General features: G+C 71.6%; 59 protein-coding genes (2 of these 59 running past the window's edge). 25 read left to right on the top strand and 34 right to left on the bottom strand.

Annotation, left to right across the window (positions count from 1 at the left end; all coding sequences use genetic code 11):
* From ACIBD9_RS08075 to ACIBD9_RS08060, 4 genes are all read right to left on the bottom strand, one after another.
* Positions 1-747 carry the 5' portion of an ATP-binding protein gene (locus ACIBD9_RS08075; protein WP_396715628.1) on the bottom strand. 522 nt of this gene lie to the left of the window's left edge, so 747 of the gene's 1269 nt are visible here — the first part of the coding sequence; it begins with the start codon at positions 745-747; its stop codon lies beyond the left edge, outside the window.
* A 376-nt stretch (positions 748-1123) separates the two neighbouring features.
* Positions 1124-1609, bottom strand: a complete 486-nt coding sequence (locus ACIBD9_RS08070; RefSeq protein ID WP_396715626.1) for a very short patch repair endonuclease — start codon at positions 1607-1609, stop codon at positions 1124-1126.
* A gap of 370 nt (positions 1610-1979) precedes the next feature.
* The gene (locus tag ACIBD9_RS08065; RefSeq protein ID WP_396715624.1) at positions 1980-3152 is read right to left on the bottom strand and encodes an HNH endonuclease; all 1173 of its coding nucleotides are present in this window, start codon (positions 3150-3152) and stop codon (positions 1980-1982) included.
* Complete coding sequence (locus tag ACIBD9_RS08060) at positions 3139-3405, bottom strand: GntR family transcriptional regulator (RefSeq protein ID WP_396715622.1); 267 nt, start codon at positions 3403-3405, stop codon at positions 3139-3141. The genes ACIBD9_RS08065 and ACIBD9_RS08060 overlap by 14 nt, the downstream gene beginning before the upstream one ends.
* Positions 3406-3880: 475 nt before the next feature.
* Here ACIBD9_RS08060 and ACIBD9_RS08055 point away from each other — a divergent pair, with 475 nt between their 5' ends.
* Genes ACIBD9_RS08055 through ACIBD9_RS08040 form a run of 4 tightly spaced genes read left to right on the top strand, consistent with a single transcriptional unit; the run spans position 3881 to position 4982 of the window.
* Positions 3881-4045 (top strand): hypothetical protein, encoded by a 165-nt coding sequence (locus tag ACIBD9_RS08055; protein ID WP_396715620.1) that lies wholly within the window; start codon positions 3881-3883, stop codon positions 4043-4045.
* Positions 4042-4305 (top strand): DivIVA domain-containing protein, encoded by a 264-nt coding sequence (locus ACIBD9_RS08050; protein WP_396715618.1) that lies wholly within the window; start codon positions 4042-4044, stop codon positions 4303-4305. Before ACIBD9_RS08055 ends, ACIBD9_RS08050 begins: the two co-directional genes overlap by 4 nt.
* Entirely contained in the window at positions 4302-4565 is a 264-nt protein-coding gene (locus tag ACIBD9_RS08045) for a hypothetical protein (RefSeq protein ID WP_396715616.1), read from the top strand. Before ACIBD9_RS08050 ends, ACIBD9_RS08045 begins: the two co-directional genes overlap by 4 nt.
* Before the next feature lie 9 nt (positions 4566-4574).
* Positions 4575-4982 carry a GIY-YIG nuclease family protein gene (locus ACIBD9_RS08040; protein ID WP_396715614.1) on the top strand — a complete coding sequence of 136 codons (408 nt, stop codon included), beginning with the start codon at positions 4575-4577 and terminating at the stop codon, positions 4980-4982.
* A 133-nt stretch (positions 4983-5115) separates the two neighbouring features.
* On the opposite strand, the gene ACIBD9_RS08035 is transcribed toward ACIBD9_RS08040, so the two are convergent.
* Complete coding sequence (locus ACIBD9_RS08035) at positions 5116-5700, bottom strand: flavoprotein (protein WP_396715612.1); 585 nt, start codon at positions 5698-5700, stop codon at positions 5116-5118.
* A 219-nt stretch (positions 5701-5919) separates the two neighbouring features.
* On the opposite strand from ACIBD9_RS08035, the gene ACIBD9_RS08030 reads away from it, so the two are divergent.
* Entirely contained in the window at positions 5920-7029 is a 1110-nt protein-coding gene (locus ACIBD9_RS08030) for an FAD-binding oxidoreductase (protein WP_396715610.1), read from the top strand.
* A gap of 6 nt (positions 7030-7035) precedes the next feature.
* On the opposite strand, the gene ACIBD9_RS08025 is transcribed toward ACIBD9_RS08030, so the two are convergent.
* Positions 7036-7695: a DUF6308 family protein gene (locus ACIBD9_RS08025; protein ID WP_396715608.1), complete on the bottom strand. Its 660-nt coding sequence runs from the start codon at positions 7693-7695 to the stop codon at positions 7036-7038.
* 297 nt (positions 7696-7992) lie between these two features.
* Between ACIBD9_RS08025 and ACIBD9_RS08020 the strand changes: the two genes are divergently transcribed.
* Positions 7993-9357, top strand: a complete 1365-nt coding sequence (locus ACIBD9_RS08020) for an HNH endonuclease (protein ID WP_396715606.1) — start codon at positions 7993-7995, stop codon at positions 9355-9357.
* Between the two features lie 28 nt (positions 9358-9385).
* On the opposite strand, the gene ACIBD9_RS08015 is transcribed toward ACIBD9_RS08020, so the two are convergent.
* Entirely contained in the window at positions 9386-10264 is an 879-nt protein-coding gene (locus ACIBD9_RS08015; RefSeq protein ID WP_396715604.1) for a fibronectin type III domain-containing protein, read from the bottom strand.
* 257 nt (positions 10265-10521) lie between these two features.
* On the opposite strand from ACIBD9_RS08015, the gene ACIBD9_RS08010 reads away from it, so the two are divergent.
* Positions 10522-11376: a hypothetical protein gene (locus ACIBD9_RS08010; protein ID WP_396715602.1), complete on the top strand. Its 855-nt coding sequence runs from the start codon at positions 10522-10524 to the stop codon at positions 11374-11376.
* A 65-nt stretch (positions 11377-11441) separates the two neighbouring features.
* On the opposite strand, the gene ACIBD9_RS08005 is transcribed toward ACIBD9_RS08010, so the two are convergent.
* Entirely contained in the window at positions 11442-11663 is a 222-nt protein-coding gene (locus ACIBD9_RS08005; protein ID WP_387167433.1) for a hypothetical protein, read from the bottom strand.
* A gap of 126 nt (positions 11664-11789) precedes the next feature.
* Entirely contained in the window at positions 11790-12773 is a 984-nt protein-coding gene (locus tag ACIBD9_RS08000; RefSeq protein WP_396715600.1) for a hypothetical protein, read from the bottom strand.
* Positions 12774-12823: 50 nt separating this feature from the next.
* On the opposite strand from ACIBD9_RS08000, the gene ACIBD9_RS07995 reads away from it, so the two are divergent.
* The gene (locus ACIBD9_RS07995; RefSeq protein ID WP_396715598.1) at positions 12824-13459 is read left to right on the top strand and encodes a hypothetical protein; all 636 of its coding nucleotides are present in this window, start codon (positions 12824-12826) and stop codon (positions 13457-13459) included.
* A gap of 5 nt (positions 13460-13464) precedes the next feature.
* Here the strand turns inward: ACIBD9_RS07995 and ACIBD9_RS07990 are convergent, their stop codons facing one another.
* The 6 genes from ACIBD9_RS07990 to ACIBD9_RS07965 all read right to left on the bottom strand — a co-directional run bounded on the left by ACIBD9_RS07990 (position 13465) and on the right by ACIBD9_RS07965 (position 19216).
* Positions 13465-13833 carry a DUF4180 domain-containing protein gene (locus ACIBD9_RS07990; RefSeq protein WP_396715596.1) on the bottom strand — a complete coding sequence of 123 codons (369 nt, stop codon included), beginning with the start codon at positions 13831-13833 and terminating at the stop codon, positions 13465-13467.
* Complete coding sequence (locus ACIBD9_RS07985; RefSeq protein WP_396715594.1) at positions 13826-14278, bottom strand: helix-turn-helix domain-containing protein; 453 nt, start codon at positions 14276-14278, stop codon at positions 13826-13828. The genes ACIBD9_RS07990 and ACIBD9_RS07985 overlap by 8 nt, the downstream gene beginning before the upstream one ends.
* Before the next feature lie 113 nt (positions 14279-14391).
* Positions 14392-16176 (bottom strand): FtsX-like permease family protein, encoded by a 1785-nt coding sequence (locus ACIBD9_RS07980; RefSeq protein WP_396715592.1) that lies wholly within the window; start codon positions 16174-16176, stop codon positions 14392-14394.
* Position 16177: 1 nt separating this feature from the next.
* Positions 16178-17965 carry an FtsX-like permease family protein gene (locus ACIBD9_RS07975; protein WP_396715590.1) on the bottom strand — a complete coding sequence of 596 codons (1788 nt, stop codon included), beginning with the start codon at positions 17963-17965 and terminating at the stop codon, positions 16178-16180.
* Between the two features lies 1 nt (position 17966).
* Entirely contained in the window at positions 17967-18680 is a 714-nt protein-coding gene (locus ACIBD9_RS07970; RefSeq protein WP_396715588.1) for an ABC transporter ATP-binding protein, read from the bottom strand.
* On the bottom strand, positions 18677-19216 hold the full coding sequence (locus ACIBD9_RS07965; protein WP_396715586.1) for a PadR family transcriptional regulator: 540 nt from the start codon (positions 19214-19216) through the stop codon (positions 18677-18679). The genes ACIBD9_RS07970 and ACIBD9_RS07965 overlap by 4 nt, the downstream gene beginning before the upstream one ends.
* Positions 19217-19319: 103 nt before the next feature.
* On the opposite strand from ACIBD9_RS07965, the gene ACIBD9_RS07960 reads away from it, so the two are divergent.
* On the top strand, positions 19320-22667 hold the full coding sequence (locus tag ACIBD9_RS07960) for an ATP-binding protein (RefSeq protein WP_396715584.1): 3348 nt from the start codon (positions 19320-19322) through the stop codon (positions 22665-22667).
* A gap of 113 nt (positions 22668-22780) precedes the next feature.
* On the opposite strand, the gene ACIBD9_RS07955 is transcribed toward ACIBD9_RS07960, so the two are convergent.
* From ACIBD9_RS07955 to ACIBD9_RS07945, 3 genes are read right to left on the bottom strand one after another with little or no spacing between them, the layout of a single operon-like run.
* Positions 22781-23638, bottom strand: coding sequence for an ABC transporter permease (locus ACIBD9_RS07955; RefSeq protein ID WP_396715582.1), 858 nt, complete (start codon positions 23636-23638; stop codon positions 22781-22783).
* Positions 23635-24648, bottom strand: a complete 1014-nt coding sequence (locus tag ACIBD9_RS07950; protein ID WP_396715580.1) for an ATP-binding cassette domain-containing protein — start codon at positions 24646-24648, stop codon at positions 23635-23637. Before ACIBD9_RS07950 ends, ACIBD9_RS07955 begins: the two co-directional genes overlap by 4 nt.
* Positions 24649-24675: 27 nt before the next feature.
* Positions 24676-25230: an NADPH-dependent FMN reductase gene (locus tag ACIBD9_RS07945; protein WP_396715684.1), complete on the bottom strand. Its 555-nt coding sequence runs from the start codon at positions 25228-25230 to the stop codon at positions 24676-24678.
* A 131-nt stretch (positions 25231-25361) separates the two neighbouring features.
* Between ACIBD9_RS07945 and ACIBD9_RS07940 the strand changes: the two genes are divergently transcribed.
* A complete protein-coding gene (locus ACIBD9_RS07940) occupies positions 25362-25877 on the top strand; it encodes a GNAT family N-acetyltransferase (protein WP_396715578.1) in 516 nt (171 codons plus the stop codon).
* Between the two features lie 25 nt (positions 25878-25902).
* On the opposite strand, the gene ACIBD9_RS07935 is transcribed toward ACIBD9_RS07940, so the two are convergent.
* Together ACIBD9_RS07935 and ACIBD9_RS07930 are read right to left on the bottom strand one after the other, a co-directional pair.
* On the bottom strand, positions 25903-26889 hold the full coding sequence (locus tag ACIBD9_RS07935) for an aldo/keto reductase (protein ID WP_396715576.1): 987 nt from the start codon (positions 26887-26889) through the stop codon (positions 25903-25905).
* A gap of 81 nt (positions 26890-26970) precedes the next feature.
* Positions 26971-27723 (bottom strand): SDR family oxidoreductase, encoded by a 753-nt coding sequence (locus ACIBD9_RS07930; RefSeq protein ID WP_396715574.1) that lies wholly within the window; start codon positions 27721-27723, stop codon positions 26971-26973.
* A gap of 102 nt (positions 27724-27825) precedes the next feature.
* Here ACIBD9_RS07930 and ACIBD9_RS07925 point away from each other — a divergent pair, with 102 nt between their 5' ends.
* Positions 27826-28668: a helix-turn-helix transcriptional regulator gene (locus ACIBD9_RS07925; RefSeq protein WP_396715572.1), complete on the top strand. Its 843-nt coding sequence runs from the start codon at positions 27826-27828 to the stop codon at positions 28666-28668.
* Positions 28669-28762: 94 nt separating this feature from the next.
* Here the strand turns inward: ACIBD9_RS07925 and ACIBD9_RS07920 are convergent, their stop codons facing one another.
* Both ACIBD9_RS07920 and ACIBD9_RS07915 read right to left on the bottom strand, forming a co-directional pair.
* Positions 28763-29614: an aldo/keto reductase gene (locus ACIBD9_RS07920; protein ID WP_396715570.1), complete on the bottom strand. Its 852-nt coding sequence runs from the start codon at positions 29612-29614 to the stop codon at positions 28763-28765.
* 97 nt (positions 29615-29711) lie between these two features.
* On the bottom strand, positions 29712-30677 hold the full coding sequence (locus ACIBD9_RS07915) for a LysR substrate-binding domain-containing protein (RefSeq protein ID WP_396715568.1): 966 nt from the start codon (positions 30675-30677) through the stop codon (positions 29712-29714).
* A 52-nt stretch (positions 30678-30729) separates the two neighbouring features.
* On the opposite strand from ACIBD9_RS07915, the gene ACIBD9_RS07910 reads away from it, so the two are divergent.
* Positions 30730-31734 (top strand): serine hydrolase, encoded by a 1005-nt coding sequence (locus ACIBD9_RS07910; protein WP_396715566.1) that lies wholly within the window; start codon positions 30730-30732, stop codon positions 31732-31734.
* 154 nt (positions 31735-31888) lie between these two features.
* Positions 31889-32881, top strand: a complete 993-nt coding sequence (locus ACIBD9_RS07905; protein ID WP_396715564.1) for an MBL fold metallo-hydrolase — start codon at positions 31889-31891, stop codon at positions 32879-32881.
* A 42-nt stretch (positions 32882-32923) separates the two neighbouring features.
* Here the strand turns inward: ACIBD9_RS07905 and ACIBD9_RS07900 are convergent, their stop codons facing one another.
* From ACIBD9_RS07900 to ACIBD9_RS07890, 3 genes are read right to left on the bottom strand one after another with little or no spacing between them, the layout of a single operon-like run.
* A complete protein-coding gene (locus tag ACIBD9_RS07900; protein WP_396715562.1) occupies positions 32924-33463 on the bottom strand; it encodes a DUF1697 domain-containing protein in 540 nt (179 codons plus the stop codon).
* A gap of 29 nt (positions 33464-33492) precedes the next feature.
* A complete protein-coding gene (locus ACIBD9_RS07895; RefSeq protein ID WP_363614476.1) occupies positions 33493-34161 on the bottom strand; it encodes a response regulator transcription factor in 669 nt (222 codons plus the stop codon).
* On the bottom strand, positions 34158-35315 hold the full coding sequence (locus tag ACIBD9_RS07890) for a sensor histidine kinase (protein WP_396715560.1): 1158 nt from the start codon (positions 35313-35315) through the stop codon (positions 34158-34160). Before ACIBD9_RS07890 ends, ACIBD9_RS07895 begins: the two co-directional genes overlap by 4 nt.
* Before the next feature lie 169 nt (positions 35316-35484).
* Here ACIBD9_RS07890 and ACIBD9_RS07885 point away from each other — a divergent pair, with 169 nt between their 5' ends.
* The 3 genes from ACIBD9_RS07885 to ACIBD9_RS07875 are packed head-to-tail and all read left to right on the top strand — an operon-like array spanning position 35485 to position 39705.
* The gene (locus tag ACIBD9_RS07885; protein ID WP_396715558.1) at positions 35485-36234 is read left to right on the top strand and encodes an ABC transporter ATP-binding protein; all 750 of its coding nucleotides are present in this window, start codon (positions 35485-35487) and stop codon (positions 36232-36234) included.
* Positions 36228-38651, top strand: coding sequence for an ABC transporter permease (locus ACIBD9_RS07880; RefSeq protein WP_396715556.1), 2424 nt, complete (start codon positions 36228-36230; stop codon positions 38649-38651). The genes ACIBD9_RS07885 and ACIBD9_RS07880 overlap by 7 nt, the downstream gene beginning before the upstream one ends.
* A 43-nt stretch (positions 38652-38694) precedes the next feature.
* A complete protein-coding gene (locus tag ACIBD9_RS07875; protein WP_396715554.1) occupies positions 38695-39705 on the top strand; it encodes a hypothetical protein in 1011 nt (336 codons plus the stop codon).
* A 1-nt stretch (position 39706) separates the two neighbouring features.
* Here ACIBD9_RS07875 and ACIBD9_RS07870 read toward each other — a convergent pair whose 3' ends face one another.
* From ACIBD9_RS07870 to ACIBD9_RS07855, 4 genes are read right to left on the bottom strand one after another with little or no spacing between them, the layout of a single operon-like run.
* A complete protein-coding gene (locus tag ACIBD9_RS07870) occupies positions 39707-40270 on the bottom strand; it encodes an SOUL family heme-binding protein (RefSeq protein WP_396715552.1) in 564 nt (187 codons plus the stop codon).
* A 32-nt stretch (positions 40271-40302) separates the two neighbouring features.
* Positions 40303-41052, bottom strand: a complete 750-nt coding sequence (locus ACIBD9_RS07865) for a hypothetical protein (RefSeq protein WP_396715550.1) — start codon at positions 41050-41052, stop codon at positions 40303-40305.
* 2 nt (positions 41053-41054) lie between these two features.
* Positions 41055-41852 (bottom strand): ABC transporter permease, encoded by a 798-nt coding sequence (locus tag ACIBD9_RS07860; protein ID WP_396715548.1) that lies wholly within the window; start codon positions 41850-41852, stop codon positions 41055-41057.
* Positions 41849-42745, bottom strand: a complete 897-nt coding sequence (locus ACIBD9_RS07855; protein WP_396715546.1) for an ABC transporter ATP-binding protein — start codon at positions 42743-42745, stop codon at positions 41849-41851. The genes ACIBD9_RS07860 and ACIBD9_RS07855 overlap by 4 nt, the downstream gene beginning before the upstream one ends.
* A 132-nt stretch (positions 42746-42877) precedes the next feature.
* Here ACIBD9_RS07855 and ACIBD9_RS07850 point away from each other — a divergent pair, with 132 nt between their 5' ends.
* The 3 genes from ACIBD9_RS07850 to ACIBD9_RS07840 all read left to right on the top strand — a co-directional run bounded on the left by ACIBD9_RS07850 (position 42878) and on the right by ACIBD9_RS07840 (position 45411).
* Positions 42878-44131 carry a sensor histidine kinase gene (locus ACIBD9_RS07850; RefSeq protein ID WP_396715544.1) on the top strand — a complete coding sequence of 418 codons (1254 nt, stop codon included), beginning with the start codon at positions 42878-42880 and terminating at the stop codon, positions 44129-44131.
* Entirely contained in the window at positions 44110-44859 is a 750-nt protein-coding gene (locus tag ACIBD9_RS07845; RefSeq protein ID WP_396715682.1) for a response regulator, read from the top strand. Before ACIBD9_RS07850 ends, ACIBD9_RS07845 begins: the two co-directional genes overlap by 22 nt.
* A 198-nt stretch (positions 44860-45057) precedes the next feature.
* Positions 45058-45411, top strand: a complete 354-nt coding sequence (locus ACIBD9_RS07840) for a hypothetical protein (protein ID WP_396715542.1) — start codon at positions 45058-45060, stop codon at positions 45409-45411.
* Between the two features lie 104 nt (positions 45412-45515).
* Here the strand turns inward: ACIBD9_RS07840 and ACIBD9_RS07835 are convergent, their stop codons facing one another.
* On the bottom strand, positions 45516-46295 hold the full coding sequence (locus ACIBD9_RS07835) for a D-Ala-D-Ala carboxypeptidase family metallohydrolase (protein ID WP_396715540.1): 780 nt from the start codon (positions 46293-46295) through the stop codon (positions 45516-45518).
* A gap of 303 nt (positions 46296-46598) precedes the next feature.
* Between ACIBD9_RS07835 and ACIBD9_RS07830 the strand changes: the two genes are divergently transcribed.
* Together ACIBD9_RS07830 and ACIBD9_RS07825 are read left to right on the top strand one after the other, a co-directional pair.
* Entirely contained in the window at positions 46599-47237 is a 639-nt protein-coding gene (locus ACIBD9_RS07830; RefSeq protein ID WP_396715538.1) for a DUF6642 family protein, read from the top strand.
* 42 nt (positions 47238-47279) lie between these two features.
* Positions 47280-47744: a PPOX class F420-dependent oxidoreductase gene (locus ACIBD9_RS07825; protein ID WP_396715536.1), complete on the top strand. Its 465-nt coding sequence runs from the start codon at positions 47280-47282 to the stop codon at positions 47742-47744.
* A gap of 22 nt (positions 47745-47766) precedes the next feature.
* Here the strand turns inward: ACIBD9_RS07825 and ACIBD9_RS07820 are convergent, their stop codons facing one another.
* Both ACIBD9_RS07820 and ACIBD9_RS07815 read right to left on the bottom strand, forming a co-directional pair.
* Positions 47767-48408: an NAD(P)-dependent oxidoreductase gene (locus ACIBD9_RS07820; protein ID WP_396715534.1), complete on the bottom strand. Its 642-nt coding sequence runs from the start codon at positions 48406-48408 to the stop codon at positions 47767-47769.
* 52 nt (positions 48409-48460) lie between these two features.
* Positions 48461-49693, bottom strand: a complete 1233-nt coding sequence (locus ACIBD9_RS07815; RefSeq protein ID WP_396715532.1) for a serine hydrolase domain-containing protein — start codon at positions 49691-49693, stop codon at positions 48461-48463.
* A 97-nt stretch (positions 49694-49790) separates the two neighbouring features.
* Here ACIBD9_RS07815 and ACIBD9_RS07810 point away from each other — a divergent pair, with 97 nt between their 5' ends.
* From ACIBD9_RS07810 to ACIBD9_RS07800, 3 genes are all read left to right on the top strand, one after another.
* On the top strand, positions 49791-50384 hold the full coding sequence (locus ACIBD9_RS07810) for a pentapeptide repeat-containing protein (RefSeq protein WP_387167531.1): 594 nt from the start codon (positions 49791-49793) through the stop codon (positions 50382-50384).
* A 199-nt stretch (positions 50385-50583) separates the two neighbouring features.
* Entirely contained in the window at positions 50584-51525 is a 942-nt protein-coding gene (locus tag ACIBD9_RS07805; RefSeq protein WP_396715530.1) for a hypothetical protein, read from the top strand.
* A gap of 117 nt (positions 51526-51642) precedes the next feature.
* Entirely contained in the window at positions 51643-51972 is a 330-nt protein-coding gene (locus ACIBD9_RS07800; protein ID WP_396715528.1) for a hypothetical protein, read from the top strand.
* A 181-nt stretch (positions 51973-52153) separates the two neighbouring features.
* Here ACIBD9_RS07800 and dacB read toward each other — a convergent pair whose 3' ends face one another.
* Both dacB and ACIBD9_RS07790 read right to left on the bottom strand, forming a co-directional pair.
* On the bottom strand, positions 52154-53737 hold the full coding sequence (gene dacB / locus ACIBD9_RS07795) for a D-alanyl-D-alanine carboxypeptidase/D-alanyl-D-alanine-endopeptidase (protein ID WP_396715526.1): 1584 nt from the start codon (positions 53735-53737) through the stop codon (positions 52154-52156).
* 66 nt (positions 53738-53803) lie between these two features.
* Positions 53804-54520, bottom strand: a complete 717-nt coding sequence (locus ACIBD9_RS07790) for an MIP/aquaporin family protein (protein ID WP_396715524.1) — start codon at positions 54518-54520, stop codon at positions 53804-53806.
* A 49-nt stretch (positions 54521-54569) separates the two neighbouring features.
* Here ACIBD9_RS07790 and ACIBD9_RS07785 point away from each other — a divergent pair, with 49 nt between their 5' ends.
* On the top strand, positions 54570-54763 hold the 5' end (the start) of the coding sequence (locus ACIBD9_RS07785; RefSeq protein ID WP_396715522.1) for an NAD(P)-binding domain-containing protein. It continues 940 nt past the right edge of the window; only the first 194 of its 1134 coding nucleotides appear in the window; the start codon lies at positions 54570-54572; the stop codon falls past the right edge of the window.

Raw genomic sequence — 54763 nt, 5'->3', positions numbered from 1 at the left:
CCGAGACGGCAGGACGTATCGCTGCAGAGTCACCGTGCCGGTGGCCTCGCCGACGGTTACCTCGAAACGGAGTGGGGGAAGCGCCTCCCGCGCCGGCTCATTCGGAGCGAACGGGTTCCACGGCCGGACCTTCTCGCCGTTGACCGTGATCACAAGCCCGGGCCCGACCTCGCCTTCGAGAAAACGGTGGAAGACCGTACCCAGGTGGTCCGCTGTTCTGCCCGCAAGCGCCTCCAGCCGCCGGCGCGCCCACCCACCCTCCGGCTTGCGCTCTGGCAGGACGCGGTCAAGGCCGCGCCAGAGCACCACGGTCCCACCAGCGTCCGCCACCACCTCTCGGGCGCGAGCGACCTGCTGGTCGTTGGCAGGTTCGGCCACTACCCAGTCATCTACCTCGGCGATGAGGTCGAGGTCGATCATCCGCGACACGGTGCGGGCGTTAGCCGCTCTTCGCCGGCTGATGACGGTGAGGGATCGGCACTGTGAGAGCGAAGCGGTCTTCAAGCCCAATCCGTACCGGCCGAGGTCGCCCCGACCGTAGTCGCGTCGGCTGCCGTAGCGCAGCGCCTCCAACAGGCCATTGGCACTCATACCCTCGCCGTCGTCAGCGATCATCACCCACGAATCGGCCCCCTCGAACACGATGTCGATCTCGACGCGGCTTGCGCCCGCAGCGACGCTGTTGTCGACCACGTCAGCTACCGCGGTCGGGAAGTCGTAGCCGATGTCACGCAGCGAGTCAGTCAACCGGGCAGCAGATGGGGCAACGCTGTATAGGTTCCGCACGCTCACGACGCTTTCTCCGTTCCGACAACGACGATGGGGACCAGGATGTCACACTCTCCTGGCTGCCGTCCCATGGGACGCACCTGACTTCCTACGACCAACCTGCGGACGGCACGACGAGCTCCTCCTGCAAGTTGCTCGGATGCAAGCCTCGAGCTTCCGGGGATTCATCTCCGTCGGCCAGAGATGGAACTCACCACGAACGCTCCTGAATGATGCCCCACCAGCAGACACGCAAGAAACTAGAACATGCGTCCGACTGTTCCGTTGGCCCGCCACCTCTCTGCCGGGTGCTGGCGGCTGTGGACAAACCAGGCTGTCGGTCCTGCCTTGGGGCTCACTTTGCAGTGGGCGGGACCCACGACGGCCCGCGCACCTCCCGGGCAACCCGGAGAGCCGCCTCCCCGGCACCGCGTCGCACCTCGCACTCCCACACTCTGACCACTCGCCAGCCGGCCTCACCCAACTCCGTAACCACCCGCTGATCACGCACCCTGTTCGTAGCGATCTTCGCTGCCCATCTCTGTGCGTTGGGGCCCTTGAAGCGGGAGGGACCATGCTGCGGGCAGCCGTGCCAGAAGCAGCCATCGACGAACACTGCGACACGCGGACCAGGGAATACCAAATCCGGTTTGCACCGATTCGCCAGAGTTCGCCCGAGTCGAAAGCGAAGGCCGAGAGCATGAACTGCCTGCCGCAGTGCAATCTCAGGGGCTGTATTCCGAGTGCGTCGCCCCCTCAGGTGTGATCCCTCGACCGTGGGAACCCACTCGCTATAATCCGCACTCTGCTTTGTGGAGCGGGGACGCTGAGGGTCGGTCATCAGACCGCTCGAAGGTGATGGGTGGCCCAAGCGCCCCGCACGCCAGCGTTCGATCCCCCTACAACCGGCTTGGTAGTCGGTCCATCAACGGGGGGTGCCGGGGTGATCACACAGGAAGGCAGTGTCGCAGCTGGGTGTCTTCGCAACGTCCTAATCCTTACCTGCGGCAACGTCTTATCGGCGGTACCGCACGCGCCTGCACGTCGATCTCGCAATGTGGTTGGCGGGGTGGTCCGGCACAGCTCCGGGTAGTTATGCATGCCGCGACCGTCGGAGCAACGCCCATTCGAGATACTGACACGGCCAACCACTGCGCGGAGCGTGTGTCCGGACCGCAGACCCATCGGCGACCGCCGTGGGTCATAGCCCGTCACAGCCTAGTGACCGGCATGCCATCCGGCCGGTCACCAAGTCGGGGATAATGGCCTTCTGCCGCTCGATCATTCAGTCGGCCACTACGTGCCGCGGTGTGTGGAGTTGTCGTCTCGTTGACCATGCATAGGCCATCTGGCCTTGCCCACGCCATGTCGGCGCTGCTTTTGGGTGCGGCCACGACTTCGCTGCCCGGGGCAGCCTCGTCTGCCGAACGATGACCTGCGCGGTGTTGATCCCAATGCTTTTCTACCCACGCGACATGCCCACGTCCCAAGCTCGTCCAGAGCTGCCGGCCACGCAGAGGCGCGTAACCCGGGTACCTAAGCAGCTCATCTCGCAGGCTGATCGTCAGGGTGCGTGGGTCGACAGCGATGTCTCCTTGATCGAACAGGCGGTGAACATCCCGCCTGAGCAGTAGGCCGCCATCGTTATGGTGCTGGCCAACTGCTGCGTAGCTGTACAGATGAGCCGCCTCCAGTGCTCCGGCTGGGCAAGGTCCAGTGAAGGCGCACACTGACCCATGCGCGGCGAGCAAGCGTTCCCTGAAGCCAGCCTGGCCAATTCGAACGCGCACCCTTGCCTGCCGGTGTCCGCCTAAGTGCGACTGCGTCCACTGTGTCGCTTCGTCCAAGAAGGCTGCACCCTGCGTCCGGCCAACCTTGCGCAGTGCATTGGTAAACGCCTCCCAGCGCAGTGGCCGCATGCTGAGCTGCGACTTCGGGGAGAGGCAAAGGCTGCGCAGGGTTCGCCCGTCCAGGCACCGGCCGAGGTCAATCCAGTTGGCGTCATGACGTGAGCGGAAAGTCTCTACCCGTTTTACCTGCGTCAACGCCGTCGGGAAGGTGTCCGAGCAGGGGAAGCACCGAAACGGGGGGGATTCCCGTTTGCGTCTCTTGATGTTCGCGCCCTTACAGCGAGGGCACCGGTAGAGAATCTTCTCTGCGTAGCCGGTCTCGATCTCCTCAATCACCGAGCCGCCGATGACCGCTCGTTTGTCCCACAGGATGATTCGATCTCCCACAGCCACAGTCCGGGCGTTCGGAACGGTCTCGTCCCAGCTGTAATGGACGTCCGGGTCGTCGTCATAGCCGTCGTTGCCGCCATGCTGCCGTTCCGCACCGACAGCCAGCATCAGCCAGGCGCCCGGGGAGCCGTCAGGCATGCCCATGGGTCACCCCACCGCCGGCCTGCGGGAGGGCGACGAACACCCCTAAGCCTTGGTGGCCGTACAGCTCGCCGGTCTCGATGAGAATCGTGATGGCCTGGCGGACCGTGGATTGGCTGCCGACGTCGTACATATCGGCGAGCGCCTTGGTGGACGGCAGCTTGTGCCCGGGAGGCCACTCACCCGAGGCGATGCGCTCCCTGATGTCGGCGATGATCCGCCGGTAGTGCGGCTCGAACTTCCGTGGTGCGGGCATGCAAAGTACTCCCAGCTAGGCCCGTCCATCAGACCACGCGAGCCGGGAGAACTTCAAGAGCAACGTTGACTTTACCAGTAACGTCGGTAAACTGCGGAGGCGAGGAAACACCCCAGCTAGGCACTGCGGTGGCTCCTTCGTCGGAGCGGCACTCCTCGCCAGCCGAATCCCCCGATAGGTGCCGGTGAGCGGGCTGCTCCGACGTGCAAAAGCTTCACGACCCCCTGTCCCACGAAGGTGCAGAAGACAGGGCCTCCGGCAGTTAGACAGCAGCCGGAAACAGGCAGGCCGGGGTGGGTGCTGGGCTCCGGCCGGTACGGACGCGCGGTCGTACCGGCCGCCCCCGCCCGCCTCGGCGCCGCAAACAACCGTTCAAGGAGGGACATGGACTCGATCCGGCGAGATCCTCGGCGAACTACCCCTACCGCCCTACGTCACCGCCGAAGACGTCGGCTTCGCCGTCAAAGCCGTCACGGTGCACGCCGCCGAGCAATGGCCCGACGGTCAGGGGTGTCGCAACGACCGCGCACCCCACCCGTGCCGGCTGCACCGCTGGCGCCGCCGGGACCTCGACCGACGCGGCCTCACCGACCGGCAGATCGTCACGCTGATCGCCGAGCAGGAGGCGCCGCAGCGATGATCTACGTGACCGGCGAACGCCTGTATCCGCACCACGCCCGCGCCGCCTCCTTCGACACCCGCTGGCGCGGCCTCGAGCCCGCCCAAGTGCACGACTACCTCAACCGCGTAGCCGACGAACTCGAACGCCTGCACCGCGAGCTGACCACGGCGAACACCGAGGCCGAGCGCATCCGCCAGGCGCTGCGGCAGTGGCAGTCCCGACACACCGGCTGCCGTCACACAGATCCAGGTTCACCTAACAGCCGGTGGCAGCGATGACCTCACCCCGGTGGATCATCCACCTTCCCACGACCCTGACCAGCCTCGACGGGGCCATCATCCTGGCTGCAGCCCTGCGCGACTCGCTCGGCCACGTCACCGCTATCGACTTCGGCGAGACCACCCTTAGCGAGGAGGATCGCCAGTTCCTGCGCACCCGAACCTGGTGTGACGCCAAGCTCGACGGGGCCGCCCGCTGCCGACGCCGCGACGACCACGACGGCCCGTGCAGGGCCACGGATGAGGGCCCAGGCCGGTAGCGTCCGGGGATGCCCGACACCTCGCACGACGACTTGCTGGCCGGCTTCACGGCTCCCCGTCCATACACCATGGAGACCGTCGCCGACGCTCCCCGCGGCCCCGGCGTGCACGTGGTCCTCGACGGCGGCGTGGTCATCTACGTCGGCCGGACCAGGCGGGGTCTGAGGGATCGCCTCCGGCAGCACCTGACCGGCAACCGCGACTCGTCGGTGCTGCACGACCAGGTCGGCCAGCTCCTCGACACCCCGGACAACGCGGCGTCGGCCTCCGGCGTCGCCGACTGGCTGAGTCGGTGCGAGGTCCGCTGGCAGGAGACCGACAACCCGGAGGGTACGAAGGAAGCGCTGGTCGTCGCCCTCAAGCCGCGCTTCAACCGGCAGGTCCCGAAGCCACGTGACGCGAACGACGGTGAATAACCGAGCGGTGAGTGAGTGACTGCCCCAAGCCGGAACGGCTCCGGCCTCCAACCTTCAGCGCGGATCGATCTCCATACGCCCCGTCGAGAATGTCGAAGCGTGCCTTTGCTCTGGGCGTCGGGCGAGGCTGCGGTTAGGGGCCAGTCGTGTGGGGCGAGTTCGAGGGGCGCCCGTGGGATTCAACGTCGGTGACGTTGTTGTTCAAGCCGACCGCCGCCAGCAGCGCCTCGACGACCACGCCCCAACGTCCCGGCCCGTTCATCGGGTTCAGCGGCTTCTCATCAGCCACCACCACGCCGGCAGCCCGCAGCACCTTCAGGTGGCTGGCATAAGCCGGGTGGGCCCCCAGCTCCGCCTTGACGTGCGGAAACGCGATGATCGGCAACCCGGCCCCCAGCGACTCGTTGAGGACGCCGAGCGCCAGCGTGTCGTTGATGCCCAACGCCCACTTCGTCACCGTGTTGAACGTGACCGGCGCGGCCACCACCACATCAGCCGGCGGGTGCGGCTCCGGGTCGCCGGGCATCCGCCACTCCACCCGTACGAGATAGCCGGTCTTGTCTTGCAACGCCGCCCGGTCGAGCCATGTCGCCGCCGTGGGGCTGACGATCATGCACACCTGCCACCCGTCGGCGATCAGGAGGTCGACCAACTCGTCGACGTGTTCCGCCGGACCCGCGGCGCAGACGACCAGATACAGCACCGGACGTTCCGTCATGCCCGCAGTCTGCCCGATTCGACCGTCGCAACGTCGAGCGCATACCCATCGCGCATGCCGCCAACGATCACCGTGACATGCCGTCGTGCCTGGTCAGCCGCGACAGTCGACGCATGGCCCGGGGCGATGCCTTGTCGCGGAACTGCGCCGGCCCTCAACGGCGCAGCTCCGTCCCGCCCGCCCCGGTGCCAGCCCATGAATCAACGACTTGGAGCCCGCATGCCCACCGTGCACGACGACCACCAGGCCCGCGCGAGCCTGGCCGCCGCCTGGGAATCGGTCGACGTGCAGGCCGCCGGCGACTTCTGGTGCACCCTCGAAGACCGCCGACCCGGGCTGCTCCCACACCGCGATGCGCCGCTGTTCTTCACCGCGCTGGGCCGCCTCCTGGTCGGCGGCGGCGACCCGGCGAACCGGGCGGCGCTGCTCCTGGTGCTCGGCCGCGCGTACCGTCATCTCGACCTACTCCCGCACTCCACCACCATCGGCGACGCGCTGCTCGCGACGGTGGCCCGCCACGCGCGCCCACTATGGACGCCGCAGCTCACCATCGCCGCCGAGCGCGCCCTGTACCGCGCCACGCACGCCATCCGCCGCGCCGCCGCGCAGGCAGGCAACGGCCGGGCCTGGTGGCACGTCCAGGTGATCGGCCACGACCGGCCGTCGCCCGACATCGCCATCCTGACGGTACGTCCCTGGCGGCGACTGCCCTTCCAGCCAGGTCAGGCACTGCCGGTCTGCACGCCGCGCCTGCCTGGGCACTGGCGCTGGCTCTCACCGGCCAAGGCCCCACGCGCGGACGGCACCGTCGAGGTGCACGTCCGCGCCGTACTCGCCGGCACCGTCTCCCACCGCCTAGTCCATGAGGTACGCCCCGGCGAGCTGCTCTGGCTCGGCCCACCCGGCGACACCGGGCTGAGCCTCGACCCGGCGAGCACGAACGATCTGCTGCTCATCGCCGGTGGCACCGGCCTGGCGCCGCTGCGCGCCCTGGTCGAACAGGTCGCCGCCGCACCAGACGGCCGGCGGGTGACGCTGATCGTCGGCGCGCGCACCTTCACCGACCTGTACGACGCGATCGCCCTCGACAAGCTGCAATGCGCCCACGACTGGCTGACCATCGTGCCGGCCCTCTCCAACGACCCCTGCGCCGAGCCGGCCGAGCGGGGCGACGCCCTGACCATCGCCCTCCGTCATCATCGCCCTGACCAGGAGATATACGTCTGCGGACCACCCACGATGGTGGCCGCCGCGCGGCCACGTCTGCGTACCCTGGGCATCCCCGCCGCGCGGGTCCACCTGTCCGAGGGTGTCGCCAGTGATGGGTGAGCGCTCCTACGCGAACCGGGGCTGGTCGAGGGACCACGCGAGAACATCGATGATGCGTACGTCGGTGAGGCGGTTGGCTGCCTCGGCGACGAGCTGATCCGGGTGTTGGTTGGCGACCTGACGAAGCACCGTTAGCTTGTCGCTGGCCTGGACCAGGTCCCGCCGGTATGCCGCCCAGTAGGCCCGCCGCGGCGAAGTCTGGCTCTCAGGCAACCATCCGAGGTCCCGACGCGCCCGCTCGGCTGACTGTCGATAGAGCCCCAGCAGGCGACTGTCGAGGATGGGGAACAGCGCCGGACGCATGAGATACAGCGACTTGCTCACCTTGGCCACGGCGATGCCTCTCACCCGAGGGTGGGAGAAGTGTTGGTAGAGACGTACCGCGCGGACGTACAGATCATCGACGCCGAGCGGGTCGGCGTCTTTCAGGTGCGCGTCGACGGCGATATCCGACCAGGGGGCGGTCTCGCTTAGGCGGAGGAGGTGCAGCTCCTGCTCACGGCTGATCCGACTGCCCATCCATGGTGATCGAGTCGCTTTGATCAGCTGGGGTGTCAAGGTTGAACTCGTGCCAGCGAGCCAGTCGTAGTTGCGGATGGTGCCGCCATTCTGCCGGCAGTAGGCGATGAATGGACTCAGGGGATCGTCGATAATTCGGCCGGCCACCTCGATTGGCGGAACTCTTTGCATCAGTCGCCGCTTTCTCCTGCTTTGCAGCCTGTCGTCATGTCGCAGACCGTATCGGGCCCAAGGCGACGGCCGCTGCCGCCAGCCGGCTTCACTCCCCGGCCGGCCGGTCTGCCAGCACTGTCCACCTTGGCCGCTGCTGGTCGGGTGATTGGTCCGTTCCGCGAATGCCGGAGTCGGCGGGGCGGTGGCGAGTCTCAGAACTCATTAGCATCAGGCTCCCTCGGCCACGCGCAAGTTGCGAGCCGTCAGCCTTGGTCGATGAGGAGTCGTGGCATGTCTGACGAGCATGGTGGCAAGAGCCAGTTCGAGCGCTTGGTGGCCGGCCCGTTCTACTCGGCTGTTGTGGCTGCGAATCGTGCTTACCTGAAGGTGGCCGTCCCCGACGCGTCCGCTACGGAGCGGGAGTACTGGACTCTTTCCTGTCTACCGAAGACAACATCGAATCCGCGCCGGCTCTCGGCTGTCTCCATGAAGACGATGGAGACCTTCGTCCTACACGAGCCCACCAGGCCGGCGAAGGACGGGATGGTCGAGGGCTTTGTGATCGTACCGCGGTCAGTCCTGGATCGATACTGGCCCAAGCGTCGCTCCTTCGAAAAAGATTTTCCCGGGCTGACTCTCGAGGATTGCGACTACGAGGACGCGGGTGTGGATCAGGTCCGGGTCATCGGCTGGCACGACGAGCTGATCGCCGCACTCGCGGACGAGCGTTTCGCCGCTGCGGTGCGTGACCTGACTACGCCACTGCTCGCCGTGCGGACGATGCAGGGTGCCGGTCACAGTTACTCACTGGTCGACCACGTCCTGGGTCGCGCTACCCGCCCTGCCGGGTGGATCTACCCGGCCAACGAGCGGAGTGCGGCATGGGGGGATGATCCAGGAGTCATCGAGACCTTCCGTGGCATCCGCGAGGGCGATGTCGCGGAGTGGCACCTCTCCTCCTGTTTCCACCAGATCAAGGCTGGGGACCAGATATGGATCTACGCCACGGCACCTCACCAACGTCTCGTCGCTGCCGGCGTCGCCTGGTCGGATCCGTGCCAACGAGTGGACGAGGGCAACACCTACTGGACGCTAGAGATCCGCTGGGACCTTGGATTGACCCGCTCGCTGCTATCGACAGTCGTTGCCGCGTCGGACGTGCTCGAGGTGCAGGTCCAGCGGGTGCGCGCACTGCGGCAAGGCGAGACCGACAAGCTCAGCAAGGTTCTGGCCGATGTTCGAGCCCCCGAGCCGGAGGGCCTGCCCGAGGGCCGGCGGCGCCGCCTCGCGCAGGTCACCGCGCGGCAGGGTCAGGCAGACTTCCGCCTTCGGCTACTTGCGGCGTACAACGGTCGGTGCGCAATCACTGGCTGCGACGTCGAGGCCGTACTGCAGGCGGCGCACATCTCTCCGTATGACGGACCCGCCACGAATCGCGTCACGAACGGCCTGCTGCTTCGCGCTGATCTGCACAATCTCTTCGATCGAGGTTATCTGTGGATCGACGGGTCTTACCGGGTCCATGTGGCGGCCGGGTTTGATCACTACGCCAAGCTGGACGGGCAGCGACTTTCGCTCCCGCCGGTGGACGACCGACCGGACAAGGAAGCGCTGGCCCACCACCGGAGCGAAGCGATAAAGCGGCTGCTCGCCTGACGGTGTTGCGACGTCCGCCCAGGCGGGGTCAGGAGTAGGTGTCGCCGAACTCGCGTACCCCGTCGACGTCCAGCGTGATCCGGTCGTTCGCGGTCCACTGCCCGGTTGCCGCGAGCCAGCTCGGGTCGTCGCGTTCGTCGATGTCGCTCCAGCTGTGCCGGTGGTGCCGTAGCTGGATCGGCCCGGTCGACTGGCCCGGCGCGAGCGTGCCGTCGGTGAAGGTCAGCTCGACCCAGCCTGGAACAGGCGTACCCGGCGGAGGGCCCGGCGGCGCTGGCGTCGTCAGCGCCGAGGGCGCGCCTGGCGGGACGAAGAACTGCACGGTCTGCCGGATTCGGTCACAACCCAGCACGGCCCAGTCGCAGTTCGGCACCAGCGAGGTGTTGGCGCCATCGAAGCGCAGGTGGTAGCGCACCCGCACCGTGCTCAGGTCGAGTGGCCCGGTGCCGGTGTTTGTCACCTTGAGGAGGTACTGGATCTGGTTGTTCGTGGGGGACCAGTCCAGGTTGAGGTAGCTGACCGTCGCGCGGCCGGCTGCGGTGCGCACGGTGGTGGTGGGCGAGGTGTCGGAGTAGCCGCCGAGCGCCCGGGCGGCAACAGCGATCCGGTACGTCGTGCCGGGCGCGAGGTCGGTCAGCGTGATCGTGGTGTCGGTGGTCGAGCCGAGGAAGCGGTACGTGTTGGGCCCCAGCGGCGCCTGTATCTCGTAGTTGATCGGTTGCTCCGCGCCGGGTTCGACCCAGGCGGAGGGCGCCCAGCTGAGCGTGAGCTGATGTGGCTCGTTGGCCACCACGGTGGGTGCGCCGGGGGTGCTGATCGCCGGGCCGTCGGCGCGGGCTGCGTTGACGGCGAGCAGGCTCGCCAGCGCGGCGAGAGCGATGGTGGCGGTGACGCGGCGAGCGGACATAGCCGAATGGTATGCACAGGCATCGATGTCTGGGCATCGTCCGTCAGTCCAGTGACGGTGACGAGGGGTCCAGTCCGTTACGCGACGTAGTCGGCTTGGAGATAATGCCTGGTCAGGGGATTACCTAGCGTGAACCAGTCATCACGAACGGCCTCGACGTCGGCGTCGCACCTGCCGCCCCGTCCGGCCTCAGACGGGAGAAACCCATGCGTACTCAGAACAAAAGTCGGCGGCTCCGCGCCCGAGCGTCCGTACTCGTGCTCGGTCTTGTCGCGGCCGGAGCGGTGCTCGCCCCGGCGAGCCCGGCATCCGCCGCGGTCCCCGGTCTGGTGCGGGTCGCCGCGACCAGCGTCAGCAACTCGGCCGACTTTCACAGCGTCACGGCGACCTGCCCGGTCGGGAAGGTGCTCACCGGCACCGGCTACGAACTGAACGGCGTGACCGGTGAAGGTGTCGTCGACGACCTGCGCCCAAACGGTGGCGTCGCCACGGCACCGACGGCGGTAACCGTCGGCGCCTACGAGACCGAGGCGTTCGCGGGGAACTGGTCGGTGACGGCGTACGCGATCTGCGCCAACCCGCTGCCCGGCCTGGTCCGGGTCTCCGCGGTCAGCGTCAGCAACTCGACCGACTTCCGCAGCGTCACGGCGACCTGCCCGGTCGGGAAGGTGCTCACTGGCACGGGCTACGAACTGAACGGCGTGACCGGTGAAGGTGTCGTCGACGACTTCCGGCCCAACGGCGGCGTCGCCACGGCTCCGACCGCGGTCACCGTCGGCGCGTACGAGTCGGACGCCACGGCCCTGAACTGGTCCGCGACCGCGTACGCGATCTGCGCCAACCCCCTCGCGGGCCTGGTGCGCACCTCGGCCGTGGGGGCCAGCACCTCCCTCGACTTCCGCAGCGTCACGGCGACCTGCCCGGTCGGGAAGGTGCTGACCGGCGCCGGCTACGAGCTGAACGGGGTGACCGGCGAGGGCATCGTGGACGACTTCCGCCCCAACGGCGGCCCCGCGACCGCCCCGACGTCCGCCGCGTCCGGCGCGTACGAGGAGGACGCGTTCGCCGGGAACTGGTCCGACACGGCGTACGCGATCTGCGCCACGCCGTAGAAACCGGTCAGCCGGTGCAGCCGCCCTGCGAACGCGCGAGCCGCTGCACCGGCTGAGTGGTCGGCTCAGGAGCCGCCTTGGCGCTGGATCCGCCCGTCGCCCGAGACCTTGGCCCGGCCCAGGTCGCGTTCAGTGCCGGCCGGGCCGGTCGCGGTACGGCGGTGCCGTTGGTCGGGCGAGTGCTCCACGGGCGAGCCCTGGCGGCCCGGAGCGCCGCTGCCCGGGTGTCGCCGGCCTCGTGCCGACTCGCCGCCGCTGTCGTGTTTGTTCTGCTTGTGGCTACCCATGGACCGCGCGTACCCGGTCACTGTGCGGCTAGTCCTGAGCCCCCGTCAGCTCCAATGCCGTCCCGACCGGCTCGGTCCACTGTCTGGCAGCGATCGGCCCGGTCGACGCTCCGGGAGCGAGTGGTCTCACGGATTCCAGTAGACGAGAACCCTGGCCTGGTCGAAGCGTCGATCCTCCAGGTCGGCACGCTGGATCACCCAGTGGATGGTCGCGCCGCCCTGTCTGCCGCCGTGGAACTCGGCCAGCAGAACCCAGTCACCATGGTCGGGCGGCCCACCACCGCGCACCGGCCCGTCGGAGCCGGACCAGCCCGAGGGGTTGGCGCCCAACCACGCGGGGTTGAAGCCGTTGCAGTCAGTGCCGTAGCCGCCCAACAGCAGCGGCGTTGTCCAGCCTCCGAAGGAGAACATGCCGTCCGACACGTTGCCCAGGACGTCCTGCCACACCTTGGTCATCTCTTCGAACGGGGGATCTCCCGGCAGCGGCGGAGACCACGGGGGCCCCGGGATCGTCTTGACGTAGGGCAGAGAGATGTCGACCGTGAGGTGCAGATCGCCCTGCGGGATCTCCGCGTAGACCTCGGCACACTCCTCGTCGTCCGGCGAGAAGCCCGGCGGATGCTGCTCTCGCTCGTCGACGGCCACGCCCGCCGGCACGTACATCACTTCGCCGTAGCCGTCTTCCTCGGGCCAGCCGAACAACAGCAACTGGCCGTCGGACGGTAGCGGAAGGTCGGTCACGTCTGCCGGAAGAGCAGCGCAGTCGATGGTGGCGATCAAGGGAAACTTGGGGTCCTCGGCGTCGGCCGGGAGCATCACGGGCCCACGGATGGCGCCCACGACCGGCCCGTCACCTCCCTGTGTCAGGAGGGCAGACGGGCGGGCGAGCCCGAGCCAGCGCGCCACGTCGGCGGCGGGGATGCCGCGGCGCAGCGCCTCGGCGCGGACCTGATCGAGGATCTTCACGTTTCGGGGAAGCACGGGAGCACCGTAGGTCAACCAGGCGACGTTCTCGATCCCGCCGATTGCTGGCTGCCCGGAAGGCAGGCGCCCATGCAGCCAATACCGCGATTTGCCGTCGACGGGCGGTGTGTGGAAGCGCCCGACCATAGCGTCCGAACCGCTGAGTTTCGCGAGCGCGCGATCTGTGGGAGGCGACCATGCAGACGACCGAGGGTGTGGTGTTACCGGGCGAGCGGACCCCGGTCACCGTGAACGTCGACCGCTGGCGGGCGGGGCTACCACCAGACGCGTGGCCCGAGGGCCTTCCTGTGACCGGCGAGCTCTGGCGGCGCGACGTCTTCGCGGTGGCCGACGCGTACCGGGCGGGGTCCGCGAGCCCACGGCACCTACTGACGGCCGCGCTGGTCTGGGCTTACGGCCCCATCGGGTACGGCCCGTGGCGCGCCGCCAGGTCGCTCGACGCCGATCCGAACGGCAAACGCCTGGCGTACGCGCTGGAGGAGGTGGCCACGCCAGCGCCCGACGAGGACGCGCTGCGTACGGCGTACCGCCGCCTCCGCGACCCCGACCACGCCCGTCTGCCCTGGTTGGGGCCGGGCCTGTGCACGAAGGTCCTCTACTTCGTCGGCTACCGGCGTGGGACGGGCGGGGTGCAGCCCCTGATCCTCGACCGTGTCGTGGCCAGCCAACTCCCCGCCGAGGCGGGTGTCGGCCGGCGCAACGGCTGGTCGTCCGAGGAGTGGCTGGCCTACCTGCGCTGGGCGGCCGAGCAGGCTCGGGTCAGGGGCGTGGAGCCGGACGCGGTGGAGATGGCGGTCGTGCCCGAGCGGTGAGGTGGCTATCGGGCGGCGCGTAGGCGGGCGTCCAGCGCGTCGAGGTCGGGGACGAACCAGATCTGCCCGCCCTGGTTCGACTCGTGCACCAGTGCGCGCAGTGCCGAGCTGTCCGCCAGATGGGTCGAGATGTCGCCGACGATGGCCAGTCGCACCCGGTAGTTGACGAACTTCTGCATCACGTCGCCGGCGAAGCGGGTGCCCAACGAGAAGAAGCGCTCGTCGAGCCGGTTGGCCGGCACGGCCACCACCTGGGCGCCGAGGAACGCCGCGCCGATCAGGTCCAGCGCGTCCTGCTCGGTGGCCACCGGCGGCCCCAACGGGTCGCAGACCAGCACCGGCACTCCGGCGCGTTCCTGGATCTCGTCAGACATCGCGAACCTCCCGGTTGAGCAGGCCATTGTCGGCGTTGAGGACGGCGTCGAGCAGGTGCAGCAGTTCGGCGGTGGCGGCGGGGTCACCCAGGATGATGATCTTCGTGCGGTGGCGTTCCTCGTCGTGCACCGTCTGCACCCGCAGCGGGTGGGCCTGGTCGTGGGCGGTGTTGGCGCTGGTGAGCACGAGCGTGCCGAGCCGGTCGGCGGCGGCCCGGTCAACGCCGTCGATCTGGACGATGCTCGACACCTCCGCCTGACCAGTCAGGGGAGCGGCGGCCGGGGCCTGCCCGGTGAGGGCGTCGAGGTCGCTGGCGGCGATCCGGTACTGCTTGCCGATCCGCACGGCCCGGAGCCGGCCCGAGCGGATGTAGCCGCGCACGGTGCGTACGTGCAGGTTGAGCCGTTCGGCCACCTGCTCAACCGAGTACATTTCTTCCGTCATCACTCCCTATCCTACCCACGTATGGGAAGTTTAGGGAATGATGGGATTGACTCGTTGGCGTTATCAGCTCCAAAGGGCCTCGCTGTCATGTGGTGACCGCTCGTCAGCAGTGGTCAGGGGCCTGCGGATCGGAGGGCGTCCGCGACCGGGCGGCGTGCGGCGACCAGCGCGGGGATGGCGGTGACCGCGGCGACCGCGAAAAGGAGTCCGCATGCCGCGGTGACCGTCCAGGAGGCGGGCGGGTATCGCTCCCCGTCGAAGAAGAGGTACAACCCGATGCCGAAGGGGATCCCGGCTGCGACGCCGGGTACGGCGGGGAGTAGCTGCGCCACGGCCAGCCCCATGCCAGCCTGGGCGGGGGTCGCGCCCAGTGCGCGGGCGACCGCCAGCGGGTGCTGGGTGTCGAGGACCGCGGTCCAGGTGCTCACGATGGTGTTGAGCAGCGCCAGGAAGCAGGCCACGCCGGCGACGATGAGCATGGCCTGGAGGGTTCGCTCGTTGCGGGGGTCGGGAAGTTCGGAGTAGCCCAGATTCAGTGGATCGTCGTCCTGCGCCAGGATCGTGAGGACGGCGGCGAGCGCGGCCGTGCTGATCAGGGTGTTCACCGTGACGAGCCGGGCGCGGTGTGGCCGGCGCGCGTTGATACGCACCCCGATCAGCAGGGCAGTGGGCAGCCGGCGCGACAGCCAGATCGTCCACCGCCGACGACGTGGTGGCGTGGGGGCGTCGGCCAACGCCTGGACGGTGCTGCTGGCCGCGGCGCGTAACACCGGCCCCAGGGTCGCCGCGACGGCGATCGCGAGGGCGAACGCGGTGGCGGTGACCACCACGCGCAACGGCGGGTACACGCCGACGGAGCCGACAAATCCGGCGCTGGGGCGGAACAGCAGAGGCGCGGTGAACCAACCGATGGCCAGGCCGGCCCCGGCAGCGGCCAGCCCGATCACGACGTATTCGGCCAGGTGGACGGCGGCTATCACGCCGGGCCCGGCGCCGACGGCCTTGAGTAGCCCCACCCGGCGTCGCCGGGCGATGACCCGGCCCGCGACGATGCCGGCGACGCCGACCACCGCGAGGCCGGTCAGCAACCAACTGCCGACCACCAGGGCCGTCTCCGCCTGCCCATTCTGTCGACCGCTGCTTTCGGCGATATCGCGCGCCGTCCGAAAGATCCAGCCGCGGAAGCGGAGATCGCTGCCCGACGGGTCGACGACCCTGGCGCCGGCTTCTCGGTCGGCCAGCGTGAGGTTCAAGGTGTACGACAGCGGCTGTTTCCCGGCGAGGGTGGCGATGTCACGATGATCGACCCAGACCAGGCCGCCCTTCTCCACCAGATTCGAGCCCGGTAGGTGCCACCGAACCTGCGGGTACACCGGCCTGGCGGCGGTGACCGCGAACCCGACCACGTGCAGCGGGTGGCCGTCGACGCTGACCATGTCACCGACGTGCATGCCGAGGGCGTCGGCGAAGGTCCGCTCGACGACCACGCCGCCGGGGCGTACCCAGGTCCCGTCGGTCACCGCTGGTCGGTCGACGGCAGCGGGCGTGCCGTCGCGGCCCTCGACGACGACCCGGACCGTCGTGTCGCGGGCGGTCAACGCCAGGAAGGCCACCGGGTACGGCCCGCCGTGGTCGGTGATGCCGGGCATGGTCGTCAGCCGGGCGAGCGCGTCCAGGGCCTGCGGCCCGGGGAAGCCCGGCTCCACCACCAGGTCCGGGCCCGCTGTGGCGACCCGGGTCCGCTCGTACGGGCGTGTGACGAGTTCGTTGAGGGTGAGGCCGAGGGTCAGCGTCGCGGTCGCGGCGGTGATCGCGACCAGCAGCAGCACGTTCTCGGTCCGGTGCCGACGCAGCCCTCGGGTCAGCAGTCGGCAGATGAGCAGCAGGCGGCCCGCCACGTCAGCGCACCCCGGCCTGAAGGGTGTCCGCGACCGGGCGGCGTGCGGCTGCCACGGCCGGGATGGCGGTGAGCGCGACGACGGCGAGCGGGACGCCGAGCCCCGCAGTGAGCATCCAGGAGGCGGGGGCGTGCTGGTTGTCGTCGCCGGCGAAGAAGGTCAAGATGCCGAGAAGTAGTCCAGCGGCGACGCCAGGTATCGCGGGCAGGAGCTGCGCCACGGCCAAGCCCACGCCGGCCTGGGCGGGGGTCGCGCCGAGCACCCGGGTGACCGCCAGCGGGTGCCGGGTGGAGAGGACCGCTGTCCAGGTGCTCACGACCGTGTTGAGTAGCGCCAGGAAACACACCACGCAGACGACGAGGATCATGGCTTGGGTGGTTCGCTCGTCACGGGCGTCCGGCAACTTCGAGTAGCCGAGATCCACCGGGCTGCGCTCCTGCGCCAGAGCCATGAGCGCGGCGGCGAGCGCGGTCGTGGTGATCAGGGTGTTCACCGTGACGAGCCAGGCCCGGCGGGGCCGACGTGCGTTGATGCGTACCCCGATCAGCAGGGCGATGGGCAGTCGACGGGACAGCGAGATGACCCAGCGTCGGCGGCGCGGCGGCACGGCGGCATCGGCCAGCGCATGAGTGGTGTCGGTGGCGGCGGCGCGTAGCACCGGCGCCAGGGTCGCCGCGACGGCGATCGTCAGGGCGAGCGCGGTGGCCGCGGCCACCATTCGCAGCGGTGGTGGGTGCATGCCGACGGAGCCGAGGAGCCCGGCGGTCGGGCGGAACAGTGGGGGCGCGGCGAGCCAACCGACGGCCAGGCCGGTGCCGGCGGCGGCGAGCGCGATCACGAGGTATTCGGCGAGGTGGACGGCGGCGATCATGGCGGGCCCGGCGCCGACGGCCTTGAGTAGCCCCACCCGACGGCGTTGGCCGATGGCCCGGCCCGCGACGATGCCGGCGACGCCGACCACCGCGAGGGCGGTCAGCAACCAGCTGCCGATCATCAGGGCCTGCTGTGCTGGCGCATTCAGCCTGCCGTTGGTGTCGGCGATCTCCTGCCCGGTGCTGAATCGCCAGCCGCGGAAGCGGGCATCTCCGCCCGACGGATCGATCACCGCGGCACCGGCCTGCGGGTCGGCCAGTCTCAGGTTCACGGTGTACGACAGCGGCTGCTCGCCAGCGAGGGTGGCGATGTCGCCCCGCTCGACCCAGACCAGGCCGCCGCCCTCGGTCAGGATGCTGCCCGGCAGGTGCCACCCGGCGCGCGGGTATGCGGGCCTGGCGGCGGTGACCGCGAACCCGGTCACGCCCAGCGGGTGGCCGGCGACGCTTACCGTGTCGCCGACGTGTACGCCGAGGGCGTCGGCGAAGGTGCGTTCGACGACCACGCCGCCGGGGCGTATCCAGGTGCCGTCGGTCACCGCCGGTCGGTCGACCGCAGCCGGCGTACCGTCGCGGCCCTCGACGACGACCCGTGCGGTCGTGTCACCGGCGGTCAGCGCCAGGAAGGCCAATGGGTACGGCCCACTGTGGTTGGTGACGCCCGGCAGGGTAGTCAGTGGCGCGAGCGCGTCCAGGGAATGCGGTCCGGGCTGTCCCGCCTGCACCACCAAGTCCGGGCCTGCGGTGGCGGCCCGGGTCTGCTCGTACGGGCGGGCGACGAGTTCGTGGAGGGTGAGCCCGAGGGTCAGCGTCGCGGTCGCCGCGGTGATCGCGAGCAGCAGTAGCAGGGTTTCGGTCCGGTGTCGCCGCAGGTCCCGCACGAGCAGCCGCCATATGAGCAGCAGGCGGCCCGCCACCTCAGCGCACCCCGCCATGTTCGCCGACGAGCAGGCTGTCGTCGGCGAACGCGCCGTCCCGCATCGAGATCACCCGGTCGGCGACCGCCGCGATGCGGGCGTCGTGCGTGACCACCACGAGGGTCTGCCCGGTGTTGCGCAACTCCTCGAACAGCCGCAGCACCTCCAGGGTGGCGGCGCTGTCCAGATTGCCGGTCGGCTCGTCGGCCAGAACGACCTGCGGCTCGTTGCTCAACGCGCGGGCGATGGCGACGCGTTGGCGCTGGCCGCCGGACAGGGCCGAGGGCAGGTGTGTGGCGCGGTCGGCCAGCCCGACCTGGTCGAGCAGGTGCAGGGCGCGCCGCCGAGCACGACCCGGCGACCATCCTGCCAGCAGGGCGGCCATCTCGACGTTCTCCACCGCGGTGAGTTCGTCCATGAGATGGAAGGACTGGAAGACGAGACCTATGGCGTCGCGCCGTAGCCGGGCGAGGGCCCGCTCGCTCATCGTGTCGATCCGCCGGTCGGCCAGCCACACCTCGCCGTCGGTGGGGCGTTGCAGCCCGCCCAGCAGGTGCAGCAGGGTGGACTTGCCGCAGCCACTCGGCCCCATGATCGCCAGCGTCTGGCCGGCGGGCACGTCCAAGTCGACCTCGTCGACCGCGCGTACCAGCGCACTGTCCCAGCCGTACCACCTGCTCAGCCCACGCGTCCGCACCGCCATCGACCCGGTCATGCCCCCGCCTTCCGTCCCGCTCGACCACGCTCGGACCACATGCGTTCGCACGCCTCCAGCCACTCCAGATCAGCCCGCAACCGCAACACGACGCCCTCCAACAGCAACCCGGCAACCGGATCCACCGACCGCTCCAACGCCGCCCGTTGCGCGTCGCGCAGACGGCGCAACACCTCACGCCGTTGCGCGTCCACCAACGCCACCGGATCGGCCAACCGGGCAGCCGCGGCGGCCACCAGCTTCAGGTGAAACTCCGTGAGGTCCGGCTTCGGCCAGCTCACCTCGGTCAACCAGCCAGCGACACGCTGCTGCCCGGCCGGGGTCAACGCGTAGACCCTTCGGTCGGGCCGGTCCGGCAGGCCGTCGGCCCGCTCTGAGGTCACCAGACCGGCCTTCGCCAACCGGGCCAGCGTCACGTAGACCTGCCCCGCGTTCATCGCCTCGCCGAGCGGGCCGAGCGCGTTCCGCATCCGGCTGCGCAGCTCGTACCCGTGCGCCGGCTCCTTGGCCAGCATGGCCAGCACCACGTCCTGCACCCCGGCACACCCCTCGAATCGACCGCTAATAGATAACCGCTAGCTATGGCACTGTCAAATCTCGACGCTCAGCGTCGGACGGTTCCAGTACGGTCTGGGGACCATGGACGCGCTCGGCGACGCCATCATCGGGCGGGATCACCCCGCAGGCCTGCTGCGCGCCGAGTTGGATCGCGCCACCACCAGCCACGGCGGTCTCGTCCTGGTCACCGGCGAGCCGGGCATCGGCAAGACGACCCTCGTCACGTCGGCGGCCCGGGAGGCCCGGCAGCGCGGCGCGCTGGTGCTCGGGGCCGCCTGCTGGGATTCCGACAGCGCCCCCGGCTACTGGCCGTGGGTGCAGGTGCTGCGCGGCCTGCGGCGTTCCGCCGACGACTGGGCGGTGGCGCGGCAGTCCGCTGACCCGGCGCTCGCGGCCCTGCTCGGCCAGTCCGGCGTCAGCGGCGAGCAGGCCGGCCGCCTCGTCAGTTGGTCCGGCGTCGACCCGGGCCCGGACGCCGCCGACCAGGAGGCGTTCGCGCTGTACGACGCGGTGACCGCCGCAATGGTCGCCGTCTCCCAGCACCGGCCGGTCGTGGTTGTCCTCGACGACCTGCATTGGGCCGACCCGGCCTCACTGCGGTTGCTGAGCTTCGCCGCGCAGCACACCTGGTTCGAGCGGCTCCTGTTGATCGGCACCTACCGCGACGCCGAGGTCGAGTCGGGCGAGCACCCGTTGCGCCCGTTGCTGATGCCGCTGGTCGCGAAGGCCACCACGATCACGCTCACCGGTTTCACCCGCGACGAGGTGGCCGCACTGATGGCCCGGACCGCCGGCCGGGAGCCCGAGGCCGGCCTGGTCGACGAGGTGCACCGGCGCACCGGCGGCAACCCGTTCTTCGTCGAGCAGACCGCGCGACTCTGGCACGCCGACGACGCGGTCGGCACGATCGCACCCGGCGTACGGGAGGCGGTGCGCCGCCGCCTGGCCCAACTACCCGCCGCCGTGGTCGAGGCGCTCACCGTCGCGGCCGTGCTGGGGCGCGAGTTCCACCGTCAGGTCCTCGCGGCCTGCGCGGCCGCCCCGGCGGCGCAGGTCGACCGGCTGCTCGACCGGGCGGTGACCGCCCGACTGGTGGTCGCCCGGGGCGGTGGCCGCTTCGCCTTCGCCCACGACCTGGTCCGCGAGACCCTCTACGACGGGCTGACCGACGACGACCGGCGGGCCCGGCACGGCGCTGTCGTCCGGGCGGTCGACGACCTGCGGGAGCTCACCGACCGGCTGATCCCGGCCGACCTCGCCCGGCACGCGTACCTGGCCGGCCCCGCGCTCGACCGGGCCCGGGTGGCCACGCTGCTGGTCGCCGCCGGTAGGGACGCGTTCGCCCGGCTGGCCGGCGACGAGGCGGCGGTGCACTTCCGCCGAGCCCTCGAGGTCGTCGAAGACCCGGCACAACGAGTGCGGATCCTGGTCGAGTTCGCCGAGTCGCACTATCACCACGCCCGCCGGGAAGAGGTCACGCGACTGCTGGCCGAGGCCGCCAGGCTGGCCCGTTCACTCGACGACCCGGTGTTGCTGGCCCGGGTCGCGCTGACCGTGAACCGCTCCCGCCAGGTGGAGACCGCCCAGTCGGTCGAGGCGGCGGAGTTGGTGCGCGAGGCGTACCGCCGGTTGCTCGGCGAACCGGACGCCACCGCGACGGTCGGCGCCCTCGTCGCGGACCTGATCACCGCCAGCGAGACGATCGCCCGTCGAGGGCAGGACGACGAGGCGCTCACCTTCAGCCTCTGGGCCCGCCACGACACGACCTGGGGGCTCGGCACCGCCGCCACCCGGGCCGCGCTCACCGCCGAGATCCGGGACGTGGCCCGTCGGACGGGCGACCGGGAGACCGAGCTGTGGGCCACCTCGCTGCGCTGGGTGGCGTTGCTGGAGCTGGGCGACCCTCGTTTCGCCGAGGAGTTGACCACCTTCGTCGACGCCGAACGGCAGGACGACTTCGCCCGGCACCGGATGGCCGCGGCCGTCGACAGCGGGATCATCGCGGCGTTCCAGGGTGACTTCGCCACGGCCGACGAGCGGTTCGCCGTCCTCACCGACCAGACCGACCCGGGCCACATCGAGTTCGGGTTCATGGGCCACCACCTTCGCTGGTCCCGACTGCTGCTCCAAGGCCGGCTCGACGAGGCCGCCGCGCTGGTGGACGGGCTGGCCCCGATCGACTACCCCTACCGGGAGTTGCTGCGGGCGATCACCGCGGCCGAGCGGGGAGACGGCGAGACGGCGATCCGGCTGACCGCCAGCATCGAGGCCGCCGCCATCCGGTACCCGCGTCCGGTGTCACCGCTCTGGCTCCGGCTACGTGCGCAGGTCGCCGCCGCGTCCGCCGACCCACAACGCTGCGACGCCGCGCGGGCCGCCCTCGCCCCACACCGTGGAGAGTGGACGGTTGGGCTCTTCGGCTGTGATATCAGTGGCCCCGTCGACCACTGGCTGGCGCTGATCGACGCCGCCCAGGAACGCTGGGACGACGCCATCGCCGGCTTCACCGCCGCTCGGGACTCCGCCGACCGGCTGGACTCCCGACCCTGGTCCCTGCTCGCCCGCACCGGCCTCACGAACGCCCTCGCCGGCCGAGGCCAGCCGGGCGACGCCGCGACGTCGGCCGCGCTGCGCGCCGCCGCCGTCCAGGAGGCGACCGCTCTCGGCATGACGCAGGTGCTCCACCGGCTCGCCGTCCCGACAGCCCTCGACGCCGAACTTCCAGCCCAGGCCGTCGCATCGGTCCAGGCTGCTGGGTCGGGCCAGGGTCTTGGGTCGGCCCAGGCCGTCGCATCGGGCCAGGCCGTCGCATCGGGCCAGGCCGTCGCATCGGGCCAGAGTGTCGCGCCCGGCCAGGCCGCGCCGGTCGCGGTTGCCGTCGAGGGGTACGAGTTTCGGCGCGACGGGCCGGTCTGGCAGCTCGCGTACGACGGTGTCGTGGTGCACCTGCCCGACGCCAAGGGCCTGCACGATCTGCATCTGCTGCTCAGCCGCCCGGGCAGCGACGTGCCGGCGGTCGAGTTGCTCGACCCGGCGGCCGGGCCGGAACTGGTCGCCGCCCGCCGGATGGGCGCCGACCCGGTCCTCGACGACGAGGCGAAGGCCCGCTACCGGCGGCACCTGGCCCGCCTCGACGAGGAGATCGACCGGGCCGCCACACGCCACGACGAGCGGAAGGTGTCCAAGCTGGACGCCGAGCGGGTTGCGTTGCTCGACGAGCTGCGTGCCGCGGCGGGGCTGGCTGGCCGGAGCCGCCGCCTCGGCGACGAGGCCGAGCGGGCCCGCAAGACGGTGACCGCGCGAATCCGCGACACGCTCCGCAAGCTCGACGACCGACACCCGGCACTGGCCAGCCACCTGCGCGACGCCGTCTCCACCGGCACCACCTGCCGTTACCTACCCCCCAACCCCCTGCCCTGGCGGCTCTAACCCACCCCAGCCCACCCCAGCCCTCCGCGATCTTGCACTTTCGGTCGTCGATTCAGGTGGATTTGCCACCCTTGTCGGGACAGTAAGTGCAAGATCGCGGAGGTGGGTGGGGGTTAGCGGCGGTTGTACTTGTACATGGTCAGGGTGCCGAAGACGAGGACGAAGCCGGCGCTCCAGAGCAGCAGCCACATCGTGGCCGACGGGTCCGACTCGCCGCTCATCGCTCCCCGGATGGCGGCCACCAGCTGCGTCACCGGGTTGACCTTCACGAACGCCTGGAGCCAGCCCGGCATGGTGCTCGGCTCGACGAAGACGTTGCTCAGGAACGTCAGCGGGAACAGCACCATCATGCTGACCCCCATCACCGACTTCTCGCTGCGCAGGATCAGCCCGAAGAACGTCCACACCCAGGAGAACGCGAACGAGAAGACCACCAGCAGCCCGATCCCGGTGACGACCCCGACAACCCCGCCCTCGGGGCGGAACCCGAGCACCAGCCCGAGGCCCAGGATCACCACGGCGGCGAGGATGTAGCGCAGCACGTCGCCGAAGATCATGCCGACCAGGGCGGCCGGGCGCCAGACGGGCAGCGTCCGGAACCGGTCGAAGATGCCCTTCTCGATGTCGGTGTTGAGGCCGACGCCGGTGTACATGGTGATCATGACGACGCTGGTCACCATGATGCCGGGCAGGAAGAACTGCAGGTAGTCGCGCGGGCTGCCGGCGAGGGCGCCACCGAACAGATACGTGAACATCAGCACCATGATGATCGGGAACGCGGTCACGTCGAACAGCTGCTCCGGCACGTGCTTGATCTTCAGCATGGCCCGCCAGCCGAAGGTGAGCGACGCGCCCAGCGCGCTCGGCCGGGGCGGTCGGGCACCGGGCGCGAGCACGGTCGCCAGCGCCTCGGCGGACGGGACGTAGACGGACGGCGCCCGCTCGGTCGTGGTTGTCGTGGTGTCGCTCATCGGGCTGCCTCCAGCTCGTCGTCGCGCTCGTCGGTCGGCACGGCGGGGTGGTCGGTCAGGGCCAGGAAGACCTCGTCCAGGCTCGGCTGGCCGAGGGAGAAGTTGTCGACCACGATGCCGGCGCGGGCCAGGTCGCTGAGCACGCGAGCGGCCTGGGCACTGGCGTCGAGGTCGGTGCCGGCCTCACCGACGCGGGCGGTCAGCGCCGCCGGATCGGCGGCGAGCTGCACCGGCACGTCGAGCGCCTCCCGGAGCACCCGTTCCGCCTCGGGGCGCTGTGCGGGGTCGCGCAGTCGCAGGTGGACGGTGCCGGAGCCGATCGACGACTTCAACTCACCCGGGGTGCCCTCCGCGATCACCCGGCCGTGGTCGACGACCGCGATCCGCCCGGCGAGCTGGTCGGCCTCGTCGAGGTACTGGGTGGTCAGCAGCACCGTCGTGCCGTGCGACACCACCGCCCGGACGATCTCCCACACCTGGTTGCGGCTGCGCGGGTCGAGACCGGTCGTCGGCTCGTCGAGGAAGAGCAGGTCCGGGGTGTTCAGGATGCTGGCGGCGATGTCGATGCGTCGCCGCATCCCACCCGAGTACTTCTTCACCTGGCGGTCGCTCGCCTCGGTCAGACCGAACGCGGCCAACAGGGCCGCCGCGCGCTCCCGAGCGGCCGCCTTGCGCAGGCCGAGCAGGCGGGCGAGGAGCACCAGGTTCTCCGTGCCGGTCAGGTCCTCGTCGACGGAGGCGTACTGGCCGGTGAGGCTGACCCGGGAACGGACCTTGTCGGCCTCGGTGACCACGTCGTGCCCGAAGACCTGGGCCGAGCCGCCGTCGGGTCGCAGCAACGTGGCGAGCACCCGGACCGCGGTGGTCTTGCCCGCGCCGTTCGGGCCGAGCAGGCCGTAGACGGTGCCGGCGGGCACCTGGAGGTCGACGCCGGCCAGCGCCCGGGTGTCCCCGAACGAGCGGGTGAGACCTTCGGCCTCGATGGCCAGACCGGTGGTGCGTCTACTCATGATCCTTACCTTTCGTGGTGGGCGTTTTCAGGAGACGTAGGGTCGAGCGGCCCGGCCGTCGCGCAGTGCCAGGCCCCACCAGCACAGCTGGTCGAGCAGGACGCCGACGTCGCGTTGCAGCTCGTCGGTGCACTGGGCGGTCGGCTCGCCGGCGAGCAGGTCGATTCCGACGACGTCGCGCACCGTCATCGCGTGCAGTGCGGTGAAGACCGTTCGGAGCTGGTCGACCGCGTGCTGGCCGGTGGACCGACAGCCGTACGACACGAAGCCGACCGGTTTGGCCTGCCACTCGTCGTACGCGTAGTCGATGGCTTGTTTCAGGGGTGCCGGGAAGCTGTGGTTGTACTCGGGGGTGACCACGACGAACGCATCCGCCCGGCCCACCTCGCGGACGAACGCCCGGATGGACGCGGTCGGCTCGGCGGGATAGGTGGCCGGGAAGTCGTACTCGGTCAGGTCAACGACCGTCACCGCCAGCTCGTCGTGCCGCGCGGTCTGCTCGACGAACCAGTGGGCGAGGCGGTCGCCGACCCGCCCCTCCCGGGTGCTGCCGACGATCACGGCGATCCGCAACGGTGTCATGGCCACCCCCCCTCCATCCTGAAGGCGCGAGGTCACGACCGGCGCCCGCTAGATCCGACCTAGCGGGCGCGGTTTCGAGGCGGAATGTCGGTGGCATCGGCTTGACTGGGGTCGACGAACAGGGGAGCGGAATGGCACAGGTACGCATCGAGCCGTGGCACGAGGACGACCTCGACCTGCTGCGGCAGCTCAACTCACCGGACACCCGCAAGCACACCGGTGGCCCGGAGACCGACGAGCAGGTGCTCGCCCGGCACGACCGGTACGTGCACTTCTCGGGCACCGAGCAGGGCTGCATGTTCACGCTGGTGCTGCCGGACGGGGCACGGGCGGGCAGCGTCGGCTACTGGGCTCGCGAGTGGCGCGAGCAGCCGGTGTACGAGCTGGGCTGGGCGGTGCTGCCCGCGTACCGGGGGCAGGGCCTGGCCACGGCGGCGGTGCGCGCGGTGGTGGACGTCGCTCGCGCCCGACGGGACCGGCACTACGCCCACGCCTATCCCTCGGTCGACAACCCCGCCTCGAACGCGGTGTGCCGCAAGGCCGGGTTCACGCTGCTCGGCGAGACCGGCTTCGAATACCCGCCGGGGAAGATGATGCGCGCAAACGACTGGCAGCTCGACCTGACCGCCCCACCGACCGCAAGCTGAGGTCGGCGGGGCGGCCGGTGACAGGTCACCAGGTGGTGTCGAGGCGGTGCCGTTGCTCGGCGGTCAACTCCAGGTCGACCGCTGCCAGGCTCTCCTCCAGTTGCGCCACGGACGAGGCGCCCACCAGCGGAATGGACGGCAGCTCACCGCCCAGCAACCAGGCGAGCACCACCTGGTTCACCGTCGCGCCGCTCTGCCCGGCCACCTCCCGCAGCGCGGCGAGTCGCCGGGGTGCGCTCGGCAGGTCGTACGCCGAGCTGAGCGGCTTGTCCGCCCGGGTGAACGCCCCCTTGAGCAGCGGCGAGTAGGCCACCAGGGTCAGCTCCGGCTCGGCACGCAGATAGCTGAGCAGGTCACCGCTGACGCCGCCCGGCTCGCCGTCCGGGTCCAGCTCGCTGATCAGGTCGGTGCGGTTCGGCAGGTAACTGCGGTGGTACTGGAGCACCTCGTACCCGGGCAGGCCGGCGGCGGCGGCCAACGCACGGGCCCGCTCCACCCGCCAGGCCCGGTGGTTGCTGGCGCCCAGCAGACCCACAGTGCCCTCGGCGACCAGCTCGGCGAAACCCTCCACGGTCTCCTGGAGCGGTACGGTCCGGTCCTCGATGTGCGCGTAGAGCAGGTCCAGCCGCTCCACCCCGAGCCGGTCCCGGCTGCGTTCCGCCGACTCGCGGATCACCTTGGTGGAGAGACCCTCGGCGTTGTCCAGGTAGCTGGTCCCCGGGGCCAGTGGTCGGGCGCCCAGCTTGGTGGCGATGACGATCTCGGGGCCGACGCCCCGGCTGCGCCGCCACCGGCCGAGCAGCTCCTCACTCTGCCCGCCCTGCCCGCCGTCGATCCAGAACGCGTAGTTGTCCGACGTGTCGATGAACGTGCCACCGGCCTCGACGTACCGGTCGAGGATCGCGTACGAGGTGGCCTCGTCGGTGGCGCTGCCGAAGAGCATCGCACCGAGGCTGAGCACGCTGACCTCGCGCCGGGTCGCCGGGTCAGCGCCGATCGTGCGGTACCGCATGGGGGTCTCCTCTCGTGCGCCCTACCGGTGGGCGCACCTGTCACCCTGCCGGCTGGAGCGCACTCCAGGTCAAGCGTTCAGTCACCAGGGCAGCACGCCGTACCCACCGCCGGCCTCCATCTGGTAGCCCCACAGCAGCCCGTTCGGCCCGTCGGCCGGCAGGGTCGCCAGGTGCACGCTCACTTCGGCGCCCTGCTCGGCCGTGCGGAAGCCGCTGTTGCCGTTCAGGTCGGTGGCGCAGTAGCCCGGGTTCGCCGCGTTCACCTTGATCGTGGTGTCCCGCAGCTCCTTGGCGTACATCGCGGTGAGCATGTTCAGCGCCGCCTTCGACGACGGGTACGGCACGGAGGTCAACTCGAACAGCGCGCCGTTCGGGTCGGTCATCACCGCGATCGAGCCGACCTCGCTGGACACGTTGACGATCCGGGCGGCCGGTGCCCGGCGCAGCAGCGGCAGCAGCGCGTTGGTCACCGTCACCACCCCGAAGACGTTCGTCTCGTACAGCCGGCGCAGCGTCGCCACTGTCGTCTCGCTGGGCAGCCCCCGCGCACCGTCGGCGAGGACGATGCCGGCGTTGTTGATCAGCACGTCCAGCTGGCCGTACTCCGCCTCCACCCGCTTCGCGGCGGCCGTCACCGACTCGGCGTCGGTGACGTCGAGTGGCACGAACACCGCGTCCGCGCCGCCGTCGCGCAGCTCCCGCTCCGCGGCCCGGCCCCGCTCGGCGTCCCGCGCCCCCACCAGCACGGTCATCCCGAGGGCGCCGAGCTGCCGGGCGGTGGCGAGGCCGATCCCCTTGTTGGCCCCGGTGATCAGGGCGATCATGTTCGTCATGCCGTCGAGCGTGTCCGCGCCGACGGCGTTCGAGGAGAGTCGGGCCGAGGCTGGGACCGGTGGTACCACCCGGGCCGGCCCGCTCCGGGGCATGCTGGGGGCATGACGAGCAGCGGGCTGCGGCGGGACGAACTGGCGGCGTTCCTGCGTACCCGCCGCGCCCGGCTGCGCCCCGCCGAGGTGGGGCTGCCCGAGGGCGAACGCCGACGCACCCCGGGCCTGCGCCGGCAGGAGGTCGCGCAGCTCGCCGGGATGTCGATCGACTACTACATCCGGCTGGAGCAGGGTCGCGGGCCGCACCCGTCTCGGCAGGTCCTCGCATCGATGGCCCGGGCGCTGCTGTTGAGCCGGGACGAGCGCGAGTACCTGTTCCGGATCGCCGGGGAGAATCCGCCGCCGACCGTCGGCCCGAGCCGGGAGGTGACGCCCGGACTGCGGCACCTGCTCGACGCCATGACCGAGACCCCGGCGTACCTCGTCGACGCCGCGTACCACGTGCTGGCCTGGAACCGCCTGGCCACGTACTTCCTGGGGGATCTCGCGGCCGTGCCGGACGCGGAGCGCAACATGATCCGCTGGACGTTCCGGCAGCCGATGACCGAGGGCCACTGGACCGACGCGGACACCCGCCGGTTCGTGCAGAGCACGGTGGCGGACCTGCGCGCCGCCTACGGTCGCTACCCGGCCGACCCGGCGATCCGTGAGCTGGTCACCGAGCTGCTCGGCACCTCGCCGCGGTTCGCCCAACTCTGGGCCGAACACGAGGTGGAGGAACGCCGTCCGGTGATCAAGCGGGTGCCGCATCCCCGCCTGGGCTCGTTGGAGTTCGAGTGCCGGGTGTTGCTGGTACCGGAGACCGAGCAGCGGCTGATCGTCTATGTCTCCGAGCCCGACTCGCCGACCCAGGCGGTGTTCCGCCGGATCGCCGAGCGCGTCGGCTCCTGACCTCGGCGAAGAGCGCTATACCTCAGAGTCATATTTATGACTCTGAGGTATAGCGCTCACCGGAACATCAATCGCCGGCGGCCGGCGGCTCAGGTCACTTGGGGACGTAGGCGAAGGTGTCCGGGTTCGGGCCCTGCCGGCCGGCCTCATCCTTGTCCAGTGCGGTGATCCGCTCCATCGCGGCGTCGTCCAGCTCGAAGTCGAAGATCCGGGTGTTCTCCTCGATCCGCTTCGGGGTGGTCGACTTCGGGAAGATGATGTCGCCGCGCTGCACGTGCCAGCGGAGCACCACCTGCGCCGGGGTCCGGTCGAGCTGCTCGGCGATGTCGACCACCGTCGGGTCGTCGAGCACCTTGCCCTGCGCGATCGGCGACCACGCCTCGGTGAGGATGTTGTGCGCACGGCCGTAGGCGCGGACCTCATCGTTGCCGAAGTACGGGTGCGCCTCGATCTGGTTGACCACCGGTACGACGCTCGCCTCGTCGGCCAGCCGCTGCAGGTGCGACACTTGGAAGTTGGACACGCCGATCGAGCGGGCCCGACCGTCGCGCTGGAACTCCTCCAGCACCTTCCAGGTCGAGACGTAGTCGCCGTCGTACAGGGTCGGCAGCGGCCAGTGGATCAGGAACAGGTCGATGTAGTCCATCTTCAGCGCCGCCAGCGTCGAGTCGAACGCCCTGCGGGCGTCGTCGGGGCGGTGGAAGGCGTTGTTCAGCTTGCTGGTCACGTAGACCGAGTCCCGGTCGAGGCCGGACACGCGTACCGCCTCGCCGACCTCGGCCTCGTTGCCGTACATCTCGGCGGTGTCGATGTGCCGGTAACCCACCTCGAACGCCGTGGTCACCGCCGCGACGGTGTCCTTCGGCTCGATCTGGAACACCCCGAAGCCGAGCTGCGGAATGGTGGTGCCGTCGTTCAGGCTGATGTCGGGAATCGTGACTGCCACTGCGGCTCCTTCGCGTCTTCGTTAACTGTCATCCATACCCGCGTGGGTGGACGATTCACCGCCCAACCGGAGGTGACGAACGCAACGGCGGATCGGTTCACCCGGTCGTGTCGAACAGCACCGGCCACGGCCGTGCCGCCGGCACCGACGTCGCGGGCGGCGCGGGCGCGGTGGGCTCGGCGTCGGCCAGCACCTCCGCGGCGAGTTGGCCGAACATCGCCGCCGCCGGGTGCGCCGACCGGTCCGGCCAGGCCGCCGAGGTGCGCTTGGCCAAGGGCACGTCGGTGATCGGCCGCCAGGCCATCCGGGGTTCCCGGCGGGCCACCGCCGCCGGTTCCACCGCCACGGCGCCCCCGGCCAACACCAGGCCGAAGAGGAACTCCGGATTGCGGGCCGGGCGCACCCGGGCCGGGCGCCAGCCGTGCTGTCGACACACCGCCAGCAGGTGGTCGTGCCAGCCGGGCGCGGTGGCGCGCGGTGCGGCCACCAGATCCAGACCGGCCAGCGACGCGAGCGTCACCTCGCGGCCGCGGGCCAGCGGCGAGGTGCGCGGCAGCAGCACCCCCAGGGGTACGTCGACCGGAGCGCCGAAGCGCAGCCCGTCCGCCGCCACCGGGTGATGTACGAGCCCCACGTCCAGGGTCCGCTCGGTGAGCATCCGCACCTGCTCGGCCGTGGTCAGCTCGTGCAGCTCCACGTCCAGGCCGGGCGCCCGGCTGGTGAGCCCGTCCAGCAGCGAACGCAGCGTCACGGCGGGCGTCTCCGGTGGCACCCCGGCCCGGAGTACGCCCAGCTCACCGGCGCGGACCTGCCCCATCAGGCTGCGGAGCCGACCCTCGCCGGCGAGCAACTCCTCCGCCTCGCCGAGCAGCAGCTCACCGGCGGTGGTGAGGCGTACCTGGCGGCGGGACCTGTCGAACAGCTCGACCGTCAGCTCCCGTTCCAGTCGCTGGATCGACTGACTCAGGGGCGGTTGGGCCATCCCGAGTCGCTCCGCGGCCCGCCCGAAGTGCAGTTCGTGCGCGACCACCACGAAGTGCCGCAGGTGCCGGAGCAGATCCACGGCCGGGACCCTACGCCAGCGCGGCCACGGCGGCGCTGGATACCGTGCTGGCGTGGACGTGGAGGAACGGATCGAGGCCATCTTCGCCGCCGTCGGGGTGACGGCCAGCCTGCACGTCGTGGACCTGGACGCCGTCGACCTGAGCGCCGACGGCGGCGGCCCGGTCGGCGGCCCGGTCGGCGGCCCGGTCGGCGGCCCGGTCGGCGGCCCGGTGGGCGGCCCGGTGGGCGGCCCGGTCGGCGGTCCGGCGGGTGGCCTTCGCGAGGTCGGGGTTCGGGCCGACGAGCAGGTGGTGATCGCCTCGATCTTCAAGATCCTTCTGGTGTTGGAGTTCGCCCGGCAGGTCGAGGCCGGTCAACTGGATCCGACCGAGCGGGTCCTGGTCACCGCCGCCGACCGGCTCGGTGGGTGGGGTCTGGCCGGCTGCACCGACGACGCCGAGGTGTCACTGCGCGACCTTGCGTACTTCGCCATGTCGGTAACCGACAACACGGCCGCCGACCTGCTGCTGCGCCGGGTCGGCCCGGACCTGCTGCCGATGCTCGCCGTCGAGCTGGGGCTGACCCGTACCCGCGTTCTCGGTGGTCCTCGGGAACTGGTCGAGATGATGCTCGCCGACGTCGGCGCCCGGACCGAGGCGGAGTTCGCCCGGATCTTCCCGACGCTGCCGGCGGAGCGGGTCCGGGCCATGCGGGTCTTCGACCCCGCGCACACCACGTCCAGCACCGCGCGGGAGATCACCCGGCTGCTCACCCTGATCTGGCGGGACGAGGCCGGGCCCGCGGCGGCCTGCGCGATGGTCCGCACCTGGATGGCCCGGCAGATCTTCTGGACCCGGCTGGCCGCCGGTTTCCCGCCCGGCGTCCGGGTCTCCGGAAAGACCGGCACCCTGCCCGGGTTCCACCTGGAGGCCGGCGTCGCCGAATACCCCGACGGCGGCCGGTACGCGGTCGCCGTCTTCGCCCGTGCCGAACAGTTGACCCCGCGCCGCATCGACGTGGACCTGGCCATGGGGGACGCCGCCCGGACGGCCGTCGAGGCGCTGCGCGGCGACTGATTTCGCGCCCCTCCGAGCGTCGTCGCACCGCCGCCGACCAGCACCGATATCCGTTGGCGTATCGAAGCCTACGGCCTTTGATCTTGGACCGCGGCCCGGTGGCGCTGGTTGGCTCGTGGTCGACCCATCGCCCGACCTCGGGGAGTAGATCCGCATGCCCAGTCTCGACCGCCGACGCTTCCTGCGCGACGCCGCCACCACCGCCCTGGTCTCCGCCGGTGGCCTCGCCGCCGGCGTCGCCACCCCGGCCCAGGCCGCGCCGACAACCGCCACACCCACGCCGACCGCCACACCCACGCCGACCGCTCGCCGCAAGGGCGCGGTCAGCTTCCGCTGGTGGGGTACGGCCGGCTGGCGCGTCGACATCGGCGACCGCACCGTTCTCGTCGACCCGTTCCTCAGCCGGATCGACACTGGGCTGTTCACCGGCGCGTTCCGGACGGACACCCCGTTGACCGTGCGCACCGACGTGATCGACCCGCGGGTCGACCGGGCCACGACGGTGCTGGTCACGCACACCCACTGGGACCACTTCATGGACGTGCCGTACATCGCCAAGCGCACCGGCGCGCGGGTGTTCGCCACGCTTACCGCGTACCACCTGGGGTTGGCCTACGGATTGCCGTCGACGCAGCTCAGCGCCGTGAAGGGTGGGGAGGTGCTGGACTTCGGCGACCACAGCGTCGAGGTGGTCGGCTCGCTGCACAGCCGCAACCCGTCGTACTCGGTGGCCTTTCCCGGGGTGCGGGTGACCCCGCCGCCGCAGCCGGCCACCATCGCGGACCTGCCGGAGGGCGACACGCTGGGCTACCTGCTGCGGGTCGACGGCGGCCCGTCGGTCTACTTCACCGGGGCCAGCGACGTCGCCGAGCGGAACCTCACCGGCCTCGCACCCGACGTGGCGATGGTGGCCATGCAGAGTGCCACCACCACCGGCGACTACCTGCCCCGGCTGCTGGCCGGCCTGGACTACCCGAAGGTCGTGGTGCCGGTGCACTACGACAACTTCGAGACGGCGTTGCAGAACCCGCCGCCGGTCGCCCCGACCGACCGCACCCGGTTGAACGAGATGATCGAGGCGGTGCGCCGGATCTCACCGCGCAGCCGGGTGCTGGTGCCCGAGTACGAGACCGCGTACCACTTCTGACCAACGTCGGTGGGGGTCGCCGGACCGCGGCCCCCACCCCGGTCAGGAGCCGGTCAGCTCCGCCAGGGCCCGCACCGACTTCCAGTTGCGGGAGGTGGCCACCACGCCGAGCTTCTTCTCCAGGTACGCGTTGGTGAACTTCGACCGCCCGTAACCGCCCTCGACGTAGTGCAGGAACACCTCCCGACCGGTCACCGTGAACGACACGTTCTCGCCACCCGGCACAGTGAGCGCGTCCACCGCGGACTTCTTCGGTGCGGTGGCGAGGAAGGCCACCAGCAGTCGCGTCGGGTCGTCCTCCCGGTCGGCGTACGGGTTGCCGCCGGCGATCGCCGCCAACTCCCGGCCGCTGCGCACCAACACCGGCACGGTCAACGCCAGCTCGTCGGTGAGCGCCCGCTCGATCCCGGCGGCCAGCTTCTCCGCGTCGCGCACCGTGCTGCCGAAGGCCACGTTGCCGCTCTGGAGGTACGTCTTGACGTCCTCGTGGCCGAGGTCGGTGACGATCCGGCGCAGGTCGGCCATCGCCAGCCGGGTGGTGCCGACGTTGACCCCGCGCAGCAGGGCGACGTACCGGGTCATGGCTCCTCCTGGATGTGCGGCCGACCGGCTCAGCGTAGGCCGCCCGGCCCCACCAGGCCCGTCTCGTACGCCACGATGACCAGTTGCGCCCGGTCGCGTACCGCCAGCTTGGTCAGCAGCCGCCCGACGTGCGTCTTGACGGTGGCCTGGCTGAGGTTGAGGTGCGCGGCCAACTCCGCGTTGGACAGGCCCCGGGCGATCAGCGCCAACACCTCCCGTTCCCGGTCGGTCACCCCGTCGAGCTGTCGCGGTAGCGGCCGGGTCGGCTCCGGCTGCCGGGCGAACTCGTCGATCAGCCGGCGGGTCACCGTCGGCGCGAGCAGTCCCTCCCCGGCGGCGACCACCCGGATCCCGGTCAGCAGGTCCGCCGGTGGGGTGTCCTTGAGCAGGAACCCGCTGGCCCCGGCGCGCAGCGCCCCGTAGACGTACTCGTCGAGGTCGAACGTGGTCAGGATGATGACCCGGGTGCCGGCCGTCGCCGGATCGGCGCAGATCCGCCGGGTCGCCTCGATGCCGTCCATCTCCGGCATCCGGACGTCCATCAGCACCACATCCGGCCGGTGCTGCCCGGTCAACGCGACGGCCTGCACGCCGGTGCCCGCCTCACCGACGGTGGTGCAGTCCGGACTGAGATCGACAAGCAGCCGGAAACTGCCGCGCAGCAACGCCTGGTCGTCGGCGATCAGGACGCGGATCACGCGGCCACCCGGTAGGGCAGGCTGGCCGTCACCGCGAAACCACCGTCGGAGCGGGGGCCGGCCCGGAACTCCCCGCCGTGCAACGCCACCCGTTCCCGCATGCCGATCAACCCGTGCCCCTCCCCGCCGAGCAGCACCGGCCGCTGGCCGTCGTCGGTCACCTCCACCCGCACCTCGTCGGGCAGGACGGTCACCGTGGCCCGGCAGGCGGCCGGCGCCGCGTGCTTCACCACGTTCGTCACCGCCTCCTGCACGATCCGGTACACCGCGAGGCCCACCGACTCCGGCACCGCGCCGGCCGGCTCGTCCCGCCGCACGTCGAGCTGCACGTCGACGCCGCCGATCGCCGCCTGCCGGGCGAGGAGAGGCAACTCGCCCAGCCCGGGCGTCGGCGCGTACGGGCTGTCCTCGCGCAGCACGCCGAGCACCCGACGTACGTCGGCCAGCGCGGTGCGGCCGGTCTCCTCGATGACCCGGAGCGCGGCGCCCGCCTCGCGGGGGTCGGCCTCGGCGACGTGATTGGCGACGGCCGCCTTCACCACGATGAGACTCAGCGTGTGCGCGACCACGTCGTGCAGTTCGCGCGCGACCCGCAACCGCTCCTCGGTGGCGGCCTGACGCACCAACTGGTCGCTCTGCCGGGTGGCGAGGGCGCGTCGCTCCCGGATCAGCCAACCGATCGCCCAGGCCGGCGCGACCATGACGGCGGCGTAGACGACCCCGCCGGTGCGCGACCAGAGGTCGCCCGCGGTCAGCACCAGGCCGATGCTCACCAGCGCGAGACAACTGGCGGCGCAGAGCATGGACCGGCGGGTGGGCGTCGCCACGGCCACCGTGTAGAAGGACAGGCCGATGGCGAACGCCGGCGCGGCGGCCGCGAAGTTGGGTATCACCCCGGTGATCAGGGCAACGGTGGCGATCGAGCTGATCACGACGGCCACCGCCATCGGCCACCGTCGGCGGACCGCCAACGGCAGGCCGAGGGCCATCCCGACCAGCACGGACACCCAGAGCGGTTCGCGTACGCCGCCGTGCAGCGGCGACTCCAGCGCCGCGTACGGGCAGAGCAGCCCGCCGACGGCCACCGCCAGCAGGGCGTCCACCCTGTACAGGTCCACCGGCCGCATCCGTCGGGTCAGCAGGAGAGCGGTCACCCGTCGAACGGTAACGGCCGAGTGGGCTGACCGCGTCCGCCTGCGGGTGGTCATCCCGCAGGACGACCTGCCGGCGGTTGCAGGCCGCCGACTCCACCCGGGGGAGGGCCGGAAAGTGCCCGCCCCGGCACGACGCGCCGCACCCCCGGCATTCGGCACCGTAACCGTCATGACCACACACACGGTGACCCTCACGGGGCTGCGCGCGGTGTACGGCACCGGAACCCGGCGGGTGACGGCGCTCGACGGCGTGACCACCAGCTTCGCGAGCGGCACGTTCACGGCGGTGATGGGCCCCTCCGGCTCGGGGAAGTCCACCCTGCTGCACTGCGCGGCGGGGCTGGACCGCCCGACCGAGGGGACCGTCACGATCGACGGCACCAGCCTCAACGACCTCGGTGAGGACGAGCTGACCCGGCTGCGGCGGGACCGGATCGGCTTCGTGTTCCAGGCGTTCAACCTCGTGTCCACGCTGACCGCCGCGCAGAACGTCGAGTTGCCGTCGCGCCTGGCCCGCCGCCGCCCGCCGGCCGGGGACGTCGCCGCCGCCCTCGACGCCGTCGGACTCGCCGACCGGGCCGGGCACCGGCCGAGTGAGCTGTCCGGCGGTGAACAGCAGCGCGTCGCCGTGGCCCGAGCGTTGATCACCCGTCCGGCGGTGGTCTTCGCCGACGAGCCGACCGGGGCGCTGGACAGCGCGTCGTCTCGGCAGGTGCTTCGGCTGCTGCGGGCGCTCGTCGACGACCACGGACAGACCGTGGTGATGGTGACCCACGATCCCGCCGCCGCCGCGTACGCCGATCGGGTCCTCCTGCTGGCCGACGGTCGTGTCGTCGACGAGCTGACCGGCGGGATCACCGCCGCCGCCGTCGCCGCCCGGATCGCCGAGCGGGAACCCGTCGCGGAGTCGTCGTGCTGAGCGTCCGGCGGTCCGCCAGCGCGTTCGTGGCCGTCGCCATCGGGGTCACGCTCGTCGCGGCGGCCACCCTGCTGCTCGCCTCCGGGCGCCCGCAGGTGCCGGAGCGGCTGACGCGGGCGGCGGTCGTGGTGCAGAGCCCCGAGGCGGGTGCGTCGGCCGACCAGTTCGTGCCGACCAGGCCGTGGTCCGCCACCGCGGCGGCGGAGTTGGTCGGCCGGTTGGCCGGTCTGCCGGACGTGGCGGCGGCGGTGCCGGACCGCACCTTCTACGCTCAGCCGCTCGTCGACGGCCGACCCTCGGCCGCCGACACCCGACGGGAGGACGCCTACCAGGGGCACGGCTGGTCCAGCGCCCAGCTCGGTGGACTGCGGCTCGCGGTGGGCGAGCCACCCCGCCGGCCCGGCGAGGTGGTCGTCGACCGCGCACTCGGGCTGCGTGCCGGCGCACCGGTCACCCTGCTGACCGCCGTGGGCCCGGAGTCGTACACCGTCACCGGTCTGGTCGACGGGCCCGGCGTCCACGTCGCGGACGAGGTCGCCGTCGCGCTCGCGCCCGGCGTCCGGGCCATCGGGCTGGTGCTCGCGCCGGGCGCCGACCCCGAGCGGGTCGCCACGGCGGCTCGCGGGGTCGTCGGCGGCGACGGGCGGGTGCTGACCGGTGACGCCCGTGGTGCGCTGGAGCCGCGCGGCGACGCCCGTATCCGGTGGATCGGCATGCAGGTGCTCACCGCCACGGCGGCCCTCGCCGGCTTCGTCACGGTGTTCGTGGTCGCCTCGACCTTCGCGTTCACCATCGCGCAGCGCCGCCGTGAGCTGGGCCTGCTGCGCGCCGTCGGCGTCACCGGACGCCAGGTCCGCCGAATGGTGTGCGCGGAGGCGCTCGCCGTCGGCGCCTCGGCGGGGCTCGTCGGCCTGCTGGTGGGCGCGGCTCTCGCCCCGCTGCTGGGTCGGCTGCTCGTCGACGTCGGCTACGAACCGTCGACCTTCCGGGTCCGCTATGACCTCTGGCCGATCGCGGTCTCGCTCGCCGCCGGGCCGGTGATCGCGTTGCTGGCCGTCTGGTCGGCGTCCCGCCGGGCGGCGCGGGTCCGCCCGCTGGAGGCCCTACGCGATGCGGCGGTGGAACAGCGACCGATCGGGCGGCTGCGGGCCGTCACCGGGGCGCTGCTGCTCGCGGCGGGAGCGGCGCTCAGCCTGGGCACGGCGACCGCCGACGAGGCACGGGTGGGGGCGCAGTACGCGCTCTACGCGGTGATGGCGCTGGTGGCCGGCGCTACAGTGCTCGCCCCGGTGGTGGTCAGGCCGCTGCTGTGGCTGCTGCGTTCTCCGGTGCGTCGACCCGGTGGCGCGATCGGGATGCTGGTTCGGGGCGCTGCGTTGACGGCGACCCGGCGGACCGCCGCCATCGCCGCTCCGGTGCTGCTCACTGTCGCGTTCGCGGTGCTGGTGTCCGGGATGGTGCGCACCACCAGCGCCGCGTACGCGGCCGGTCGGGCGGACAACGTGAACGCGGGCTGGATCGTCGTGCCGGACCGCGCGCCGGGCCTGTCCGACCGGGCCGTCGCCGCGACCGGTGGCACCGCGCTCCTGCCGACCACCGTCTACCGCACCGACCCCGGAACGTCGCCGCAGGACCGGCCGATGACCGCGCTCGGCGTGGATCCGGAGGGCTTCGCAACCGCCAACCGGGTGCTCAGCGTCGTCACCGGCTCGCTGAACGACCTGAAGGGCGACGACACGGTGGTGGTCACGGCCTCGGCGAACCGGCTGCCGTCCGAGCCGTACCCGGTGGTCTTCGCCGACGGGACGTCGGTGTCGTTGCGCGTCGTCGCCGTGGTGACCGACACCTCGATCCCCGGCGACCTGCTCGTACCCCGGGCCGTGGTGCGAGCGCACGACCCGTCGGCGCTGACGTCCACCGTGTACGTCCGGGAGCGGATCGACCCGCCGGTCGGCGCGCGGATCCTCGACGTCCCGGGCTGGGCGGCCGAGGCGGACGCCGCCGAGGACCGCCTCGTCTGGCTCTTCACCCTGCTGCTGATCGGGGTGTCCGCAGGCTACGGGGCCATCGCGGTGGCCAACACGCTGCTGCTGGCGGCCGCCGGCCGCGCCGCGGACCTGCGCCTGATCCGGATGGCCGGGGCGACCCGACGGCAGGTCATCTGGCTGGTCTCGGCGGAGTCGGCCCTGGTGGTCCTGATCGGTGCGCTGCTGGGTGGGGCTGTCGCGTTCGTCGGTCTGCTCAGCATCAGCGCCGGCCTCGCCGAGCAGGCCGGCGCCCCCGTCGACCTGGTGGTGCCGTGGCCGGTGGTCGCCGGGGTGGTGGGGCTGTGCCTGCTGCTCGCGGTGCTGTCCAGTGTGCTGCCGACGTGGCGGCTGCTGCGGTACCGTCCGGCGCGGTCACCGGTCGGCGGATGACCGCGCCCCCCCGCACGGGCGGTTGGGCCGCTACCGTCCACGGATGCGATCCGCGCGCCCGGTCGGGCTGCTCCTCTCCGCCGCCGCCGTCGCGCTCTGGGCGTACGGCATGACCAGGTGGCAACCGTTGACCGAGCCGCTCGGCCCGTGGTCGGAGCACCTACCGGGCAACAACGCCTACTGGGCGCGCGACCTGCGGTTCATGGCGATCATGGCGGTGCCGCTCGGGCTGGTGCTGGCCGGCCGGGGGCAGGCGCGGTGGAGCGGTCCGGCGGTGGTGCTCGGCGGTTGCTGGATCGCCGCCGACGTGGCGATCGACCGGGCCGACCCGATCGGCGACGACGCGACGGTGCTGCTCGCCGGCGGCGGCTACGCCGTGCTCGGCGTGGTCGCGGCGATGCTGCTGTGGTGGGAGCGCCGCACGCCGCCGAGGCGGGAGCCTGGTACGCCCCCGGCCAGCGACCGGCGGGTGCTGACCGGCGCGGCCTGCGTGGCCGGGGTGCTGACGCTGGTGGCGGCCGCAATGGAGTCACCGACCGACCGGGAGCCGGAGCTGAACCAGGGCGCCCTGGCCACCGCGGCGCTGCTGGTGGCCCTGGCCGTCGGTGCCGCGCTGGCGGCGGCTCCGGCGCGCACCCGGGCCCGGGTCGGCCTGGCGGCCGGCCTCACCGCGCTGTCCCTGCTCGGCGTCCTGCTGGTCCGTGCCACCGCACCCGGCGAACGACTCCTGCCGGAGGTCGCTCTCGGGGCGGTGCTGCTCACCGGGGTCACCCTGTTGGCCTGGGACTGGCCGGGCGGCCGGCCGATCTGGTGGCACCACGCCCTCGCCGCGCTCATCGCGTTGGTGGGCCCGTTGGTGTTCCTGGTGGCCACGGGCATCACCATGATGATGATGCTGCCGATCGGCTCGGCACTCACCGAGCTGGCCGGCAACAGCCCTATCAACGCCGCCGACTCCGACCTGCTGGTCTCCCTGGCCGGGCTGCTCTCCGGGCTGGGGGTGGCGGTCCTGCTGGCGCGGCCGAGCGTCGAGGACCGTCGGCAGCTCAGGTAGCTCACTCGACGACCGGCAGCACGACCTCGTTGCGGCGCAGGAACCACGGCTTCCATGGCGGGTCGAAGCGCGCGTAGCGGATGGCACCGGTCGGTTGCAGCCCGGCCGCGGTCACCGAGCGGCCGAGCATGGTGGCCCGCTGGCTGAACGCCTGCTCCGTCCACCGTCCGGAGAACCGCATCGCCGCCGCCAGCCGCGCCGGAACCGCGCGGATCCGCACCCGGGCGTCCACGGGCTCGGGCAGGGTGGCGGTGGTGAAGGTGGCCGGCATGACGAACTGGATCAGGTACGCGCCCGGCCACTCACCCTCGATCTGCACCACCGGCACGGTCATGGCGATCTTCTCCGAGCCGCTGGCCGCCGTCGTCGCCGGCGCGGCGGAGCCGATCGGGTGCCGGGCCCGATTGGCGCCACCGATGTACGCGGCCAGCGGCCGGAACGCCTCGATCGGCGCCCGGGTGAACGATGCCTGGATCTGCATCTCGGCCACCAGGTGGGCGGGGTACCGACGCAGCTCGAAGCCGGGGTGTCGGGACACCACCCGGTACGGCTGCTGTTCGGTCATCGCGCGGCTCCCAGGGTCTGCTGGGACAGACGCTACCGCCCGTCCGCCTCCCGCTCGGCCGAAGTCGGCTGCTCCGGCGCGCGGAGGAGGGCCCGGGCGGTCAACCGCCAGTACTGCCGCTTGCCCTCGTCGCGCAGCACCACCCCGATCTGGCCCAGCTCACGGCGCAACTCCCGGGCGTCGTCGCGGCGGTCCCGCTGGATCGCCCGTTCCCGGGCGCGCAGCAGCGCGTCCGCGCCGGCGGGCAACCCGGGCAGGTCCGGAACCCACAGCCGGTACGCCGACCGGTGCGGGTCGTCGTCCGCCCAACCCCAGCCGTGCTCCCGGAACGCCGCCGCCAGTTTCGTGGCCGGCAGGTCGGTCGACTCCCGGACCAGTTCCGCGTCGTCGGCGTCGAGCAGCACCAGGTGCTTGTCGGCGACGAAGACCACCCGGGTGTCGGCCCGGGCGACGGTCCGGTTCTCGTCGGAGCGGCGCAGTTGGACCTGCGCCGCGTCGACCGTGACGATCAACCGTTCGGCGGTGCCGATCCCGGCGATGACCAGGGCGGCCACGACGCCCACCGCGATGGTGCCGGCGGTGGCCTGCGGCTCGGGCAGCCGGTCCAGCCACTCGATCAGGTCGCCGAACGGCACCCAGGGCAGCCGGGCGAGCCAGCCCGTCGCCGCCGCGAGGAGCCATCCGGCGCCCGCGCCGAGCAGCGGGAAGCCAACCCACAGCACCGCCAGCTCCAGCGGGCCGCCGGTGACCACGGTGCGTGGACGGTAGCCGGCCATGTCCATGGTCAGGACACCTCGCGGCGCAGCGTCCGGAACAGGCCGGCGGCCAGCGGGAGGACCATCCAGACCAACAGGGACACCGCGATCCGCCCCCACTGCTCGCCGGTGACGGCGTCGCTGCTGAACAACGGTTCCATGGTCTTGCTGGTGTCCAGCCACTCGGACGGACCACGCAGCGGCTTGACCATCTCGCCGAGCACCCCCCACAGGGTGGGCAGCAGCAGGTAGCCGACGATCGCCAGCGGCGGGTTGAGCAGCAGCAGACCGAAGGCGGCACCCATCAACACGCTGGTGACCTGGATGACCACCGCGTTCAGCAGCAGCGACCAGTCGAACTGCCAGGTGCCCGCCCCACCGGTGGCGGACGCCACAAGCGTGCCGACGGCGGCGACGACGAGACTGGCCAGCACCGAGGCGAGCGCGGTGAGCATCACGGCGATCAGCTTCGCGGCGACCACCCGCTCCCGGCGGGGCACCAGGGCGTACGTGGTGAGGGCGGTGCGCTGCGACCACTCGCTGGTGATCGACAGGATGCCCAGCACCGGCAGCAGCACCGACACCGGCAGCAGCGAGGGGACGAAGAAGTTGAGGAACGTCTGGTCGGCGTCCTTGGCGTAGATCAGTTGCAGGGTGACGATCGCGGCGGTGGCCAGGCCGATGGTGATCAGCAGCCAGCGACCGGCCCGGGTGTCGACGAGCTTGCGCACCTCCACGCCGGTGAGTCGGAGCAGCGACGGTCGGCGTACCTGAGTGTGGTGCCGGGGCGCGACGGCGCCGGCGGCGGGCGCGGTGGTGGTGGTCATCGGACGGCCTCCTTGGTCGATTCGCCGGCGGTCAGGGTGAGGAAGAGCTGTTCGAGGCCGCCGCCGCTGGCGGGGCGCAGCTCGGCCAACGCGACGCCGGCATCGGCCGCGGCCTGGCCGACCGCCTCGGCGTCGGCCTGCACGAGCAGCCCTTCCGAGCTGTCGGCGGCGGTCAGGTTGGCCACCTCCAGCGCCCGGCGCAGCGCCGCGCCGTCGCGGGCCCGGACCACCGTGCCGCCGCCGGCCAGCAGCTCGTTCTTGTCGCCCTGGGCCACGATCCGGCCACCCCCGATCACCACCAGCCGGTCCGCGACCGCCTCCACCTCGCGCAACAGGTGGGAGGAGAGCAGCACGGTGCCGCCCCGGTCGGCGAAGTCGCGCAGCAGGCCGCGCATCCAGAAGATCCCCTCCGGGTCCAGGCCGTTGGCCGGCTCGTCGAGGATCAGCACTCGGGGGTCGCCGAGCAGCGCGTGCGCCAGCCCGAGTCGCTGCCGCATGCCCAGCGAGTACGCCCGTACCCGACGCTTCGCGGCCACCGCGTTCAACCCGACCAGGTCGAGCTTCGCGGCGACCTCGCGCTTGTCCAGACCCATGGTGTACGCGGACAGCGTCAACGCCTCGCGGCCGGTGCGCCCGGCGTGCTGGGCGGAGGCGTCCAGCAGCACCCCGACCTCCCGCCCCGGGTTGGGCAGGTCCCGGTACTGGTGCCCGGAGACGGTGGCGCGGCCGGCGGTCGGCGGGGTGAGCCCGCAGATCATGCGCATGGTGGTCGACTTGCCGGCACCGTTGGGGCCGAGGAAGCCGGTGACGGTGCCCGGCTCGCACTGGAATGACACATCGTCCACGGCCGGATGTGGCCCGTACCGCTTGGTCAGGTTCTCCACGGTGATCATGTCGTCGAGCCTGCCCGCGCCGCCCGGCCATCCGCTGCGGCCACCGGTAGGTACCGCGTCGACCTTGGTCGACCGGCGGGTCTCGACTTTGGTAGCTGGTCGTGTCGCCCATCGGCTGCCTAGCATGGCGTCGTGACCAGCCTCGCCGTCCCGGAACACCCCTGGCTGCTGCCCGGGGCGCTGGCCGGCGCGGTCAGTCCGGAAGCGGCGGCCCGGCGGCCCCGGCGCACCACCCGGGACTGGGCGGTCGACACCCTGGCCTTCCTGGTCAGCCTGCTCTGGGTGCTGTTCGCCACCGCGGACGCCCTGTCACCCGATCCGGCGATCACCACCCCGTTGCCGCACGGCTGGATGACCGGCGTGGACGCGCTGATCGGCCTGGTCTGCTGTGGGCTGCTCTGGCTGCGCCGCCGGTGGCCGCTCGGGCTGATGGTGGCCACGACGCCGCTGACGCTGTTCTCGATGGCCTCGGCCATCCCCCTGGTCATCCTCTACTTCACCGTGGTGGTGCACCGACGGACCGCCGTGGCGGTGGCGGTGACCGGCGTGGGCCTGGTCACCAACATGGTCTTCAGTTGGCTGCGGCCGGACCCGAACATGTCGTACTGGGTCACCGCGTCGTGGGGCGTGGTGATCAGCCTTGCCGTGCTCGCCTGGGGGATGTTCGTCCGAGCCCGCCGGCAGTTGATCGTGTCGCTGCGGGATCGGGCCGAGCGGGCCGAGGCGGAGCAGCAGCTCCGGGTCGCCCAGGCCCGCCACCTCGAACGCACCCGGATCGCCCGGGAGATGCACGACGTGCTGGCGCACCGGATCTCGCTGCTCAGCCTGCACGCCGGGGCGCTGGAGTTCCGCCCGGACGCCCCCGCGGACGAGGTGGCCCGGGCCGCCGGGGTGATCCGGGGCAGCGCGCACGCCGCCCTCCAGGACCTGCGCGAGGTGATCGGGGTGCTCCGGGCCGAGAGCGACGGCGACGCCCCGGAGCCACCGCAGCCCACCCTGGCCGACCTGCCGGCGCTGATCGCCGAGTCGCGGGCGGCCGGAGTGCGGGTCAACGTCAGCGACAGCGTCGCCAGCCCGGGGGAGGTGCCGGCGGCGCTGGGCCGGGCCGCGTACCGGATCGTGCAGGAGGGGCTGACCAATGCCCGCAAGCACGCGGCCGGCGCGGCCGTCACCGTGGACGTGGCCGGCGGGCCGGGCACCGGGCTGACCGTGGCGATCGGCAACCGGTGGCCGGTCGGCACACCGGCCGGCGGCACGCTGCCGGGAGCCGGCACCGGCCTGGTCGGCATCAGCGAACGGGTCACCCTGGCCGGTGGCCGGCTCGCCTACGGTCGGGACGACTCCGGTGACTTCCGGCTGGCCGCCTGGCTGCCGTGGCCGGCGTGACCGACCCTGCCGGCGCAGCCGGGCCGCCGGGCGTGACCGGGCCTGCCAACACAGCCGGGCGACCGGTACGCGTGCTGATCGTGGACGACGACGCGCTGGTCCGGGCCGGGCTCTCGATGATCCTCGGCGGTCTGCCGGACCTGACCGTGGTCGGGGAGGCGGCCGACGGTGGCGAGGTGCCGGCGGCGGTCGCCGCGTACGCCCCGGACGTGGTGCTGATGGACATCCGGATGCCCCGGGTCGACGGGCTGACCGCCACCGAGGCGCTGCGTGCCCAGCCGCACCCGCCGGAGGTGCTGGTGCTGACCACCTTCGACGCCGACGAGCAGGTGCTACGGGCGCTCCGTGCCGGGGCGGCCGGTTTCCTGCTCAAGGACACCCCACCGGCGGAGATCGTGCGCGCCGTACGCCGGGTCGCGGCGGGCGAGGCGACGCTCTCCCCGACGGTGACCCGGACGTTGATCGCCCACGTGACCGCCGCCGCCCCCGGCCCGGTCGGCCCGGACCCGCGCCGGGAACGGGCGCTGCGGCTGCTCACCGGGCTCAGTGAGCGGGAGCGGCAGGTGGCGGTCGCGCTGGGGCGGGGCCACACCAACGCGGAGATCGCGGGGGAGCTGTTCATGAGCGTGGCGACGGTGAAGGCGTACGTCTCCCGGCTGCTGACCCGACTGGAGCTGAACAACCGGGTCCAGGTGGCGCTGCTCGTGCACGACGCCGGCCTCGTCTGAGGTGCGGTTCGCCGGGTCAGATGGAGGATCTGCTTACCGCGTACCGGAATTGAACTTTCGTCCGGTCTCCGCCGTACCCATGGCCGAGGATGTCGGTGCGGTGGGTCCGCCGTACCGCTGCCGAACTGCGGGAGGCCTGCCGTGCGAGTTGGTGAGCAGTCGACGGATCCCATCGATCAGGTACTGGGTGAGGTGCCAATGCCGGCACCGCTGACCCCGGAGGATGTCCGGCTCGCGGTCCGGGCGGTGGTCGTGCACACCGCCGAGGAGTGGCCCACCGGGCCGCTGTGCCGCAACGACGGCGCCTCCTACCCGTGCCGGCTGCACCGCTGGGGGCGACGCGTGTTGGAGACACACGGGCTCAACGAGCGGCAGATCGAGGCGTTGATCCGGCACGGTAATCCGTTCGTGCACGTGCCCTTCCCGTTCACGGCGACCGGGCCGTCGCGGCCACAGGCCGCGCGGGCCGTCCCCCAGGGGGTACGGCCCACCGCTGCTGGCCGGCCGGTGACTCCCCCCGTCACCGCGCCGCGCTGGCCCCGGGCGAGCTGAGCGCGCTATCCCCCCTCCGCCCACCCGACCCGGGGCGAAAGGACGTCGGCCCGGCGCGGAGATCCCCCCTCCGCGCCGGACCGACGTCGCTCTGAGCGGACGGTTCAGTTGCCGACGCCGCAGTCCGGGGCGGACCAGCTCGTCGTGTTCGAGCTGCTGTCGCTGTTGTTCTCCCGACGCGAGTCGACGTGCACGTGGTCGTCGTGGTCGGGGTAGCCCGGCCCGTAGATCCCACTGAAGCCGTTGTTACGGGCGTTGCGGGCGACCTGGCAGAGCGAGGACGTCCGTGAGGTCACGTCGGCCGCGTTGCCGTACAGGTGTTGGCTGTCGGACGCGCCGCCGACCTGGTTGTTGCAGGCGCGACTGCGGAAACCGCTGGACACGTTGAGCGGCTTGTCGCCGAGGCTCTTTCGCAGCGCCTCCAGCTTCCACATGGTGCGCAGCGCGTTCTGCTTGGTCTGGTTCGCCGGCAGCGGGCCGCCGCTCCACCCGCTCCCGCCGCACCCGTTGTCCAGCTCGCCGTAGGTGAAGTGCGCGGGTGTGCAGTCGTTGTCCTGGAGTTGGTACAGCTTGGCGAAGGTCTGTGGGCCGGCGACGCCGTCGGCGCGCAGCCCGTACGCCTGTTGAAACCGCTTGACCGCGGCGGCGGTCTTCGGCCCGTAGCGGCCGTCGTTCTCCACGATGTCCCGGTAGCCGGCCCACCCGGCGACCCGGATCTGCAACTGGCGGACGTCGTCGCCGGAGCGCCCCTGCGTCAGGGTGCGGTTCCAGGTGTAACAGCCGTCCGCGTGCGCCGCCGGTGCGGCGACCACCGTGGCGATTGCGGCCCCGGGCAGTGCCAGGGCGAACGCGACGGCGGCACGCTTCAAGGTGTTTACGCGCACAGAAGTCCTCCCGATAGGAGAGCGAATGGGATGGCTTCGGGACATCGACCGAGAAGTCCCGTGATTTCCACCATGGCACTGATCCATGCCGTTGGAGGTGGTTAACGAGAATCGTGCTCACAATCCGCTGTTCCTGGATATTGCCTGGGAATTCGGCTGATTTGCGAACCAGTCATTCCGTCCGATCGGCCCTCGCACCGGCAAGCACACCGAACGTCGCAAACTGCCACACCGAGGGTGATGTTCCCGAGGTTATGGCGGCCGGTAACGTCAGCCCTGGGCGGTGGACAGGCGGAGGTGCGCGTGGCACGCGGTGGCGTCTTCTGTGTCGAGGGTCAGTGGCACCGTGACCTCAACGAGCGGGGCTCCGTGCTGCCCACCCTGGAGCTGCTGGAGCGGCTGGGCAAGATTCGCTTCATCCACAAGGACGCGGCCACCCGCGACGAGTTGTTCTACTTCCTGGACCGTTGGCTGCTCAAGCAGTACGCCGACCACCGGGTCGGCTTCTTCGCCATGCACGGCGAACCGAGTCGGCTCTGCCTCACCGACTGGCAGTCGGTGGAGTTGAACGAGGTGGCCGAGCTGATGGCCGGCCGCGCGGAGGGGCGCCGACTCTATTTCGGCAGCTGCTCGGTGCTGCGCGCCTCGGACGCGGTGCTGCGCGAGTTCCTGGAGGTCACCGGAGCCGCTCTGATCTGCGGTTTCACCCGGGAAGTCGACTGGGTCGAATCGGCGGCCTTCGAAACCGTGCTCCTCGACGTGCTCGCCAACGGCCAGCGACACAATGCCGCCGAGCTGCGGATGGGCTCCGCCCACTGGGCGCCGCTCGCGTCGTACCTCGGTTTTCGGGTCATCTACGCCAACGGGCGGGCCTGGCGTCCGTCCGGCCGCCTCCGGGTGCCCGCCCAGGCGGTGCGTCGCGCCGCGGCCCGCCCTCGCTGACCCGCCGCCGCCGCTGCGACCCCGCCCTGGTAGGAACGGGGAATGGCACGCAGCATCGCAAGCAACACCCGGGTCGACCGGGACGGCCTGCTCGACTTCCTCCGGCCGCGACACCACGTCGTGCTGATGACCACGCGGGCCGACGGGCGCCCGCAGTCCTCCCCGGTCTCCGCGGGGGTCGACGGGCAGGGGCGGCTGGTCGTCTCCACCTACCCGGAGCGGGCCAAGGTGAGCAACCTCCGCCGCGACCCCCGGGTCTCGGCCTGCGTGCTCAGCGACGACTGGAACGGCCCCTGGGTGCAGATCGACGGCACCGCCGAGGTGCTGGACCTGCCCGAGGCTCTGGAGCCGCTGGTCGAGTACTTCCGCAGCATCTCCGGCGAGCACCCGGACTGGGACGACTACCGGGCGGCGATGGTGCGCCAGGGCAAGTCGCTGATCCGGGTCACCATCGACGCCTGGGGTCCGATCGCCACCGGTGGCTTCCCGGCCCGCCTCGCCGACTGAGCACGGCTGGCCCGCACCTGGGTCAGTAGGCGGCGGTGAAGCGGGCGTTCTGGTGTCGCGGCTGCTCGATCTCGTCGATGATCGCCACCGCCAGGTCCTCGTAGGTGAGCACCGAGCGGCCCTGGGCGTCGGTGACCGGCTGGTCGGTGCCGGTGCGGTAGTGCCCGGTGCGCGTGCCGGGGTGGAACTCCAGCGGGGGCGGCGACACGTACGTCCAGCTCACCCCGTCGGCTGCGGTGCGGTAGTAGTCCAACGCGTCCGCCTGGCCCAGCGCCGACTCCCGGTACTGCGCCGGGAAGTCCGGCTCGTCGAGAATGCGGGTGCCACCCGGGGTGAGCAGGGTGGACCCGCCGCCCAGGTGGATGATCCGCGGTGCGGCCGGCATCCCGCGCAGCGTGGTCACCAGGTTCTCCGCCGCGTTCCGCCACAGCTCGCGCTCACCGCCGCCGATCGCCACGACCAGTGCGTCGGCGTCCGGCGCCAGCTCCCGGACACTCCGCTCGCTGGTCGCGTCGCCGGTGACCGTCCGCACCCCGGCCGGCAGGTACGAGGTGGCCTCCGGGCGGCGGACGGCGGCGATCACCCGGTGCCCCCGGTCGACCGCCTCGGAGGTGACCCGCGAACCGGCGGTGCCGCCCGCGCCAAACACGACGATGGTGCTCACCAGCTCAGGCTAGGGACTGGGCCGGCCGCCCGTCGGTGGAACGCCGATCCCGTCAGTCGACCAGGGCGGCGTAGACGAGCTGGCGCAGCTGGGAGCGGAGCGGGTAGGTGCTCGACGGCATCAGCTGCGTGAACAGCAGCGCGGTGATCTCCTCGGCCGGGTCGACCCAGAACGCGGTGCTGGCCACCCCGCCCCAGTAGAACTCGCCCACGCTGCTCGGCACCCGGCTGGGGATCGGGTCGTCGACCACCGCGAAGCCGAGGCCGAAGCCGATCCCGTCCAGGGTGGTCTCGGCGAAGCCCCCGGTGGACAGAGTGCCCAGGTCCTGACCACCGGGCAGGTGGTTGCGGGTCATGAACCGCACCGTGCGGGGCCCGAGCAGCCGGACGCCGTCCAGCTCGCCGCCGCGCAGCAGCAGAGACGTGAAGCGGTGGTAGTCGGCGGCGCTGGAGATCAGGCCGCCACCGCCGGAGAGCAGCGACGGCTTGCTGAACGCGAGCGACCCGAGGCTGTCGTAACGGACGGCCCGGCCGCTACGCGGCTCCGGGACGTAGAGCGCGGCCAGCCGGTCGGCCTCGTCGCCCTCCACCCACCAGCGGGTGTCGGTCATGCCCAGTGGGCCGAAGATCCGGTCGGCGAAGAACGCGTCGAGACTCTGCCCGGAGATCACCTCGACGAGTCGGCCGAGGACGTCGGTGGCAACCGAGTAGCCCCACGCCGAGCCGGGCTGGAACAACAGCGGCAGCTCGCCGAAGGCCGCGCAGGCGCCGGCCAGGTCGACGTCCGTCGGCGGGTACAGGTCGTAACCGGCGGCCCGGTAGAGCCCGTCGACCACCGAGGTCTGTATGAAGCCGTACGTCAGGCCGGCCGTGTGGGTGAGCAGGTGCCAGACCCGGATCGGCTCGGCCGCCGGCACGGTGTACGGCTTGAGCACCGACCCCTTCGAGTAGACCCGCAGGTCGGCGAACTCGGGCAGCCAGCGGCTGATCTCGTCGGTCAGCTCGAACCGGCCCTCCTCCCACAGCATCATCGCCGCGACCGAGGTGACCGGCTTGGTCATCGAGTAGATCCGCCAGAGCGTGTCGGTCTCGACCGGTGCGCCCGACTCCCGGTCGCGCAGCCCGTACGTCGAGGAGTGCGCCACCTCGCCGCCACGGGTGACCACCACCTGCCAGCCGGCGAGCCGGCCGTCGTCGACGTACCGGCCGAAGTGCTCGTCGATGCGCGCCAGCCGCGCCGGGTCGAAACCGATCTGATCCGGGTCCTTGCTCCGAGCCACACTCACACCGCCGAACCTACTCGCCGGTACGGCGAGACCGGAAGGGGGCCGGCGCCGGGCACGCCGGCCGCCGGGTGTCGGCGGCGCCCACTAGCCTGGCCGGATGCCGGAGTTGACCGAGGACGTGACCTTCCGCAACGAGGACTGGTACGGCGAGGAGCTGACCGACCGGCACTTCGTGGGTTGCGAGTTCTTTGGTGTTGACCTGACCGAGGCGCTGAGCAGGGGCGCGGTCTTCACCGGGTGCACGTTCGGCAACGTGGCGTTCAACGCCTCCCGACATGTCGACTCCGCCTTCACCCGCTGCGTCTTTCGGCGGTGCAACTTCTTCGAGGCCGAGTTCACCGGCTGCAAGCTGGTCGGCAGCACGTTCAGCGAGTGCGACCTGCGTCCGTTGACGGTGGACGGCGGTGACTGGTCCTTCGCCGCGCTGCCCGGCGCCGACCTGCGCGGCGTTCGACTGACCGGGGTGCGGATGCGCGAGGTGGACCTCACCAGGGCCAACCTGACCGGTGCTACCGTCACTGGTGTCGATCTTTCCGGCGCGCAGCTGCACAACGTCCGGCTCGGCGGCGCCGACCTGCGGGGCAGCGATCTCACCGCGCTCGACCCGACGGTCGTCGAGCGGGCCGGCGCCATCATCGACGTCGAGCAGGCCGTGGTCGTCGCGCAACTGCTCGGCTTCCGGATCGGCTGACGCCGAAGGCGCTCGTGGTCTGCCGAAGTGTCCGTCCGGGCGGGCCGGGTTGTCCGACAGCGTCCCATTGTGGGCTGGACACGTCCGGCAGTCCGGATCTAGCGTGTCGTCCACGCCCGGATAAACGTGAAACGGCCCACAGTGGACGGTGTGGTCCGCGGCGGTCCAGAACGGCCGGGCGGTGGAGTTGGAGGGGTCGGTGGCGGACGAAGACCGCACGCGGGCTGGTTCGAGGGCAGGCGACGCGCCGCCGAGGCACCGCCCGCCTGCCCTGACCGCCGGGGTGGCCCGCGGCGTGTTGCGCCGCGTCCGACAGCGACGACGCTGGGCGGTGGAGGGAGTCGCCGTACTCGCCTGCCTGGTGGTGTTGGTCTCGTACCTCGGCACCCGGTCCGGTTCGGAGCCGGACGACGACCCGGCGGGTCCGGGTGGCGTGGCCGCCGGGGCCGCCCGTTCCCCCGGTCTCCCGGCCGCCGACGGGCGCACCGGCGAGGCGGGGCCGGCGACGCCCGGCCTGCGTCCGCGCCAGCGGCCACCCGCGCCGGACCCGACGCCGTCAGCGAGCGCGCCCGCCCCGCCGCCGGCCAAGCCCGGTTCGCCGGCGCTGTCGGTGAGCCGGGGGGAGATGCCCGCCGCTGTCGACCTCACCGCCGTGGGCACCCGGGACTGGGTGCACTGGGGGGAGCGCGGCGGCCGGTCGACGAACCGCAAGCGCTCCGGCTCCGGCGAGATCATCGACGGGGGTGGCGCCGGCAGGCGGGTCGGCTGGGACGGCAACCAGGAGTACGTGCGCTGGTCCGACGGCGCGCCGGAGCGGTCGACGAACGGCAGCTCCAACGGCGTCTACACCTGCGGGGCCGGCAACGGGTTCAGCCTCGCCGTCGCCGGCAGCGGTGAGCCGCGCACGGTCCACCTCTACGGTGGCATCTGGATGGCCCGGGGGCGACTGGAGGCGCGGCTGTCCACCGGCGGGCCCGCCAGCACCGCTCGACTGGAAGACCCCTACACCAGTCAGAGTGCGCAGTTCACCATCCGTTTCACGCTGCCCAAGGGCGCCCGACTGCTGCTGAATTGGACCGTCGAGAAGGTCTTCACACCGCACTGCGGCAACGTCGGCCTCCAGGCCGTGACGGTGCGCTGACTGACTGACCGATCGCTGGGCGTCACCGCGGCGGGACAGTTTGTCCGTCGCGGACTGTCGAATGCGTCGTAACTTTCTGCTGTTCCCACCCGAGCATCCAGTGTGGAGGCAGCGGAGATGAGTAGCAGTACCGCCCACCGCGTCCGTCGTGCCGATTCGTCCGGCACCGGTGAAGCGCCAGGGGAGGTTCTTCGCGACATCCCCCTGCCGCCGTACGTGACCGGCGAGGACACCCAGTTCGCCGTACGGGCGGTGGTGGTGCACGCCCCCCGCCGGTGGTCCGGGGGTGTGGTCTGCCGCAACGATGCCAGCCCGCACCCGTGCCGCCTGCACCGCTGGGGCACCCGGGTGCTGGCGCTGCGCGGGCTGCGGGCCGCTGAGATCGCCGCGCTCATCGAGCGTGGTGACCCGACGGCGGTGGTCCCCCCACCGGACCGTCCGGCCTGAGCGCTCGCCGGGGCGGGGGGGGGGGGGGCGCCCCCCCCCCCCCCCCCCCCCCCGGGGGGGGGGGTGGGGGGGGGGGCCCCCCCCCCCCCCGGGGGCCGGGGGGGGGGGGCCCCCCCGCCGGGGGCGCCCGGCCTGCGCCCCCCCGGGGCGGGGAGGCGCGTACGCGCCTCCCGGCCGCCGCTCAACAGGTGATCGGTTTGACCCAGGAGCACTCGACGCCCTCCGGGGTACGCGGCGTCTCCGGCACCGCCGGCGGGGCCACCCGTGCCGTCGACGCCCCACCCTCGCGGAAGCCGGCCAGCGCCACGGCGATCTGGTCCTCCAGCGACTTCACCGACGCCGTCAGGTAGTTGTTCAGCAGGATGGAGAACGCCAGCAGTCGCCCGTCGGCGCTGGTGACGTAGCCGGAGAGCCCGGAGACACCGGTCAGGCTGCCGGTCTTGGCGTGCACGTTGCCCGCGGCAGGGGTGCCGGCCATCCGGCTGCGCAGGGTGCCGCCGACGAACCGCTCGGGCTGGCCGGCGATCGGCAGCGCCGCGTACCAGGTCGCGAACCACGGTTCGGCGCGGACGGCGCTCAGCAGGTCGACGAACTCCGCCGCCGGGACGAGGTTGCGCCGGGACAACCCTGAGCCGTCACGTTGGCGCAGTCTTCCAGTGTCCATTCCGGTGTCGGCGACGTACTCGCTGATCGCGGTGAGGCCGGCCGTCCAGGTGCCCGAACCGGAGAGCACCCGTCCGATCTCCTTGGTCAACACCTCGGCGTGCCCGTTGTTGGACAGCTTGAGGAACGGCGTCATCAGCTCACCCAGGCTCATCGAGTCGTGTCGCGCCACCGGGTTGGCCGTCTCGGGGGTGGGTTGGCCGAGCACGGTCCGGCCGAGCACCCGGACGCCGTGCCGGTGCAGCGCCGCCCGGAACACGTCGGCCGCGTAGCCGGTGGGTTCCCAGACGGTGACCCAGTCGCTGGCGGGCTCCTCGCCGACCGCGATCTGGCCGGTCACCACCACGGTGTTGCCGCCGTGCTCGCGCTCGATCGAGATCGAGGTCTCGCCGTCGCTGACCGTCTGGGCGCGGTTGTCGACGCGGACGTACCCGGTGGCGGGGGTGGTGGTCACCACCGGTGGGGCGCCGGCCCGGTCGGCCGGTGCGGCGTGCACGATCACCGTGCCCGCGTCGTAGTCGGTGTCCGGGGCGACGGTCAGCGCGGACACCTGGGCGGCGTAGTAGTAGGGCTCGTCGTCCCAGGTCCAGTCGGGACCGAGCCGGGTGCGGTCGTAGCGGGTGTCGTCGGCGACCAGGTTCCCGGTGACCACCCGCACGCCGTCGGCGGCGACCTGCGCGGCGAGCGCGTCGTAGTCGGCGGCGAGCATCGTCGGGTCGCCCCCGCCGTGCAGGTAGAGGTTGCCGGAGAGCAGGCCCGCGCGGCGCTTGCCGGTGGCCCGGACGTCGGTGGTGAAGCGGTGGCCCGGGCCGAGCAGCTCAAGGGCCGCGGTCGAGGTCAGCAGCTTGGTGTTGGACGCCGGGACCAGCCGGCGGTCACCGTTGCGGTCGTAGAGCGTCTGGCCCGTGCCGGTGTCGACCACGACCACCGACGCCTGCGCGCCGGCCAGCCGGGCGTCGGCGAGGATCGTGTCGATGGTGGCGCGCAGTTGGGTCGTCGCGGGGGTGGGCGACTCGGCCGTGGCACCGGGCGCGCCGGCGGTGGCCGCGGTGGCGACCAGCGCGAGCAGCGCGAGGGCCCGGGGAAAGTGACGGCGATGCATCCGCTGATGCTGCCACGGAGATATTCGCCGGAGAAGGCCCTCTGGCGAAAGATATTGCCGTCTGGGCTATTTCGGCCCGCCGACCGATTTCTCGTGACCACCCCAGTAGTGCCGTTGGGCACCCATGACCATTGGCGCGACCAGCGCGGCGAGCGCCCCGCCGAGCAGCGGGAAGGCGATGAACACCCAGAGTTGCCGCAGAGCCACGCCGCCCTCGAAGACCGCCGGGCCGAACGCGCGGGCCGGGTTGACCGCCGCGCCGGTCAGCGTCACGCCCACCAGTTGGGTCACGGCGAGGGCCAAGCCGATGGCCAGACCGGCGGTGCCCGGGTTCTCGCTCCGACTGGTCACCACCAGCACCACCAACACGAACAGGAAGGTCAGCACGACCTCCAGCACGGCCGCGCCGCCCCGGTTGATGTGCGCGCCGTAACCGTTCGTGCCCAGGGCCCCGGTCTGGTCCGCGACGTCACCCCAACGGGTGAGCGCCCAGAGCACGAAGCCCGCGACGGTCGCCCCGACGAACTGCGCGATCCAGTAGGCCACCGCCCCGACCAGCGAGATCTTTCCGGAGAGCAGCACACCGAGCGTCACCGCCGGGTTGACGTGGCTGCCGGAGAGTGGGCCGATCGTGTAGACGAGGGCCACCATCACGAACCCGAAGGCCAGCGCCACCACCACCACGCCGCCCTGGACCCGTGCGGCGATCGCGCTGCCCACCCCGAAGAACACCAGCAACAGGGTGCCGAGGAATTCGGCCGCGTACCGACGGAAGTCGCTCATTCACTCAGCGTAAGAGCAGGTCAGGTGGTCGAAGCCGGAATGGCTGCCTGTGATCGGCACGACGGTCGAGGACGGGCACAGCGGCGACATCCGGGTGGTTGTACGCCGTGTGGACACCCACTTCGCAGATGTCGTGGTGATCGGGGCCGGGCAGGCCGGCCTGAGCGCCGGCTACCACCTGCACCGCACCGGCTTCGCGTCCGGCAGCGGCTTCGTCATCCTCGACGCCGACGACGGGCCCGG

This window comes from Micromonospora sp. NPDC050784 (assembly GCF_044456765.1).
Taxonomy (GTDB): Bacteria; Actinomycetota; Actinomycetes; order Mycobacteriales; family Micromonosporaceae; genus Micromonospora; species Micromonospora foliorum.
Note: the sequence above shows the minus strand (reverse complement) of the source record. Positions and strands in the feature narration are given on the sequence as shown.

What these genes read in the sequence shown, in the direction of transcription:
- ACIBD9_RS07840 (WP_396715542.1), top strand. Translation starts at nt 45,058, where the DNA reads ATGCCGGCACCGCTGACCCCGGAGGATGTCCGGCTCGCGGTCCGGGCG.
- ACIBD9_RS08065 (WP_396715624.1), bottom strand. Translation starts at nt 3,152, where the DNA reads ATGGGCATGCCTGACGGCTCCCCGGGCGCCTGGCTGATGCTGGCTGTC.
- ACIBD9_RS07865 (WP_396715550.1), bottom strand. Translation starts at nt 41,052, where the DNA reads ATGGACATGGCCGGCTACCGTCCACGCACCGTGGTCACCGGCGGCCCG.
- ACIBD9_RS07790 (WP_396715524.1), bottom strand. Translation starts at nt 54,520, where the DNA reads ATGAGCGACTTCCGTCGGTACGCGGCCGAATTCCTCGGCACCCTGTTG.
- ACIBD9_RS08015 (WP_396715604.1), bottom strand. Translation starts at nt 10,264, where the DNA reads ATGTCCGCTCGCCGCGTCACCGCCACCATCGCTCTCGCCGCGCTGGCG.
- ACIBD9_RS07900 (WP_396715562.1), bottom strand. Translation starts at nt 33,463, where the DNA reads ATGACCCGGTACGTCGCCCTGCTGCGCGGGGTCAACGTCGGCACCACC.
- ACIBD9_RS07955 (WP_396715582.1), bottom strand. Translation starts at nt 23,638, where the DNA reads ATGAGCGACACCACGACAACCACGACCGAGCGGGCGCCGTCCGTCTAC.
- ACIBD9_RS07960 (WP_396715584.1), top strand. Translation starts at nt 19,320, where the DNA reads ATGGACGCGCTCGGCGACGCCATCATCGGGCGGGATCACCCCGCAGGC.
- ACIBD9_RS07905 (WP_396715564.1), top strand. Translation starts at nt 31,889, where the DNA reads ATGCCCAGTCTCGACCGCCGACGCTTCCTGCGCGACGCCGCCACCACC.
- ACIBD9_RS08020 (WP_396715606.1), top strand. Translation starts at nt 7,993, where the DNA reads ATGTCTGACGAGCATGGTGGCAAGAGCCAGTTCGAGCGCTTGGTGGCC.
- ACIBD9_RS07950 (WP_396715580.1), bottom strand. Translation starts at nt 24,648, where the DNA reads ATGAGTAGACGCACCACCGGTCTGGCCATCGAGGCCGAAGGTCTCACC.
- ACIBD9_RS07860 (WP_396715548.1), bottom strand. Translation starts at nt 41,852, where the DNA reads ATGACCACCACCACCGCGCCCGCCGCCGGCGCCGTCGCGCCCCGGCAC.
- ACIBD9_RS07810 (WP_387167531.1), top strand. Translation starts at nt 49,791, where the DNA reads ATGCCGGAGTTGACCGAGGACGTGACCTTCCGCAACGAGGACTGGTAC.
- ACIBD9_RS08050 (WP_396715618.1), top strand. Translation starts at nt 4,042, where the DNA reads ATGATCTACGTGACCGGCGAACGCCTGTATCCGCACCACGCCCGCGCC.
- ACIBD9_RS07870 (WP_396715552.1), bottom strand. Translation starts at nt 40,270, where the DNA reads ATGACCGAACAGCAGCCGTACCGGGTGGTGTCCCGACACCCCGGCTTC.
- ACIBD9_RS08045 (WP_396715616.1), top strand. Translation starts at nt 4,302, where the DNA reads ATGACCTCACCCCGGTGGATCATCCACCTTCCCACGACCCTGACCAGC.
- ACIBD9_RS07990 (WP_396715596.1), bottom strand. Translation starts at nt 13,833, where the DNA reads ATGTCTGACGAGATCCAGGAACGCGCCGGAGTGCCGGTGCTGGTCTGC.
- ACIBD9_RS08030 (WP_396715610.1), top strand. Translation starts at nt 5,920, where the DNA reads ATGCCCACCGTGCACGACGACCACCAGGCCCGCGCGAGCCTGGCCGCC.
- dacB (WP_396715526.1), bottom strand. Translation starts at nt 53,737, where the DNA reads ATGCATCGCCGTCACTTTCCCCGGGCCCTCGCGCTGCTCGCGCTGGTC.
- ACIBD9_RS07995 (WP_396715598.1), top strand. Translation starts at nt 12,824, where the DNA reads ATGCAGACGACCGAGGGTGTGGTGTTACCGGGCGAGCGGACCCCGGTC.
- ACIBD9_RS08040 (WP_396715614.1), top strand. Translation starts at nt 4,575, where the DNA reads ATGCCCGACACCTCGCACGACGACTTGCTGGCCGGCTTCACGGCTCCC.
- ACIBD9_RS07985 (WP_396715594.1), bottom strand. Translation starts at nt 14,278, where the DNA reads ATGACGGAAGAAATGTACTCGGTTGAGCAGGTGGCCGAACGGCTCAAC.
- ACIBD9_RS07825 (WP_396715536.1), top strand. Translation starts at nt 47,280, where the DNA reads ATGGCACGCAGCATCGCAAGCAACACCCGGGTCGACCGGGACGGCCTG.
- ACIBD9_RS07930 (WP_396715574.1), bottom strand. Translation starts at nt 27,723, where the DNA reads ATGACGAACATGATCGCCCTGATCACCGGGGCCAACAAGGGGATCGGC.
- ACIBD9_RS07875 (WP_396715554.1), top strand. Translation starts at nt 38,695, where the DNA reads ATGCGATCCGCGCGCCCGGTCGGGCTGCTCCTCTCCGCCGCCGCCGTC.
- ACIBD9_RS08000 (WP_396715600.1), bottom strand. Translation starts at nt 12,773, where the DNA reads ATGGTCGGGCGCTTCCACACACCGCCCGTCGACGGCAAATCGCGGTAT.
- ACIBD9_RS07885 (WP_396715558.1), top strand. Translation starts at nt 35,485, where the DNA reads ATGACCACACACACGGTGACCCTCACGGGGCTGCGCGCGGTGTACGGC.
- ACIBD9_RS07925 (WP_396715572.1), top strand. Translation starts at nt 27,826, where the DNA reads ATGACGAGCAGCGGGCTGCGGCGGGACGAACTGGCGGCGTTCCTGCGT.
- ACIBD9_RS08005 (WP_387167433.1), bottom strand. Translation starts at nt 11,663, where the DNA reads ATGGGTAGCCACAAGCAGAACAAACACGACAGCGGCGGCGAGTCGGCA.
- ACIBD9_RS07940 (WP_396715578.1), top strand. Translation starts at nt 25,362, where the DNA reads ATGGCACAGGTACGCATCGAGCCGTGGCACGAGGACGACCTCGACCTG.
- ACIBD9_RS07945 (WP_396715684.1), bottom strand. Translation starts at nt 25,230, where the DNA reads ATGACACCGTTGCGGATCGCCGTGATCGTCGGCAGCACCCGGGAGGGG.
- ACIBD9_RS07800 (WP_396715528.1), top strand. Translation starts at nt 51,643, where the DNA reads ATGAGTAGCAGTACCGCCCACCGCGTCCGTCGTGCCGATTCGTCCGGC.
- ACIBD9_RS07935 (WP_396715576.1), bottom strand. Translation starts at nt 26,889, where the DNA reads ATGCGGTACCGCACGATCGGCGCTGACCCGGCGACCCGGCGCGAGGTC.
- ACIBD9_RS08060 (WP_396715622.1), bottom strand. Translation starts at nt 3,405, where the DNA reads ATGCCCGCACCACGGAAGTTCGAGCCGCACTACCGGCGGATCATCGCC.
- ACIBD9_RS08070 (WP_396715626.1), bottom strand. Translation starts at nt 1,609, where the DNA reads ATGACCGACCCTCAGCGTCCCCGCTCCACAAAGCAGAGTGCGGATTAT.
- ACIBD9_RS07970 (WP_396715588.1), bottom strand. Translation starts at nt 18,680, where the DNA reads ATGACCGGGTCGATGGCGGTGCGGACGCGTGGGCTGAGCAGGTGGTAC.
- ACIBD9_RS08035 (WP_396715612.1), bottom strand. Translation starts at nt 5,700, where the DNA reads ATGACGGAACGTCCGGTGCTGTATCTGGTCGTCTGCGCCGCGGGTCCG.
- ACIBD9_RS07855 (WP_396715546.1), bottom strand. Translation starts at nt 42,745, where the DNA reads ATGATCACCGTGGAGAACCTGACCAAGCGGTACGGGCCACATCCGGCC.